Source organism: Luteolibacter sp. Y139 (genome assembly GCF_038066715.1).
Classification (GTDB): Bacteria; Verrucomicrobiota; Verrucomicrobiia; order Verrucomicrobiales; family Akkermansiaceae; genus Haloferula; species Haloferula soli.
In genome coordinates this window covers 115,344-173,014 of sequence record NZ_JBBUKT010000014.1, presented here as the reverse complement: position 1 = coordinate 173,014, position 57,671 = coordinate 115,344, and the positions used below count along the sequence as shown (strand labels likewise).

Annotated in this window: 50 protein-coding genes and 1 tRNA gene (1 of these 51 only partly in view); 26 read left to right on the top strand and 25 right to left on the bottom strand. The window is 62.0% G+C overall.

Features of this window, described 5'->3' with window-relative positions; all coding sequences use genetic code 11:
* Together WKV53_RS25800 and WKV53_RS25795 are read right to left on the bottom strand one after the other, a co-directional pair.
* On the bottom strand, positions 1-1,308 hold the 5' portion of the coding sequence (locus WKV53_RS25800; protein ID WP_341407724.1) for a BamA/OMP85 family outer membrane protein. 630 nt of this gene lie to the left of the window's left edge; the window shows 1,308 of its 1,938 coding nt (coding positions 1-1,308); the start codon lies at positions 1,306-1,308; the stop codon falls past the left edge of the window.
* A gap of 92 nt (positions 1,309-1,400) precedes the next feature.
* A complete protein-coding gene (locus WKV53_RS25795) occupies positions 1,401-4,853 on the bottom strand; it encodes a translocation/assembly module TamB domain-containing protein (RefSeq protein ID WP_341407723.1) in 3,453 nt (1,150 codons plus the stop codon).
* A 93-nt stretch (positions 4,854-4,946) separates the two neighbouring features.
* Between WKV53_RS25795 and WKV53_RS25790 the strand changes: the two genes are divergently transcribed.
* From WKV53_RS25790 to WKV53_RS25765, 6 genes are all read left to right on the top strand, one after another.
* Positions 4,947-5,762: an ion transporter gene (locus WKV53_RS25790; protein WP_341407722.1), complete on the top strand. Its 816-nt coding sequence runs from the start codon at positions 4,947-4,949 to the stop codon at positions 5,760-5,762.
* A gap of 187 nt (positions 5,763-5,949) precedes the next feature.
* A complete protein-coding gene (locus WKV53_RS25785) occupies positions 5,950-7,599 on the top strand; it encodes a GspE/PulE family protein (protein WP_341407721.1) in 1,650 nt (549 codons plus the stop codon).
* A gap of 53 nt (positions 7,600-7,652) precedes the next feature.
* Complete coding sequence (locus tag WKV53_RS25780; RefSeq protein ID WP_341407720.1) at positions 7,653-9,326, top strand: GspE/PulE family protein; 1,674 nt, start codon at positions 7,653-7,655, stop codon at positions 9,324-9,326.
* 83 nt (positions 9,327-9,409) lie between these two features.
* Entirely contained in the window at positions 9,410-10,708 is a 1,299-nt protein-coding gene (locus WKV53_RS25775; protein WP_341407719.1) for a type II secretion system F family protein, read from the top strand.
* 59 nt (positions 10,709-10,767) lie between these two features.
* Positions 10,768-11,304 (top strand): type II secretion system protein GspG, encoded by a 537-nt coding sequence (locus tag WKV53_RS25770; RefSeq protein WP_341407718.1) that lies wholly within the window; start codon positions 10,768-10,770, stop codon positions 11,302-11,304.
* A 142-nt stretch (positions 11,305-11,446) separates the two neighbouring features.
* Positions 11,447-12,190 (top strand): hypothetical protein, encoded by a 744-nt coding sequence (locus WKV53_RS25765; RefSeq protein ID WP_341407717.1) that lies wholly within the window; start codon positions 11,447-11,449, stop codon positions 12,188-12,190.
* Between the two features lie 85 nt (positions 12,191-12,275).
* Here WKV53_RS25765 and WKV53_RS25760 read toward each other — a convergent pair whose 3' ends face one another.
* Positions 12,276-12,809, bottom strand: a complete 534-nt coding sequence (locus WKV53_RS25760) for a hypothetical protein (protein ID WP_341407716.1) — start codon at positions 12,807-12,809, stop codon at positions 12,276-12,278.
* 168 nt (positions 12,810-12,977) lie between these two features.
* Here WKV53_RS25760 and WKV53_RS25755 point away from each other — a divergent pair, with 168 nt between their 5' ends.
* The 5 genes from WKV53_RS25755 (at position 12,978) to WKV53_RS25735 (ending at position 16,560) form a co-directional block, all read left to right on the top strand.
* Positions 12,978-13,175, top strand: a complete 198-nt coding sequence (locus WKV53_RS25755) for a hypothetical protein (RefSeq protein ID WP_341407715.1) — start codon at positions 12,978-12,980, stop codon at positions 13,173-13,175.
* A gap of 75 nt (positions 13,176-13,250) precedes the next feature.
* A complete protein-coding gene (cysS, locus tag WKV53_RS25750; RefSeq protein ID WP_345789684.1) occupies positions 13,251-14,651 on the top strand; it encodes a cysteine--tRNA ligase in 1,401 nt (466 codons plus the stop codon).
* 291 nt (positions 14,652-14,942) lie between these two features.
* Complete coding sequence (locus WKV53_RS25745; protein WP_341407713.1) at positions 14,943-15,515, top strand: DUF1287 domain-containing protein; 573 nt, start codon at positions 14,943-14,945, stop codon at positions 15,513-15,515.
* A 70-nt stretch (positions 15,516-15,585) separates the two neighbouring features.
* Positions 15,586-15,909, top strand: coding sequence for a hypothetical protein (locus WKV53_RS25740; protein WP_341407712.1), 324 nt, complete (start codon positions 15,586-15,588; stop codon positions 15,907-15,909).
* 135 nt (positions 15,910-16,044) lie between these two features.
* Positions 16,045-16,560, top strand: coding sequence for a metal-dependent hydrolase (locus WKV53_RS25735; RefSeq protein WP_341407711.1), 516 nt, complete (start codon positions 16,045-16,047; stop codon positions 16,558-16,560).
* 509 nt (positions 16,561-17,069) lie between these two features.
* On the opposite strand, the gene WKV53_RS25730 is transcribed toward WKV53_RS25735, so the two are convergent.
* The 4 genes from WKV53_RS25730 to hemL form a co-directional block, all read right to left on the bottom strand.
* Complete coding sequence (locus WKV53_RS25730; RefSeq protein WP_341407710.1) at positions 17,070-18,671, bottom strand: serine hydrolase; 1,602 nt, start codon at positions 18,669-18,671, stop codon at positions 17,070-17,072.
* Positions 18,672-18,865: 194 nt separating this feature from the next.
* Positions 18,866-19,144 carry a hypothetical protein gene (locus WKV53_RS25725; RefSeq protein WP_341407709.1) on the bottom strand — a complete coding sequence of 93 codons (279 nt, stop codon included), beginning with the start codon at positions 19,142-19,144 and terminating at the stop codon, positions 18,866-18,868.
* 118 nt (positions 19,145-19,262) lie between these two features.
* Positions 19,263-19,871, bottom strand: a complete 609-nt coding sequence (locus tag WKV53_RS25720) for a hypothetical protein (protein WP_341407708.1) — start codon at positions 19,869-19,871, stop codon at positions 19,263-19,265.
* Positions 19,872-19,993: 122 nt separating this feature from the next.
* A complete protein-coding gene (gene hemL, locus WKV53_RS25715; RefSeq protein WP_345789683.1) occupies positions 19,994-21,340 on the bottom strand; it encodes a glutamate-1-semialdehyde 2,1-aminomutase in 1,347 nt (448 codons plus the stop codon).
* Positions 21,341-21,379: 39 nt separating this feature from the next.
* Here hemL and WKV53_RS25710 point away from each other — a divergent pair, with 39 nt between their 5' ends.
* Positions 21,380-22,927, top strand: a complete 1,548-nt coding sequence (locus WKV53_RS25710; protein ID WP_341407706.1) for a family 8 glycosyl hydrolase — start codon at positions 21,380-21,382, stop codon at positions 22,925-22,927.
* Between the two features lie 232 nt (positions 22,928-23,159).
* On the opposite strand, the gene WKV53_RS25705 is transcribed toward WKV53_RS25710, so the two are convergent.
* The 7 genes from WKV53_RS25705 to kaiC form a co-directional block, all read right to left on the bottom strand.
* Positions 23,160-23,573 carry a hypothetical protein gene (locus WKV53_RS25705; RefSeq protein WP_341407705.1) on the bottom strand — a complete coding sequence of 138 codons (414 nt, stop codon included), beginning with the start codon at positions 23,571-23,573 and terminating at the stop codon, positions 23,160-23,162.
* A gap of 41 nt (positions 23,574-23,614) precedes the next feature.
* Complete coding sequence (locus WKV53_RS25700; RefSeq protein ID WP_341407704.1) at positions 23,615-24,010, bottom strand: hypothetical protein; 396 nt, start codon at positions 24,008-24,010, stop codon at positions 23,615-23,617.
* A gap of 61 nt (positions 24,011-24,071) precedes the next feature.
* Positions 24,072-24,965 carry a dienelactone hydrolase family protein gene (locus WKV53_RS25695; protein WP_341407703.1) on the bottom strand — a complete coding sequence of 298 codons (894 nt, stop codon included), beginning with the start codon at positions 24,963-24,965 and terminating at the stop codon, positions 24,072-24,074.
* Between the two features lie 63 nt (positions 24,966-25,028).
* Positions 25,029-27,137: a PAS domain-containing hybrid sensor histidine kinase/response regulator gene (locus WKV53_RS25690; protein ID WP_341407702.1), complete on the bottom strand. Its 2,109-nt coding sequence runs from the start codon at positions 27,135-27,137 to the stop codon at positions 25,029-25,031.
* Positions 27,138-27,162: 25 nt separating this feature from the next.
* Positions 27,163-27,528: a circadian clock KaiB family protein gene (locus WKV53_RS25685; protein WP_341407701.1), complete on the bottom strand. Its 366-nt coding sequence runs from the start codon at positions 27,526-27,528 to the stop codon at positions 27,163-27,165.
* Between the two features lie 5 nt (positions 27,529-27,533).
* Positions 27,534-27,863 carry a circadian clock KaiB family protein gene (locus tag WKV53_RS25680; RefSeq protein ID WP_341407700.1) on the bottom strand — a complete coding sequence of 110 codons (330 nt, stop codon included), beginning with the start codon at positions 27,861-27,863 and terminating at the stop codon, positions 27,534-27,536.
* On the bottom strand, positions 27,860-29,608 hold the full coding sequence (kaiC, locus tag WKV53_RS25675; RefSeq protein ID WP_341407699.1) for a circadian clock protein KaiC: 1,749 nt from the start codon (positions 29,606-29,608) through the stop codon (positions 27,860-27,862). The genes WKV53_RS25680 and kaiC overlap by 4 nt, the downstream gene beginning before the upstream one ends.
* 298 nt (positions 29,609-29,906) lie before the next feature.
* Here kaiC and WKV53_RS25670 point away from each other — a divergent pair, with 298 nt between their 5' ends.
* Both WKV53_RS25670 and WKV53_RS25665 read left to right on the top strand, forming a co-directional pair.
* The gene (locus WKV53_RS25670) at positions 29,907-30,626 is read left to right on the top strand and encodes a hypothetical protein (protein ID WP_341407698.1); all 720 of its coding nucleotides are present in this window, start codon (positions 29,907-29,909) and stop codon (positions 30,624-30,626) included.
* Positions 30,627-30,877: 251 nt separating this feature from the next.
* Positions 30,878-31,543: a type II secretion system protein gene (locus WKV53_RS25665; protein ID WP_341407697.1), complete on the top strand. Its 666-nt coding sequence runs from the start codon at positions 30,878-30,880 to the stop codon at positions 31,541-31,543.
* 219 nt (positions 31,544-31,762) lie between these two features.
* Here the strand turns inward: WKV53_RS25665 and tmk are convergent, their stop codons facing one another.
* Both tmk and WKV53_RS25655 read right to left on the bottom strand, forming a co-directional pair.
* On the bottom strand, positions 31,763-32,362 hold the full coding sequence (gene tmk, locus WKV53_RS25660; protein WP_341407696.1) for a dTMP kinase: 600 nt from the start codon (positions 32,360-32,362) through the stop codon (positions 31,763-31,765).
* 108 nt (positions 32,363-32,470) lie between these two features.
* Complete coding sequence (locus tag WKV53_RS25655) at positions 32,471-33,625, bottom strand: tetratricopeptide repeat protein (RefSeq protein WP_341407695.1); 1,155 nt, start codon at positions 33,623-33,625, stop codon at positions 32,471-32,473.
* Between the two features lie 149 nt (positions 33,626-33,774).
* On the opposite strand from WKV53_RS25655, the gene WKV53_RS25650 reads away from it, so the two are divergent.
* The 3 genes from WKV53_RS25650 to WKV53_RS25640 all read left to right on the top strand — a co-directional run bounded on the left by WKV53_RS25650 (position 33,775) and on the right by WKV53_RS25640 (position 36,456).
* Entirely contained in the window at positions 33,775-35,244 is a 1,470-nt protein-coding gene (locus WKV53_RS25650) for a helicase RepA family protein (RefSeq protein ID WP_341407694.1), read from the top strand.
* Positions 35,245-35,548: 304 nt separating this feature from the next.
* Positions 35,549-35,968 carry a hypothetical protein gene (locus WKV53_RS25645; protein ID WP_341407693.1) on the top strand — a complete coding sequence of 140 codons (420 nt, stop codon included), beginning with the start codon at positions 35,549-35,551 and terminating at the stop codon, positions 35,966-35,968.
* On the top strand, positions 35,965-36,456 hold the full coding sequence (locus WKV53_RS25640; protein WP_341407692.1) for a hypothetical protein: 492 nt from the start codon (positions 35,965-35,967) through the stop codon (positions 36,454-36,456). The genes WKV53_RS25645 and WKV53_RS25640 overlap by 4 nt, the downstream gene beginning before the upstream one ends.
* A gap of 68 nt (positions 36,457-36,524) precedes the next feature.
* On the opposite strand, the gene WKV53_RS25635 is transcribed toward WKV53_RS25640, so the two are convergent.
* Positions 36,525-36,725 carry a hypothetical protein gene (locus tag WKV53_RS25635; protein WP_341407691.1) on the bottom strand — a complete coding sequence of 67 codons (201 nt, stop codon included), beginning with the start codon at positions 36,723-36,725 and terminating at the stop codon, positions 36,525-36,527.
* A 220-nt stretch (positions 36,726-36,945) separates the two neighbouring features.
* Between WKV53_RS25635 and WKV53_RS25630 the strand changes: the two genes are divergently transcribed.
* From WKV53_RS25630 to WKV53_RS25605, 6 genes are all read left to right on the top strand, one after another.
* Positions 36,946-38,340: an NAD(P)/FAD-dependent oxidoreductase gene (locus WKV53_RS25630; RefSeq protein WP_341407690.1), complete on the top strand. Its 1,395-nt coding sequence runs from the start codon at positions 36,946-36,948 to the stop codon at positions 38,338-38,340.
* Between the two features lie 2 nt (positions 38,341-38,342).
* Positions 38,343-39,902 (top strand): NAD(P)/FAD-dependent oxidoreductase, encoded by a 1,560-nt coding sequence (locus WKV53_RS25625; protein WP_341407689.1) that lies wholly within the window; start codon positions 38,343-38,345, stop codon positions 39,900-39,902.
* A 183-nt stretch (positions 39,903-40,085) separates the two neighbouring features.
* Positions 40,086-41,564, top strand: coding sequence for a cation:proton antiporter (locus WKV53_RS25620; RefSeq protein WP_341407688.1), 1,479 nt, complete (start codon positions 40,086-40,088; stop codon positions 41,562-41,564).
* A 48-nt stretch (positions 41,565-41,612) separates the two neighbouring features.
* Positions 41,613-43,115, top strand: a complete 1,503-nt coding sequence (locus tag WKV53_RS25615; protein ID WP_341407687.1) for a tryptophan halogenase family protein — start codon at positions 41,613-41,615, stop codon at positions 43,113-43,115.
* 142 nt (positions 43,116-43,257) lie between these two features.
* Positions 43,258-43,560 carry a WYL domain-containing protein gene (locus WKV53_RS25610; protein WP_341407686.1) on the top strand — a complete coding sequence of 101 codons (303 nt, stop codon included), beginning with the start codon at positions 43,258-43,260 and terminating at the stop codon, positions 43,558-43,560.
* A 196-nt stretch (positions 43,561-43,756) separates the two neighbouring features.
* Positions 43,757-43,981 (top strand): hypothetical protein, encoded by a 225-nt coding sequence (locus WKV53_RS25605; RefSeq protein WP_341407685.1) that lies wholly within the window; start codon positions 43,757-43,759, stop codon positions 43,979-43,981.
* A 31-nt stretch (positions 43,982-44,012) separates the two neighbouring features.
* On the opposite strand, the gene WKV53_RS25600 is transcribed toward WKV53_RS25605, so the two are convergent.
* Both WKV53_RS25600 and WKV53_RS25595 read right to left on the bottom strand, forming a co-directional pair.
* Positions 44,013-44,086: transfer RNA gene (locus WKV53_RS25600), tRNA-Arg, on the bottom strand.
* A gap of 65 nt (positions 44,087-44,151) precedes the next feature.
* Entirely contained in the window at positions 44,152-44,667 is a 516-nt protein-coding gene (locus tag WKV53_RS25595; protein ID WP_341407684.1) for a hypothetical protein, read from the bottom strand.
* Positions 44,668-44,751: 84 nt separating this feature from the next.
* On the opposite strand from WKV53_RS25595, the gene WKV53_RS25590 reads away from it, so the two are divergent.
* Complete coding sequence (locus WKV53_RS25590; RefSeq protein WP_345789687.1) at positions 44,752-45,240, top strand: hypothetical protein; 489 nt, start codon at positions 44,752-44,754, stop codon at positions 45,238-45,240.
* Here the strand turns inward: WKV53_RS25590 and WKV53_RS25585 are convergent.
* The 4 genes from WKV53_RS25585 to WKV53_RS25570 all read right to left on the bottom strand — a co-directional run bounded on the left by WKV53_RS25585 (position 45,225) and on the right by WKV53_RS25570 (position 49,427).
* Positions 45,225-45,890 (bottom strand): L,D-transpeptidase family protein, encoded by a 666-nt coding sequence (locus WKV53_RS25585; RefSeq protein ID WP_341407682.1) that lies wholly within the window; start codon positions 45,888-45,890, stop codon positions 45,225-45,227. The two genes, WKV53_RS25590 and WKV53_RS25585, sit on opposite strands and share 16 nt — an antisense overlap.
* A 269-nt stretch (positions 45,891-46,159) precedes the next feature.
* Positions 46,160-47,932 carry a VanW family protein gene (locus WKV53_RS25580; RefSeq protein ID WP_341407681.1) on the bottom strand — a complete coding sequence of 591 codons (1,773 nt, stop codon included), beginning with the start codon at positions 47,930-47,932 and terminating at the stop codon, positions 46,160-46,162.
* Between the two features lie 170 nt (positions 47,933-48,102).
* Positions 48,103-48,786, bottom strand: a complete 684-nt coding sequence (locus WKV53_RS25575; RefSeq protein WP_341407680.1) for a hypothetical protein — start codon at positions 48,784-48,786, stop codon at positions 48,103-48,105.
* A gap of 17 nt (positions 48,787-48,803) precedes the next feature.
* Positions 48,804-49,427 carry a hypothetical protein gene (locus WKV53_RS25570; protein ID WP_341407679.1) on the bottom strand — a complete coding sequence of 208 codons (624 nt, stop codon included), beginning with the start codon at positions 49,425-49,427 and terminating at the stop codon, positions 48,804-48,806.
* A gap of 319 nt (positions 49,428-49,746) precedes the next feature.
* Between WKV53_RS25570 and WKV53_RS25565 the strand changes: the two genes are divergently transcribed.
* Both WKV53_RS25565 and WKV53_RS25560 read left to right on the top strand, forming a co-directional pair.
* Positions 49,747-52,695 carry a tetratricopeptide repeat protein gene (locus WKV53_RS25565; protein WP_341407678.1) on the top strand — a complete coding sequence of 983 codons (2,949 nt, stop codon included), beginning with the start codon at positions 49,747-49,749 and terminating at the stop codon, positions 52,693-52,695.
* A gap of 154 nt (positions 52,696-52,849) precedes the next feature.
* On the top strand, positions 52,850-53,908 hold the full coding sequence (locus tag WKV53_RS25560) for a hypothetical protein (protein WP_341407677.1): 1,059 nt from the start codon (positions 52,850-52,852) through the stop codon (positions 53,906-53,908).
* 8 nt (positions 53,909-53,916) lie between these two features.
* On the opposite strand, the gene WKV53_RS25555 is transcribed toward WKV53_RS25560, so the two are convergent.
* Together WKV53_RS25555 and WKV53_RS25550 are read right to left on the bottom strand one after the other, a co-directional pair.
* Positions 53,917-56,172 carry a LamG-like jellyroll fold domain-containing protein gene (locus tag WKV53_RS25555; protein WP_341407676.1) on the bottom strand — a complete coding sequence of 752 codons (2,256 nt, stop codon included), beginning with the start codon at positions 56,170-56,172 and terminating at the stop codon, positions 53,917-53,919.
* 267 nt (positions 56,173-56,439) lie between these two features.
* Positions 56,440-57,378 (bottom strand): sterol desaturase family protein, encoded by a 939-nt coding sequence (locus WKV53_RS25550; protein WP_341407675.1) that lies wholly within the window; start codon positions 57,376-57,378, stop codon positions 56,440-56,442.
* Positions 57,379-57,671: the final 293 nt, after the last annotated feature.

Genomic DNA, 57,671 nt, shown 5'->3' with positions numbered 1-57,671 from the left:
GATGTCATTGCTATCGGTATTCACGATCGAGGAACCGAAGATGACGCTCGCATCCAGATGATCGCCGAAGTTCCGGGAAAACTCCGCGGACGCACCGCTCTCGAACTTGTCGTAGCCTTCCAGCGCGCGGGTCACCGAGAACAGCCGCAGCCCGAGATAGGTATCCGTGCCGAAGAGCCACGGATCGGAAAGCCGGATGTCCCCCAGCAGGCCGCGCGAGCTGTATTCGAGACCGGTGCTGAAATTCCACAGGTTCCCCATGAAGTTCCGGTCATGGTATTTCAAGCCGAGGATCGCACCTTCGTAGCTGCCAAAGCCGCCATAGGTCGATGCACCCCGCGCCTTGCCTTCCACCACATGCAGGGTGGCATCCAACATCCCGCTCGGGTCGGTCGAGTTCTCGACCCGCACCGATGAAAACGCGCCGGTGGCCAGGACCTTCTTCAGCCTCTTGTCGAATTCCTCCGCATCGAACCACTCGCCACGCAGATCCTCGAAGCGTCGCGAGATGCGTTCCTTCTTCGTCTTCTCGGTGCCAGCCACGATCACCTCGCTCAGGCGCTGGCGGACGCCGAACTTGATGGTGAACCTCGGCGTGAGCGTGCCATCGGCGAGGACTTGGGTCATCGTGAACGTCTCCAGCGGGTAGCCCGTGGAGCGGAAGATGCTTTCGACCTCGCTGCGCAGTTTGGTGATCAGGTCGGTATTCGCCACCTGCCCGAGGTGCGGGGCCGCCGTGGCTTGCAGGCGCTGCAGCAATTCCGGAGGCGCTCCCTCGAAAATGGGCGCTCCCAGATGATGCAGCTTGCCGGGATCGATCTTGATGATGAAGGCGATCTCGCCGCCGGTCTCGCCACGCTTTTCAACCGTCGCCTTCGCCTCCCAATAGCCACGCGAATGGAAGTCCGCCTCTAACAGCGACAGTCCCTCCGCCACGTCGGGCTCGCGGAAAGGCGGATCCTGCCCGGGCCTCAGTACGCGTTCCTGCCCGGGCAGCTTGAAGAGCTTCGACAGCCGCTCCTGCTCCTTCTTCTCGAAGCCGGGAACCGCCACCGAGCCGATCTTGACCCGCGGCCCTTCATTCACCACCAGCCGGATCGCATTGCCGGAAATCATCGGCGTCACCGAAGGGCTCTGGAAGCCTTGCCGCTTCATCAGGTTCTCTAACAGGAATGCCGCATCCGCCGCCCGCGCCGTCGACGGCGGCTTGGCCTTGATGAGTTCCAGTCGATCCCCCAGCAAATCCAGCGCCTCGCTCTGGCTCATCGAGCCAAGCCCCTCGATGCGGATGTCCGCGCCAAGGGACACCAGGCATGAAGACGACAGACACAAGGCCGGAAGCAAGAAGGACCGCAGCCCTCCAGTCTTCTGTCTGTAGTCTTGGAGTCTTGTGTCGTGCTTCATTTAAACCGGAGAACGAAGGCGCCGAGGACGCGGGTGTTGCTTTGCTTGTCCACGGAACCGCTGACGAAAATCTTGTCGGTCACCTCCATGGTGGCGGAGTTGAGGCGCTTGCCCGTGAGCGGATCGTCCTCGCCGATGCGGACATCCACGCGGTTGATGACTTCCAGCACCTTCGCGACTTGCTCCGCGAAGGGCAGCCGGCCCTTCCGCCACTCTTCGACCAGTAGCTGTGCCGCCTTCATGCCAGCCGCCTGACCGTCTTCAAGACCGTCCGACGTGGTGCCCGTGGCGAGCAGTGTCATGATCTCGCTTTCCGGCAGCGGCGGATCGGAGGTGAGCGCGGTCTTCGGTGCATTGGCGGGCCCGTAGAAAAAGACGTTCACCTCATAGCGGCCGATGGTGGAAGTGCCCCGGATATTCAGCTCGGGACTGAGCCCTCCCGCAGGCGTGAAAGTCGCCGCGCCATTGTCCACCCTCAGCGTGCTGAAGGGCAGCTTGGCCTCCACGTTGCTGAGGATCGCGTTTCCTTCCGGTTGGACGTTGGCCAGCGTGCCACCGAAGCGGATATTGGCCGTTGCCTGGCCCTTGGCGAGGTTGCCGCGGATCAAAAACGGATCCCCCGTGCGAACCACCACATCAAGCGTCCAATTGGCAAAGGGAGCAGGCAGCCCTTCCGCTTTCTTTTCCGTATCGATGGATGGCAAGCTGGGCCGCGATGGTGCCGTGAAAGGGACCCTCACCGGCAACAGCTCCACGTCCTTGTAAAACAGGCTGTCCACAATATCGACCGTCCCGGAAATGCCCGCCTGTTCCAGATTGCCGCGCAGCGCGAGATTCGCATTGGCACGCACGATCATCGACTCGTCTCGCTTCAAGGGCAGCGCCGTGCCCTTCAGCGAAAGATCGAAGGTCGGCTTCTTCGCATCGGCCAGCCCCACGTTGCCACTCCCTGTTAGAGTGCCCCCGGCGGTTTCCAGCGAGAGCGTTTGCAGCCGCACCTCCTTGCCCTGCATTCGGATCAGCAGGTTGGCATTGGTCACCGGCGGGGCGGGGGAATCCTTCATCGTAAACGCACCCTTCGAGAGACTGAGTTCGCCGCCCAGGTCCGGCTTGCCAATCGTTCCCGACGCCGTGACATGTCCCTCGACCACACCGCCGAGCTTCTCGGCATTTGGCACGAACTTCGCGAAGGTCGCGAGGTCGAGTCGCGGGATGTTGGCCCGCGCTTCAAGCTTTTCATTGAGCACCGAATCCGGCTTCTCCGCCCACTCGCCCGGCTTGAAGGCGGTCTTTCCTGTTAGGACCACGGGCTGGTAGCCGGCCGGCTTGATCTGCCCGTTGAGCGTCAGCGCCCCATCGGCCCCATTCAGCGCGAGGCTGGCATCGGTGACCGGCACATTCGGCTGATTCGGCACGCTCACCCCCTTCAGGTCGAGATCCAGATTCACCTTCGGCGCGGCAGGCGTGCCGGTGACTACGAGCCGGACACGACCACTCCCGCTGGCAAGCGGCGACTTCTTTTCCGGCAGCCATGGCTGTAGCCGGGTGTGATCGATCCACTCGGATTCAAGGAACACATTCAGTGGCACCTGCTGCTTCAGGAAATCTCCGGCCCCCTTCATCTCCTTCGGCACCGGGATCTCCGCCTGCCCGCTCACCAGGCGATTCTCTCCCTCCTTCCACTCGATGCGCGGGATCTTCAGCACCTGATTGGCGAAGCTGGCGCTCGCATGGATCGTCTGCCCTTCGGTGATGGCGGTTAAGTCATCCAGCACCACTGCCTGCGGCCAATCGTAGTTGCCTTTCGTCCGCACGATCAGCGGCGGCGTGTCCTTCCGCACCCACTCGAAGGACGTGATGTCAAACGCCCCACGATGCGGCTGCGCGGCGAAATCACCACCGCCCTGCCAGGTCCCGCTCGCATTCATGCCGGTCGGCAAGGTCACGCCAAACGTCGCAGCCCACGCCGCGATCCGTTCCGGCCGGAAGCCCTCCAGCACCGCGGTCCCCTCATAGTGCTTCCCCGTTAGATCGAGCGCATACGTCGCGCGATGCCCCTCGCTGCCCAGCGTCCCCGCGATCTTGCCATCCGGCGGCGTCCACTTCGCATCGATCGCAAGCGACGCGGCGGCATTGTTCTCGGCGGAAAGCAGCACCTTCGCATCCACGGAACGAAGACCGCTCGCCGCGGAATCAATGATCGCATCCACATTCAGCGACGACCCGGGCAGGGGAGGCGCCTCCTTCGGAGCGACGGAATACTTCTCCTTCAGCACCCCAAACAGCGGCGTCACCTGCGGCAGGCTCACCTTCGCCGTGGCCTGGAAGTCCGCCCACTGTCCCGCCGCTAGGTCGCGCCACCGGAGCGCAGCATTGCCTGTTAGATTCGAGTTCAGCGCCGCGAGCGACCAATTCACCGTCCCGTCGCTGCCCGTCTTCGTGGCATCCAGCACCAGCGTCTCCGCCTTCCAGTCTTCATATTGAAGACCGCCGACCTCGACATTCGCCGTGGCATTCCACTGGTCCGGCTTCAGGTCCAGCCCTTGGGCCGCGATTTCCAGCCGCCGCACCGTGGCCCCGGCCGGAATCTCCAGCGCGAAATTCTTCACCGCCTCCTGCACCACCAGCGGATCGCCTTCCAGCTTCACCGTCGCCGTGGAGCGGTCGCTGGCGAGCAGCACCCGCGAGCCTTCCACCTGCACAACGGCCGAGGCGGCGAGCTTGCCGCCAGCCGGCACGTCCACGCGGACATCACGGATGCCCAGCCCGGAAGTGACGTCGAACCGATCCAGCGACAGCCGCTCTTCCCCCCACTGGATCGTCGATGCCTGCGCCGCGAAGGCATACCCGGACCCGATCGAGATCTCGCCGAACTTCAGCACGAAGTCCTCGCTCCCCGGCGCGTGGGAAAAGTCGCTGGATTCCAGCACCGCCACGTTCTCCTCGCCTCGCACCACCTGGATGCGCAGCCCCGCCGCGCCCAGATCCAGCGGCATCAGGATCGAGCGCACCTTTTTCAGCGTCGTGGAAAGATCCGCCGGCTTCTCTTCCTTCGGCTTGCCGCGCGAGGGCAGGGGATCGGCCGCCAGGTCGATCACCAGGTCCAGCTTGTCCACCATCAGGCCGTCCAGGTCACCCCGCACGATCTTCCGCAGCTGATAGCGCGGGTCCACCGAGCCGATCTCCAGCTTCTTGATCGGCCCGCCCTTCACCGCCAGCTTCTCCACCTTGATCCCGCCGAGCAGCGTCCCCTTGAGTTGGAAGTCCGCCGTTAGACCGCTGCCTTCCAGTGCCTTCTGAGCCACCACCTCGCCGATCCAGCGCCAGCCGGGGCCGTTCAGCCACACCAGCAGCAGCACGAAAAGAACCAGCGCCACCAGCCGCTTGCGCCCGCGGCGACGCTTCTTCTTCTCCGGTGGGGGCGGGATATCTCCATCGTCGGCACTCATCAAAGCAAAGCAGCGCATGATTCATGGCGCTCCATCCGCACGCGGTCAACGAAAGCTCTTTCCGAGCGTCATTTCTTCATCTCCAGTCAGGATATGCCCGAATCCCCGCGTTCCGCCCGCCGCGAGCATTGGCGGGAGATTATCTTCGAATCCGAAACGCCCGCCGGCCGGCGTTTCGACGTCACTCTCCTCTGGCTCATCGGCCTCAGCATCGTGTGCGTGATGTTGGAAAGCGTTCCCTCCATCAAACGCGACTACGGCCAGCCGCTGCTGGTCATCGAGTGGGTCTTCACCATCCTCTTCACCCTCGAGTACCTCACGCGGCTCTGCGTGGTCCACCGCCCCCTCTGCTACGCCCGCAGCTTCTACGGCATCATCGATGTCCTTTCGATCCTGCCGACCTACCTGATAGGCGTCTTCCCCGGCCTCCAGGCCCTGCTGGTGATCCGGGTCCTCCGGATGATGAGGATGTTCCGCGTCTTCAAAATGGCCCGGCACGTGAATGGAGCCGAGCTGCTGGTCCGGGCGCTCTACGGGGCCAGGGCGAAAATCACCGTCTTCTTCGCGTTCATGCTCGCGATCTCGGTCGTCTCCGGGACCCTCATGTATCTCATCGAGGGGCCGGAGGGCGGCTTCACCAGCATCCCGACCGGCGTCTACTGGGCGGTGGTGACGATCACCACCCTGGGCTTCGGCGACATCACCCCGGTCACCACGCTCGGCCGCCTTCTGACTTCGGTGCTGGCCCTCACCGGCTACGCCGTGATCGCGGTCCCCACCGGCATCCTGACCTCCGAGCTCTCCAAACTGGACGGCGACGATACCTCGGACGCCTGCCCCTCCTGCGGGGTCCACGGCCACCTCCCGGACGCCCGTTTCTGCCGCCGCTGCGGGGCTCCCATGGCCTGAAATTCCAAGCTTCCGCACCCTTCGCCACCGCATCGTCAATACGCCGTGCCTACCCCCGGCGGATTGTTCCAGAGATGTTCTGGCGGCAGGTTGACAAAGCGGGAGCTGCTTGACCAGTGTGTGAGCGCCGGGTCGTGCGACACGCCCCGATTTTCTTTCATTCGATTTCCAAAAGGCCCGAAAACCCGTGTTCTCCAACGAAGATTACTTGGCCGACCTGCTGGTGGAAGCCGGCGCGGTCGATCCCGACGTGCTCAACCAGGCCCGCACCAAAGGCGGTTCCGTGATCGAGCGACTGCTTAGCGACACCGACCTCTCGGAAAACACCATCTGCGCCGTCTTGGCCCAGAATGCGGGTCTTGAGGGCATCGATCTCATGCAGATGGCGATCGCTCCAGACGTGGCAAGTGCCATCCCGGACGAGATCGCGCGTCGCTACAAGGTCATCCCGGTCGCCGACGACGGCGTCTTCCTGACCGTCGCGGTCGGCGATCCGTTCGAGTTCGAGACCATGGACAGCCTGCCCCACGTGGTCGGCCGTGAAATCAACTTCGTCGTCGCACCGGTCAACGCGATCGATTCTTTCCTCCGCCAGTTCTACGGCCTGTCCGATAGCGGCTCGATGACCACCGCTGGCGGCCACGACGTCGAATCCTCGGATAGCGATGCGCCCATCATCCGCCTCGTCCAGAACCTGCTGGTGGAGGCGATGAAAATGCGCGCCTCGGACATTCACATCGAGCCGCTCGAAACCTCCGTCCGCATCCGCTACCGCGTCGACGGCAAGCTCATCGAGGTGGACAACCACCCGAAGAAGCTTCTTCCGGCCATCATCGCCCGTCTCAAGGTCATGAGCGGCACGATGTCGATCGCCGAAAAGCGCCTCCCGCAAGACGGTCGTGTCCAGGTGAAGACCGCGGAAAAGGAAATCGACCTTCGTGTTTCCTCCGTCCCGTCGAACCACGGCGAATCGATCGTCATGCGTATTCTCGACAAGTCGGCCCTCGTGCTCGGCTTGCCGGAACTCGGCTTCTTCTCGGATGACCAGGCGACCTTCGAAAACCTGATCGGCCTGCCGGACGGCATCATCCTCGTCACCGGCCCCACCGGTTCCGGTAAGACCACGACGCTCTACGCCTGCTTGAACGTCATCAACAAGCCGGACAAGAAGATCATCACCGTGGAAGACCCGGTCGAGTATGAGCTCCCCGGCATCAACCAGGTCATGGTGAAGACCGACATTGGCATGACCTTCGCCGCGGCCCTCCGCGCGATGCTCCGCCAGGCGCCGAACATCATCATGATCGGGGAAATTCGTGACGCGGAAACGGCGAACATCGCCATCAATGCCGCGCTCACCGGTCACTTGGTGCTTTCCACCCTGCACACGAATGACGCGCCCTCGGCCGTCGCCCGTCTCGCGGACATCGGCATCAAGCGCTTCCTCATCGCCTCCGCCGTCCGCGCCGTGCTCGCCCAGCGTCTGGTCCGCAAGCTCTGCCCGGTTTGCAAGGCCCCGCACGTGCTCACCGACAAGGAGGCCCGCTCGCTGCGCTTCGATCCGTCTCGCGGCGATATCTCCCAGGTCATGGGACCCGTCGGCTGCGACAAGTGCCGCCGCAATGGCTTCCGCGGCCGTATCGGCATCTTCGAGACCTTCCAGATCGATGACGAGGTCCGTCACATGATCAACGAAAACCTGACCTCCAGCCAGCTCCGCCGCCGCGCCCGCGAGCTCGGCATGCGCACGCTGCGGGACGATGGTATCCGCAAGGTGCTCGCCGGCCTGACCTCCCCGGACGAGGTCATCCACGTCACCATGTCGGACTTCGAATGATCCAAGGATCCACGTTATAAATCCCAGATTTTCAATTTTCTAAAACCCGATCCATGGACAACAACCAGATCGTTGAACTTTTCATCAGCCGCGGACTCATCGACCGCTCGCTCGGCCAGGACATTCTCCACGAAGTCGAAAACAGCGGCAAGGAGGCCGCTGAGATCCTCGCCGACTTCCAGGTCATCAACCACCGCGACGATGTCTGGCCGGTGGTCGCGTCCGAGCTCGGCGCACAACTCGTCGATATCCGCGAGTGGACTCCGCCGGAGCAGCTTCTCGCGCTGCTTCCCGCTGGCATGGCCCGTCTCCACGGCGCGCTGCCCGTGAATCTCGACAATGAGGGTCTCCACGTCGCGCTGGTGGACCCGATGAATCCTCAGACCATCGAGGACCTCCGCTTCGCCCTCGGCCGCGAGGTCGTGCTCGCCATCGCTCCCGACTACGTCGTCGAAGCCAAGATCAACGAGTGCTACGGCGGCGAAGGCAAGGCGATGGATGACATCCTGATGCAGCTCGAGCACGGCATCAATACGAACATGACGGCCGCCGAAATGGAGGCCGAGGCGAATTCCGCGCCGATCATCCGTTACGTCGACCTCGTGCTCTTCCAGGCCATCAAGGAGCGCGCCTCGGACATCCACTTCGAGCCCTTCGAAAAGGACTTCAAGATCCGCTACCGGGTGGACGGCTCGCTCTACGAAATGGCCCCGCCGCCGGTGCACCTCGCCGTCGCGATCACCTCGCGTATCAAGGTGATGTCCAATATGAACATCGCCGAGCGCCGCGTCCCGCAGGACGGCCGCATCGTGAAGCAGGTCGGCGACCGTCAGGTGGACATGCGCGTTTCGACGCTCCCTACCCAATACGGCGAGTCGATCGTTCTCCGCGTTCTCGACCGCTCCTCGGTCAATCTCTCGCTGGAGAACCTCCACCTGCCGGAGGCCATCTACGAATACATCTGCGACACCATCGAGAAGCCGAACGGCATCTTCATCGTCACCGGTCCCACCGGTGCCGGTAAGACCACCACGCTCTACGCCGCACTGGCCCGGATCAATACCATCGATTCCAAGCTCCTCACCGCCGAGGACCCGGTCGAATACGACATCGACGGCATCATCCAGATCCCCGTCCACGAGTCGATCGGCCTGACCTTCCCGCGGGTGCTCCGCGCCTTCCTTCGTCAGGATCCCGACCGGATCATGGTGGGGGAGATGCGTGACATGGATACCGCCCAGATCGCCATCCAGGCCTCGCTCACGGGTCACTTGGTGCTCTCCACCCTCCACACGAATGACGCGCCCGGCGCCGTCACCCGTCTCGTGGACATGGGTTGCGAGCCCTTCCTCGTGGCCGCCTCGCTGGAGGGCGTGCTCGCCCAGCGTCTCGTCCGTACCATCTGTAAGAGCTGCAAGGCTTCCTACGAGCCGAACGAAAGCATCCTCATGCAGCTCGGCGTTGCGGTGCACGAGCTCGGCGACAAGGACTTCTTCACCGGCCGCGGCTGCGATGTCTGCGGCAAGAGCGGCTACAAGGGCCGGAAAGGCCTCTATGAGCTGCTCGATATCACCGACCCGCTCCGCGAGCTCATCACCGACCGCGCCCCGACCGTCGTGCTCAAGCAAAAGGCCATGGAATTGGGGATGCATACCCTCCGTGAGGACGGCCTCCGGAACATCTACTTGGGCCACACGACCATTGAAGAGGTCCTGAAATACACCTGATACCCCTTTTTCACCTCGAAATTTGAGTCGCCAGCACCCGCAGACGCGCTCACACTTGTTTCACTCGATCTAAAAACAACCCCATGCCTCAGTTCCAATTCACCGCCGCCGATGCCAAAGGCGAGCAGATGTCCGGCACGATCGAATCCACCAGCGAAGCCGATGCCATCCAGCAGCTTCGCTCGCAGGGTTACTACCCGCTTCAGGTCGTCGAGGCCGGCAAGGGCAAGCTTGCTGCGAAGAAGGGTGCCAAGAAGGGTGCCAAGGCCGCAGCCGCCAAGAAAAAGGACAAGTCCTCGGTCGGTGGCCGCATCAAGCCGAAGATCCTCATGATCTTCACCCGCCAGCTCGCCACGCTGATTGACTCCGGCCTGCCCTTGCTCCGCGGTCTCACCGTGCTTGCCAAGCAGGAGCCGAATCCCGTCCTCCGCGGCACCATCAGCGCGCTCGCGGATTCCGTGCAATCCGGCTCCACCTTCTCCGAGTCTCTCGCCCAGCACCCGAAGATCTTCAACAAGCTGTACGTGAACATGGTCAAGGCCGGTGAGCTCGGTGGTGTGCTCGAAGTCGTCCTCGTCCGTCTCGCCGAATACCAGGAAAAGGCCCACAAGCTGAAGAACAAGATCGTCTCGGCCATGGTCTACCCGGTGATCGTCATGTTCATCGCGGTCGCCATCCTCGTCTTCCTGATGCTCTTCATCGTTCCGAAGTTCGAAGCGATGTTCGCCGAGCTCGGCAAGGACGCCGAACTGCCGATGATCTCGCAGGTCGTCTTCGGCACCTCGAAGTTCTTCCTGAATGCCACCCTGGTGCCGCCGGTGCCGAACGTGGTCTGGGTCTTCGTCGCGGCCGGTGCCATCTTCGCGGGCTTCAACATGTGGGGCAAAACCAAGAAGGGCCGCCGCGCCATCGATTCCTTGAAGCTCAAGGCACCGATCTTCGGTGACATCCAGCGCAAGTCCGCCATCGCCCGCTTCGCCCGCACGCTCGGCACCTTGGTCACCTCCGGTGTGCCGATCCTCCAGGCCCTCAATATCACCCGTGACACCGCCGGTAACGTCGTCGTGTCCGACGCGATCGAGAAGGTCCACGAGGCCGTCAAGGAAGGGGAATCCATCGTGACCCCGCTCCAGGCCACCAATGGCGTCTTCCCGAACATGGTCATCTCCATGGTCGACGTGGGTGAAGAAACCGGCCAGCTCCCGGAAATGCTTCTGAAGGTCGCGGACGTCTATGACGACGAAGTGGACAATGCCGTCACCGCGCTTACCTCTATCCTTGAGCCGATCATGATCGTCGTGCTGGCACTTGTCGTGGGCGCCGTGGTGTTCGCGCTGTTCCTGCCGCTGATCAAGATCATCTCCGAAATGGGCAACATGTGAGCCGGATGCCGGGCGGACCCCGTCGTCCGCCCGCCTTTCGCCAACCATCAAAAACACCCATGAAAATCCAAGGTCTTCGCCGCCGCCATCAGGCGGGCTTCAGCTTGATGGAGCTCGTTGTGGTCGTCGCCATCATCGTCGTCCTCGCAGGTCTCACGCTCAGCGCGTTCAACTTCATCAACCAGAAGAACGCCCGCACCAAGGCCAAGGTCCAGGTGGACCTCCTCGCCAATGCCCTGCAGGACTACCACGCCGATAACCGCTCCTTCCCCGAAAGCACCGATGCCAACGGTGAAAAGGGCGACGAGGTCGTCTACAAGTACCTCTACTGGGACGGCTACGAAGCTCGCGACAACGGTGGCAAGATCTACCTCGGCGCGCTCGATCCGGTCAACAATACCAAGGGCGGACAAGCCTGGATCCAGGGCAAGGACGATCAGGCCCGCATCGTCGACCCGTGGGGAAATCCTTACCGCTACCGCACCGGCGAGCAGGCGGTCAATGTTGACTTCGACTTGTGGTCGATGGGTCCCGATGGCAAGACCAACAAGGATCCCAAGCACAAGGACAGCCTCGACGATATCAAGAACTGGTAACTCGGTTTAGGCCCGCGCTCTTTTCCAAGGGCGTCCGGTGGTGCTTCAAGGCCCGCCGGACGCCCTTTTTCGTGTCTTCTTTGTTCCATGGGGCTTTGCGCTCGACGCCGCACCATCGTGCGCTCTTCTTGGCGCAGACCAAATGAGCGAAGAGTTCCAAGAGCCCCCTGCGGCCGAAAAAGAGCCGGCCACCAAGACTGCCCGCAAACGGCCCGCCGTTCGCAAGTCCGCGAAACCGAAGGCGGCTGACGCTGCCGGGTCCGCGGCTGATGCTGCTCCCGCCGAAGCGCCCGCTCCGGTCCGCGAATCCGAGCCGGCCGCCCGCGTCGAGCGCACCGAACGCCCTGAGCGGGCCGAGCGCCACGAGGAAGCCCCGCTGCGCGACCGCGAGTCCGGCCAGGACGTGATTCCTTTCGTCGTCGAAACCGCCGGTGGCGAGCTTCCGGGCAATCCCAAGAAGCGCCGCCGCCGCAAGAAGAAGAAGCACGGCGAAGGACAGGGCCCGGGAGGCCCAGGCCAGGACCGCGACAGGCAGGACCGGCCGGAACGTCAGGAAAGACAGGGCCCGGATCGGGACCGCGAACGCGACCGGGAAAGGGAGCGACAACCGCAGCAGTCGCACCAGCATCCCCACGCCGTGTCGCCGCCAGCAGACGCCCCGTCCCACGCCCCGGAAACGGCCCCAGCCTCATCCACCATCCACGCCGCGGCACGCCCGAAGCTCGATCCCGAGCTGGTGGCCAAGAAGGCATGGAAGATCTTCCAGTCCGAAGTCGGCGAAGAAGGCCTCGCCCTCATCGACGATCACGACGCCCGCGAAATCTCCCGCCGCTGCTTCCGCCTAGCGGAGATCTTCCTCGAAGAAGCCTCCCGCCGCAGCAGATAAGGGGTGTCGACGTTCCGTCGACACGGCGTGGACGCGAGTCCACGTTCCCTGAGGGTAAGAAGAGCAGGGGAGGAGTGAGCCGGAATCAACCCGCCACTTCTCCCAACTCCGCCTCCAGCCGCCGGGCAAGCTCATCCTTCCCGGTGGCCTTCGCCAGCGTGATCCGCTGCCGCATCACCTCCGGTTGATGGCGCTCCTCATCACCCATCGTATCGAGGATTTCCACCGCCGACTCGTGGTCGCCGATCGCCACTGCTCCTTCCAGCAGATCGGCCAGTGCCGGATCGCCCGCTTCCAACGGCTTGTTCCGGTAGATCGCCCAGCGCGCCTGCGCAGGCAGCTGTTTCGGCGCATCCTTCACCTCGTCCAGATAGACGAACTCATCGCCCTCGCGATGCTGCCGCCATAGGTTGAGCGAGATCACCAGGATGAACCCGAAGATGATCACCGAAGCCTCCAGGATGAAGGGCGTGGTGATCAGCCCGATCACCTTCGCAAAAAACTCCCCGGCCAATCCCGGCAGTCCCGTCGCCATCACCAGCGTCAGGAAAAATCCCGCCATGCCCATGATGATCAGGGCAGCCGTGGTCACCTGAATCCTTCGTTCGTCGCGTAACATCCCGCGCAAAAGAAACCACGGGGTGGGGGAGGAAGCGAACCGGAAATATTTTTAATCAAACTTGATATTTTCTAAAAACTTTGCTTCTTTCGCCGCGACCCCCGCTGGGTGCGCGGAGCCTCCGGCCCGCAGAACGGTCCCCCGACTCCGCTGAAATCACGCCTCTCAATGCTCATCGACCGCCTCAGAAACCTCGGAATCGCGCTCATCTGCACCGCCCTCACCTTGGCGGCGTGGAAGATCCGCCTCCGTGGCCAGGCGGTAGCCCCGAGATCCAGCGTGCCGATGGGGGAGCTGACCATCCCCGTGGAAATCGTCGAAGCCGGCCAAGCGCCCCAGGTCCGCGAGATCCGCATGGCGCGCTGATCGGCCAGCAGATGGCTGTTGACCATTGACGGGCTTTATCACGGTTGAATTTGCGGGAGCCACCCGCTAGACCCCGTGGCGATGCGGCTTTACGACACGCTGGCTCGCGAGCTCAAGGAGCTCCGCCCCCTCGACGGTTCCACCTACCGGTTCTACTGCTGTGGTCCCACCGTCTACGGCCCCGCGCACATCGGGAACTTCCGCACCTTCGTCCTTCAGGACGTCTTCCGCCGCACCCTTGAGACCGGTGGCATGCGCACCTTCCACGTCCGCAATATCACCGACGTGGATGACAAGACCATCCGCGACTCACAGGCCGCCGGCCAGACCCTGAAGGCATTCACCACCCAGTGGACGGAGAAATTCCACGCCGACTGCGAGGCGCTTGGAACGCTTCAGCCGCACGTCGAGCCCGGTGCCGTCGATCACATCGAGCAACAGGTCGCGATGATCGCGACCCTCGTGGAAAAGGGGAATGCCTACGCCTCCGAAGATGGCTCGGTCTATTTCAACATCGCCTCGTATCCCGAATACGGCCGCCTTTCCCGCCTCGATACCCGCGAACTCGAACTCGGCAAGACCCAGAACGAGCGCGCCAACTCCGACGAGTACGAGAAAGATAGTATTTCCGATTTCGTCCTCTGGAAGGGCCGCAAGCCGGAGGACGGAGATAACTTCTGGCCATCGCCATGGGGCGAGGGGAGACCCGGCTGGCACCTTGAGTGCTCGGCCATGATTGAGGAGTATCTCGGCTCCGACTTCGACCTTCACGGCGGCGGCGAGGACCTCATGTTCCCGCACCACGAGAACGAGATCGCGCAGAGCAAGTGCGCCTGCGGCGGCCACTTCGCCGCCCATTGGTTCCACTCGACCCACTTGCTTGTCGATGGCGGGAAGATGTCCAAGTCGAAGCAAAATTTTTATACCCTCGACGATCTCAAGGCGAAGGGCTTCACCGCCATGGAAGTCCGCTACGCCCTCATCGGCGCGCACTACCGCAAGCAGCTGAACTTCACGCTCGAGTCACTCCATGGTGCCCGCGAGGCCATGGCGAAGCTCGCCAAGGGCGCCCGCAATCTCGCCGCGAAAGCCCCCGCCGAAGCCCGCTTCGACTCCGTCGACTTCGGTCCCTTCCAATCCGCATGGGACTCGCTCAATGACGACCTCAATACCCCCGGCTGCCTTGGCGGCCTCTTCACCGGTCTCCGCGAAGCCGTGAAGCTCGAAGGCGAGGATGCCGCCAAAGCCCTCGCCGCCTTCAACCGCGTCCTCCGCGCCATCGGCCTCACGCTCCCGGAAGAAGAACCCGAAGCCGAAATCGACGTCCCCGCCGACATCCGCGCCCTCGCCGAAGAACGCTGGGCCGCCCGCAACGCCAAGGACTGGGCCAAGGCCGACCTCATGCGCACCCAGCTCACCGAAAAAGGCTGGGCCATGAAAGACGGCAAGGAAAGCTACGACCTCTCCCCAACCTGAAGCAGGGAAGGGGCACGCCTCCAAAGCACAGCCCCACCGGGAGCGCGGAATTCATTCCGCCCGAATGGTCCCCCAAAGCCTTCGCAACTCCTCGTGTTGGCAGGACCGACTCTCCGTGCCAACGGCACGACTCATAAAAGCCCGGCACGAAGTGCCGGGTAATCACACCACCATGATCGCGTCCTGAAGGGACGCCTCATGCTTCTGGCGGCCACGCTCTCCTGCGAGCGTCGAAATCCCGCAACACAGCGCGCTGACAAAATCCCCACTCCCGCCCGAGTATCTATCGTCATGCGCTATCTCCTCCTGCTAGCCCTATCCCTCCTCCCACTCTTCGCCCAAGCTCAGGACACCGGCACCAAAATCGTCACCGCCGCCCGCAAGCAAGTCGGAGTCACCCTCTCCTACGACCCCGCCTACGCCACCCTCGACTACCCCGGCGGCGACGTCCCCCGCGAGAAAGGCGTCTGCACCGATGTCGTCATCCGCGCCCTCCGCGATGGCCTCTCGCTGGACCTCCAGAAACTCGTCCACGAGGACATGAAGGCCAACTTCTCCGCTTATCCCAGAAACTGGGGCCTCTCCAAGCCCGACAAGAACATCGACCACCGCCGCGTCCCCAACCTCCAAACCTACTTCAAGCGCAGCGGCTACAAGCTCGACGTCACCAAGGACGCCACCAAGTTCCTCCCCGGCGACCTCGTCACCTGCACCGTCCCGCCAAGCCTCCCGCACGTCATGATCGTCAGCGACAAGAAGACGGCCGAAGGCATCCCGCTCGTCATCCACAATATCGGCGGCGGAGCCCGCGAGGAAGACGTGCTCTTCACCTATCCACTCACCGGCCACTACCGGTGGAAGTGACTCCCGGCCAGCCTCCCGCGAGGAAAACCACACCTTGAAGTCACTGCGGCGTGGTGATACATCGTTTCCCATGAATGGATACCTGCCACATCCCGTCGTCAAAGCGGTGGTATTCTGGGTGCTGACCGTCTGCATCGTCGCTGCCACCTTCGCGGGCATCCTCCTGGCATGGGGCACCATCGGTGAGGAACTCGCCCGCCGCTGCTTCTGGACCGCCTTCATCCTGGCCTTCGGTGCCATGATCTTCCTCCTCACCAACTACGTTTTCGGAAACCTCGAGCGCGATCTCTTCGGTAGCCGTGACCAGAATCGCGACCCCGATCCGGCCTTCGCCGAGCGCCTCCGCAAGGCCAAGGAATTCCGCGCCGGCGAAGCCGACACCAAGACCTTCTGAACCCGCGGTTGGACAGTCACATGGATCCCTCGATCCGTGATATCCGTGTAATCCGCGGTTGAATCCCTCTTCCCCGGTTCGGCCACTTTCGTGGTTCCCTGTAACGCAATCCACGGGATTTTCGAAGAATCGTAAATGCTCATCGGCACCCACACGCTGCTCCCTGTCTGCCTCGGACTGGCTGCCGAAAACTTCTCCCTCGCCAAGGGCCGCGGCTACGTCTTCCCGCCGTGGAGCTATTTCGCCATCGGCTTCTTCGGGGCCTTGCCCGATCTCTGCACGCCCCACATCTCGCTGGAATCACGCTACGAGAGCTGGTCGCACACCCTCTGGTTCCTCGCCGCCGTCGCGCTCGTCGCCGGCATGGTCACCTCGTTCTTCCAGAAGGAAGGTCGCAGGAAACTCACGCTCGCCTGTTGGCTCGCATCGCTGCTTCATCTCATCGGCGATGCCGTCGCTGGCGGCATCGCATGGAAGAAGCCATGGGGCCCGGACATCATCGGCAAGTTTTACATCCCTCCGGCTGACTGGCTCTGGTACGACATCGGCTTCGTGCTGCTGACCTGGATCTTGTTCCGCTTGCGTCCGCACGCCGAAGCCCGCGGCATGGGAGCCAGCGCCGCCGAGAGCAGCGCGGAAACCCAGGTCTGAAGATCCCGGCTCACCGCTGCCGGCAGAGCCCTCGACTTCCACCCAGCCGCCAAGCGCTTCGCCAGCCGCTTCTCACCGGCACCCATCAGGCCCGCAAACGACACGCCCTTCTCCCCCCGCAGCCAGCGGGCAAACGGCGTTCTCTTCTCCGCCGCCGCCTCGCCGAAATGCCGCAGCAAATACGCCCGCGGCACGATCAGGATCTCCCCGCCGTGGTGCCCCGGCAGCCGCGTCCACTTCCAGTCCTCGCCCTCCTGCCCGCCGAAGCAGCCGAAAAGCCCCGGCTTCAGGAAGATCCGGTGGTCCTTGCCCCACACCACGCCCTCGCCGGAGTCATTGAGCCACAGCCACAATTCGTCATGCAGCCGGTGCTGCCAGCGGCGCGATGCCCCCCGCAGGTCGCCCCGCAGGTGCCATGCTTCGAACCCATCGTTTTGCCACCAGCACTCGAACATGCGCGGAACTTATTGCGACCCGTTCGCAATAGCAAGGCGCCGATTCCGAAAACCTCAGCGCTTCTTCGCAGCGTGCTTGCCGTTCTGGTGCAGGATCAGTCCGGTCACCGTGCCCGACTTATCCCGTTGGAATTCAAGCGCTGCCGCCACCCCGTCATACTCGAAGTAGTCCGCCTTGGTCGCGAAAACCGGTACCGCCGGCTGTCCGGTCAGCTGGGCCATCAGCGTGTCGTCACTATGGCTGATCGTGAAGACCTGGCCGGGAAAGAGCGAATACTCGCCCGTGTAGGCATCGAGCACCTTGGCCTCCGGGAACTCTAAATGCGGGGCATCCCCACTGCGTTTGGCCGGGATTTCACGGCCGTTCTGGAGTAGCACCAGTGAGGTCACCGGGTCCTTCTCACGCGCGAATTGGATCTCGGCAGCCACCGCATCGTAGCGGAAGCGGTCCTTCCCGATGCACTTCATGGAGAGGAAAGTCTGGCCAGTCAGGCGCACCCCAAGCTGCTCACCTCGTCGAATCACCGTGAAGCTCACCTGCGGTCCCGCAGAATAGACACCCGTGAACGCATCCAGCTCCTTCTCGGAAAGCTTCTGCTCCGGAGCATCCGAACGCTTCTCATCGCGAGTCCCGGAAAACAGCCCCGCCGGCTCGAAGGTCGTGTTGTTCACTAGCGCCACGCGCACCGTCTTCAGATCGGGAATGACCTGCAGCGCCGACCGATAGCCACCCGTCCCACCGCTATGGCTGTATTCAGCATACCCATCCACCTTGCCGATGAGGATCCCCAGCCCGATCTCCGAGGCATCATACGGCGCATGCACTTCCATGATCCCCTTGATCGCCGAAGCAAGCGGCGTCTTGCCGGGATCTAACAAAGCCTGCCCGAAGATCACCAGATCCGCCGCAGTCGAGCGCAGTGCACCCGCACCCGCCAACGCCTGGAAGCTCCACGAGTGATTCGCCTTCTCGCCATCATAGGGCGGCGCCAGCCGTGCCTCCTGATCTTTGCCAAGCACCACCACCGTGTCCTTCATCCCCAGCGGTCCCGTGATCTTCTCCGCCACCAGCTCCGCATAGCTCTTCTTCTGAATCCTCGAAAGCAGCTCGCCTAACAGCCCAACGCCGTAATTCGAATACGACGCCGGAAACGGCGGCGCATGCGGCAACTCCGCCTTCGCCAGGAACTTCAGCGCATCCTTGCGGTCATAACCCTTGTAAGGATCGTTCGAGACCCCATTCAAAACCCCCATGTTATCCGGCAACCGCGGCAGTCCGCTCGTATGCGTGGAAAGTTGCACCAGCGTGATCGCCGCCACATCCGGATCCGCGAATTTGACCTCCTTGCCTAACAGCTCTCCCAGCGTGCTATCCAGCCTCACCTTCTTCGCCTCCACCGCATCCGCCAGCAATATCCCCGTGAAGACCTTCGTGATCGAGCCGATCTCAAACATCCGCTTCTCCGGAGCAACCCCATCCGGCTCCAACTTCCCGGCTCCCGCAAACCGCGTCGTCCCCGCGATGCATTCACCGGTAACAATCCCACCCTTCGGCAACCCCGCCGCCGCCTTCTCCGCAATCTCACTCAGCGGCTGCCCCGCAAGCACCGGACACACCACAGCCACCAACACAACCAGCAGGCGAGGGGAGATCATGCTCCCGATCCTGCCGCCATGCCCCCATCACCGCCAGTTGGATCTACGCCCGCTTTTAGAACCGGGTCCGCACGATAGGCAGGGAACGCTCTCCGAGCGGTCCGGCTTATGGCGGCCCCTGTCAATGGTCAGCTTGGAATGGTCCACCGCCGCCATCCCAAACCGGACCTGCGGCGAAAGTTCTCAGCCACCCCTCAATCTTCAATCGCCACAAAGCTCCCCTTCAAATACCGGCACCGGAACGGCGGCGCGCTCTTCAGCGGATCCCACCCATGCCCGCGCGCATAGTCGATCGCCAGCGGCACCATCTCGTGATTCACCACCTTCGGCACATCCGCGATGAGATACTGCCCCGCCGCCGACGCGCTCATCTCCACCCACAGCTCGTTCTTCCCCGCACGATTGCGGTAGATCCAGCGGTAGTGCGTGTCGCGGTGGTTGATCGCCTTGAGGCCCTTGCTGGGGAAAGTCATGGATGGAGCATGGAATGGGGAAGGGGCATCGGTCCATGCCGATCCTTCCACCCGCACGAAAAACGACCCGTCCCGCAGCAGCAGCGCGGGCACGGGCCGGGAAAAAGCGAGGCCCGGATCAGTTGCCAGCCTTCGGCAGCAGCCCGTCCCGCTCCATGTTCGACAGCAGGTTGCGATACATGTTCTCCTGCACCTTCGGGTAAACCGAGCCCGGGTAGGCAAACGGCGTTGCCACGATCATCGGCAGCCAGAAGACCGTCGTCACACTGTCATCCAGCTTGTACTGGCGTGACTTGCCGGAGGCAGTGCGGGCGGTGGCCGTCAGCGTGTAGTTGTCCGTCGCGAAGCCCGGGATGGTAAAGAGCGAGAAACCGGAAATGAAACCGGAAGCCCCCGCGGCCGCCTTGTTCCCGTGATTGTACATGTCCACATCCACATGGACCGCACCACCCTTGCCCTGGCTCACCGAGCTGAAGCGCTCGCTCTTGTTGAAGGTGCGGACCATGGGGTCCTGGACCTTGGATTGAAGCTGTCCGGCGACATCGGTGCGATCGCCGCCTCCGGTGCTCCCGATGCCGGCCTTCACCGTGTAAGTCAGCGAAACCTTCTTCGCATTCGTGGCCGGCGTGTCGGCCACTTGCGGAAGTTTGTTGCCGGAGAAGGAAGCGCAGCTCGTGGCAAGGAGCGAGATGCTTGCGAAGGACAGCAGGGTACGGATCAATTTCATGTGTTTCATAGAGGCAGGACCGGGGGAGGCGGGGGCTGATATCTTCCTCCCGCCCCACGTCAATGCTCGTGAGGTGACACGAGTGAAATCGTGCCATCTCATTTGCAGGTCTCCGGTTTACCTCAGATCGCCTTCAGCACTTCATCGAAAACCGTGAGCGTATCATCGAGATCCGCCTCGGTATGTGCCAGGCTCAGGAAGCCCGTTTCATACGGGCTCGGCGCGATGTAGATCCCCTTGTCGAGGCAGCCCCAGAAGAACTTCTTAAACAGCTCCAGATCCTGCTTCATCACATCGTTCACGTTCACGATCTCACGGTCCGTGAAGAACAGACAGAACATCGAGCCCGTGCGGTTGAAACGATACGGCATGCCCTTCGCATCCAACATCGAGCGAAGCCCCGCTTCAAAGTGCGCACCGAGTTGTTCCAAACGCGTGAAACCATTCGGAGCGCCCTCGCCACCGGTTCCTGCGAGGTGCTTCAGTTGCGCCAGCCCCGCCGCCATCGCCAGCGGATTACCCGAAAGCGTCCCCGCCTGATACACCGGGCCGATCGGTGCCAGCATGTCCATCACATCCGCACGACCACCGAACGCGCCCACCGGCAAGCCCCCGCCGATCACCTTGCCGAAGCAGCTCAGGTCAGGTGTTAGATTTTCGATTCCCTGCACACCCGCCTTCCCGAGACGGAAGCCCGTCATCACTTCGTCGAAGATCAGCAGCGCCCCATGCTTCTTCGTGATCGAAGACAGCAGATCCAGATACCCCGGCTTAGGGAAAACCAATCCCGCATTTGCAGGATAAGACTCCACGATGATCGCGGCAATCTGCTCACCCTGTTCCGCGAACACCTTCTCCAGCGCCTCCACATCATTGTAGGGCAGCACGATCGTCTTCTCCGCGAATGCCTTCGGCACCCCCGCCGAGTCAGGCTCACCATGCGTCAACGCCCCCGATCCCGCCGCGACTAACAGCGAGTCGCTGTGACCATGATAGCACCCGTCGAACTTCACGATGTAGTCCCGCTTCGTGAACCCGCGCGCCAGCCGGATCGCCGACATCGTCGCCTCGGTTCCGGACGAACACATCCGCACCTTCTGCACCGACGGCACCCATTCACAAATGGTGCGCGCCATCTCCACCTCGAAGGGATTCGGGATGCCGAAGGAAATTCCATCCTTCGCCACCTCATGGATCGTATTCGTCACCACCGTCGGCGCATGGCCCAGGATGTTCGGCCCCCACGAGCCGATGTAGTCGATGTAAGTCTTCCCATCCACATCCTCGATCCGGCTGCCCTTGGCACGGCGGACGAAGAATGGCTCACCACCGACATTGCGGAAGGCGCGGACAGGGGAGTTCACACCGCCCGGGGTCTTCTCCTTGGCGGCGGCGAAAAGTTTCTGGGAAAGCGGACCGGTCACGCGGGGAATCTGACTGCTGAACCCCGGACGTCCAACATCGAACATTGAAATCAGAACCTATTGGGCCCACGTAATAACCGCCCCATGAAAACCCCAGGCCGCATCATCCTTCCGCTTCTGATCGCATGCGCCTCGGTTCCTGCGGCCCGCGCCCAGAATCATCCCTTTCCCCAGCACGTCCTCTACGCCTCCGGCTCCATCCTTCCCACGAGCCACCCCCAGACCCAGCTGGATGCCGATGTCCGCGCCTTCTACGACTACTGGAAGCAGACCTACCTGAAGACCGCCGGCGCCACCGCCGATGGCCGCACGCTCTACCGCGTCGCCTTCGGTAAGAATGCCCCCGGCTCAAATGCCACCGTCTCGGAAGGGCAGGGCTACGGCATGCTGATCGTGCCCCTCATGGCCGGCTACGACCCCGCCGCCCGCGCCATTTTCGATGGCCTTTACGAGTTCGCGAAAGCCCACCCCAGCCCCGGCGAACCGCGCCTCATGGATTGGAAGATCCCGCGCGACGCCGGTGCCGATGGCAGCAGCGCCTTCGATGGCGATGCAGACATCGCCCACGGCCTCCTCCTCGCCCACGCCCAGTGGGGCAGCGGCGGCACCGTGAACTACTCCGCCGCTGCGAATACCTGGCTCGCCGGCATTCTCGCAGCCACCATCGGCAATACCAGCCGCCTTCCCACCCTCGGCGACTGGGCCGCCCCCGACACCGGGAAACAGTACGAGCCCCGCTCCTCCGACCTCATGCCCGCGCACTTCCGCGCCTGGGCCCGCCACACCGGCAATCCCGTCTGGAACACCGTCGCCGCGAACTCCTCCGCTGTCGTCACCGCCATCCAGGCGAACTACAGCGCGGACACCGGCCTCATTCCCGACTTCATGATCGGCGCCAATCCACTCGCCTCGGTCAAACCCGCTGGCCCCGGCTTCCTCGAAGGCCCGCACGACGGCCACTACTACTACAATGCCGGCCGCGTCCCGTGGCGCCTCGGCGTCGATTTCCTCCTCAACAACAACGCCACCTCGAAGGCCCAGGTCTCCAAAATCGCCACCTGGATGAAGACCCACGCCAACGGAGACGCCGCGAACATCCGCGCCGGCTACAAGCTCGATGGCACCAACATCACCGGCAACAACTACACCACCACCTTCTTCATCTCGCCCATCGGAGTCGCCGCCATGTCCGACTCCGCCAATCAGGCCTTCCTCAATTCCATCTACACCTTCGTCCGCACCACCCACGAAGACTACTTCGAGGACACCGTGAACCTGCTCTGCCTCATCGCCATGAGCGGCAACTACTGGGACCCCACCACCATCGGCGAACAAGCCAGCCTCATCCGCCGCCACGTCCTCCCACCCGACGGCCAGATCCAGCTCGAAAGCGCCCGCCCCGAGCGAATCCTCGCCCTCACCGTCAACCCCGCCGCCACCCGCTACGGCCTCACCCTCGAGCAAACCGCCGATTTCAGCACTTGGACCACCATCGCCACCCGCTCCTCCGGCACCACCACCTTCCAACCCACCGCCGGCGTCAGCATCCTCAGCCAAGCCAACCCCATCCGCATCCGCGACAACACCGCCCCCTCTAACACCCACCAATTCTACCGCGCCCGCATCGACTGAGCGGTCGCGCCTCAAGCCGCCACTTCACTGGGACCGCGGAATTCATTCCGCCCGAGTGGTCCATTCAAGCAAGGCCCCATCTCCTGGAGCTCCAATGTCCCAAAGGGACTACGTTTTACAGCCCAGGGTTGCCGACGTAGGAGGCTACCCTGGGGAGGTGTTAGAGGTCATTCCCTACCTCGAAGAGGTTGCGCAATGAAGCTTCCCGGTGGCTGGCCACAACATAGCCACCCTACTGCTCATCTTCGACGTACAAGAAAAACCGCCCGCCCTCCTCAGACAAAATCACCCGCACAAAAGCATCAGGCCGAGGTTCGAAATCAGCCTCCGCCACAATCGTCCCCGGCTTCCACCAACTCAGCGTCGAAGTAATCCCTCCCGACGACTTCACCCTTTTATCCAGCGCCGATATCTTGGGTGCCAGCGCATCCTTCTCCCCAGGCGAAACGGAGAACCTCGCAGCCCAGGACGGATCGACAACCTGACCTCCATCCGCAAACTCCACCATCTTCGACGTCGCCGGAATCTCCAGTGTCGCATCCTTCTTGATCGCATTCCGGACCTCCACCTCGGTCATCACCCTGCTCAAAGGCTTATGGCAGGACGCCAAGCCCACAATCACCGCCGCAATTACCGCTTTCTTCATCCCTCGGAATTCGCGCCCGCTCGCCAAAAGGTTACAGGCAATCAAGCCGGTGCTCCTTTTTTGAAATCGCGGGTGGACAGCCATTTCAAGGAACGTTCGGCATCAGCTTTCATCTCCAAGAGGTCGGGCTCGTCAAGGGCGACGCCCCCAGCGCTTTCGGCATCCTGGCCGGTCATGCCGTAGCCATCGGTGACGTCGATCAGAGCAACTCTCGCCTCCTCTTCAGAGATCTCTCCTTTTTCAAGGCGCATTAGAACGAACCCAGCCATCAAATCGCCGATGTCATCGGGCAACTGTATCCCTGAACTGATCATCTCTTCGCGAACCACATCAAGACCGGCCTCGATGGATTTGCTCGAACTCAAATCGGCAAGCCAATCTTCGTAAGACTCCGACTCCATGAATCGCCCGCTGGCCCATGCAATGAGCTGATCCAAGCTCCATACTCGGAGGTCCAAGAGGACAACCAGCCTGTGCTTCATATTCACCGATCTCCAGTCACGCCCCCAACTGCTTCTTAAAAAACTCCACCGTCCGCTCCCAAGCCAGCTTCGCCGCCGCCTCATCATACCGCGGCGTCGTATCATTATGAAACCCATGGTTCACCCCCGGATAAATAAACGCCTCGTACTTCACTCCCGCCTTCTTCAGCGCCTCCTCATACGCAGGCCATCCCGCATTCACCCGCTGATCCAGCTCCGCGTACTGCAGCAGTAGTGCCGCCTTGATCTTCGGCACATCCTCCGCCGCCGGCTGCCCGCCATAGAACGGCACCGCCGCGATGATCACCTCCGGCAATCGAACCGCCAAGGTATTCGCCATCCCACCCCCGAAACAAAACCCCACCGTCCCCACCTTCCCATTGCACAGCGCGTGGTCATGCAACCACTTCGCCCCCGCGATGAAGTCCTCCTCCATCTCCTCCTTCTTCCGCTGCGCCTGACGATTCCGTCCCTCATCGTCATTCCCCGGATACCCGCCCAGTGGAGTCAACGCATCCGGCGCGAACGCCACAAATCCCGCCACCGCCAGCCGCCGCGTCACATCCTCGATGTAAGGGTTCAGCCCGCGGTTCTCATGAATCACCAGCACCCCCGGCAACTTTCCCTCCGTCTTTGCCGGCCGCGCCAGATACCCGCGCATCTTCCCCGCACCCTTCGGCGACTCATACTCCTCATACGAAACGGTGATCCTCCCGTCATCCTTCGGCACCTGTTGGGCAAAGGCATACTGCGGGCTCAGCGCCGCCACCAGGCTCGCCACCGTCACTCCGCCGATCGCGAACTTCGACGCCCTCTCCATGAACCCGCGCCGCCCCACCTGGCCGTGCACGTATTCATCGTAAAGATCGAGCAGCTCCTGCGGGAAGTCTTTCGCGGTTTTCCGGTCCATCCCGATAAAAAAGCCGCTCTTCCGGACAGTTGCCAGCGTTCTTCTCAGCTCGGCGAATTTTCCTCAAGCGATCGGTGACCCTTGCGCGTGCTGTCGCATCAGCCGCTGCAAGCGCTCCTGATCCGCCGGCTTCGCCAGGTGCTCGTCAAAGCCCGCCTCACGCGCCAACTGCCGGTCTTCCTCACTCCCGTAGCCCGTGAGCGCGATCAATAGCGTATGGTCGAGCAGGGGCATCTCGCGCAGCTTCCTCGCCACCTCATAGCCGTCCATTCCGGGCAGTCCGATATCCAGCAGGATCACATCCGGCAGGAATTCTTGTGCGATCTTCACTGCGTCCGGCCCGCTGTGCGCCAGCCGCGTCTGATGGCCCATCAGCTCTTGCAGCATCGCCATGCTCTCCGCCCCATCGCGATTGTCGTCCACGATCAGCAGCTTCATCGATGGATCGGAAGCAGGAGCGGCTGCCGCTCGACCTGCCGCAGCCGGAGCACTCTTCATGATCGGCAGCCGCACGATAAACTCCGCCCCTTGCCCCACGCCATCGCTGTGTGCCTCGATGCTTCCTCCATGAAGCCTCACCAGCCGATGGACAATCGTCAGGCCGATCCCGAGGCCACCATGGGCACGATCCAACGTCCGGCTGGCTTGCACGAAAAGTTCGAACACCCGCGGCAGCAATACCGGATCGATCCCCATCCCATCATCTCGCACGCGAATGACCACCTGCGGCTCCGGAGTGGTGAAGTCCCGTTCGGCTGTCAGGGTGATCTGGCTGTGCTGGCCGCTGTACTTGCAGGCGTTTCCTAACAGATTCCCCAATACCTGCTCCAGCCGCGTGGCATCCGCATGCAGATACACCGGATCCTCCGGCATCGTAACCGTCAGCGTTTGGGAATGGAGTTCGCAGAGGAATCTCGCCCCCTCGGCGGCAGCGATCAGGATCGAATCCAACGAGACCGGCTCCTTCTTCAGCTCGATCTTTCCTTCGGTGATCCGCGACACATCCAGTAGGTCATCGATCATCCGGCTCATGTTATCGATCTGTCGGCGGATCAGCGCCTGCGCGGTCGCCCGCTCGGCGGCATTCACGCCCGGAGTATCCAGGATCTGCGAGGCATTGCGCAGCGGGGCGAGGGGATTGCGAAGCTCGTGGGCCAGCATCGCGAGGAACTCATCCTTGTTGCGGTCCGCTTGCCGCAGCGCCGCCGCTTGTTCGGCCAGGGCTCGCTCGTTTGCCCGCAGCGCATCGTCGGCCTTCTTCCGCTCGGTGATATCGTTGAAGATCACCGCCACACGATTCAGCGCCGGATCGCCAAAGCGGGATGCATACACGTCATACCAGCGAGCCAGTCCCGCCGCCTGGTTCTCGAAGCGGGTGGCCTCGCCCGTTCGCACCACCTGCCCATAGATTTGGAACCAATGGTCTTCGTGGGCCGGAACGAGTTCCTTGATGCGTTTGCCCTCTGCCCCGGCGAGGCCGGTATGCCTCTCGAAGGAAGGGCTGACTTGGAGGAACCGGTAGTCCACCGGTCTATCTTCGTCATCGAAGATCATCTCAAGCACGCAGAACCCTTCATCGATGCTCTCGAACAAGGTCCGGTAGCGCTCCTCCGACTCCCTGAGGGCGACCTCGACCTGCTTGCGGTCGGTGATATTGCGAATCACGCTGAGCAGCCCGGAAGGCTTGCCGTCATCATCGTAAAGCCGGCTTACCGCCGACTCCACCCGGATGGTCTCACCACTGTGAAGCGTGTGAATGTTCTCACCACGCCAGTGGCCTGTCTCGCGAAGCTCTGCCTTAGCGGCTTCCTCGTCCTCGGCCGTCGCCCATTCATAGTGAAAAAGCTCGCGCAGATGCCTTCCCAGCGACTCGGAAGCACGGATCCCGTACTGCTCCTCCGCCGCCGCATTCAGGTAGATCACCTGCTGGTCCTGATCGACCGCGATCACCGCATCCGTCACCTTCGAGAGGATGTCGCTGCGGAAGCGATTCGACTCCGAATCCGAGGTCTGCAGGATGAAAACCTTCGGCCCAGCCGATCCATCCACGATCAAGGCATCCACTTCACCCGCGCGAATCGCCCGCAGCGTTTCCTCGGTCTCTTCCAGACGCGCCCGCAGCTCCGAATTCTCGGCGATCAGTGAAGAAACGTCAGGCGGGTTGGACGACATGGAAACGAGTGGAGTGAAAATGGGATTAGGGTGTTACCGGTCGCACTTCAGGAGCTTCAGGCAAACCCAAACCTGCAAGCAGCCGGTCGGTGCGTGACATGTCACCGACGAATCTCCGCACCGGCAGCGGCTCCCGTTTGATCAAGGTCGGCGCGGCGATGATCTGCTCGATGCGCGCCAATTCGGGATGCAGGCAGATATCCACTACCTCCAGATGATAGCGGCCTTCCAGATGCCCTTCGCAAATCCGCCGCGTGTTCACGATCGCGCGGTTGGATTGCACGGTGGAGCCTGCAACGTAGAGGCGGAAGAGAAAGCGAACCTCGGCTCGCTCCCGCGCCGCTTCCTCGAAGGATTCGAGGGAATCACCCGGCGCTGGGATGTCGTTCATGGGATTCAATCCCGCAGGGGTTGGACATCGAGACCCACCAGCACCCGCTCTTCATTGGAGAGGTCGCCGATGATCTTCTTGATCGGTTCAGGCAGTCGCCGCACCAGCGTGGGCACGGCCAGGATCTGATCGCCCGCCGCGAGCTGTGGCGTCAGCAATAAATCGATCAGCTCGATCTGATACTGTCCGGCTAGGTGCGTCTCACAGATTCGTTTCAGGTTGTTCAGAGCCGTCAGGGATTTCTCCGTCTTTCCCGCGACATAGAGCCTCAGTTGAAATGCGGGAACCGTCGCGTTGCCGGGTTTTCCGGCCTTGGTTTTCTTCAGATCCTTCATGCCTTCTGATTGTTGCGGCCGTTGCCAGCCTTGTTGCCACCGCGCCGTTTGGAAAGGGCATCGTAGTTCAACTTCGCCGCGTCCTCGCGCGACGATTCCTGCGACATCTCGAATTCCATTTCCGCGACCTCCGCTTCCGCTTGTGACTGGAGCATCGAGATCTGGAGCTCGATCGCCTTCCGGTTTGCCGCGAAGCGCCGCATCTTCCGCTCATACTCTTGCCGGTAGACCTGTTGCGCTGCCATTTCGCGCGCTTCCTGTGTGACCCTTGAGGTTCCCGTGAGCACGCCGTCCTCTCCGAGATACACGTCCACCAGATCGATGCCGTTATCCGCAAGGACGAATTCCCGGATTTGGTTGGAGTGGGACATCCCGCGTGCCTTGAGCACGAAGAGGGTTCGATTGCGCTCGCCGTTCAGCTCATGGTTTCTGAGCAGCAGCCACACGTCCATCAGCGAGGATACTCCCACTTCCGAGTCTTCGCTCGCGGAGATAGCCGTCGCCCCGTGGGTCAGGCTGGTGAAGACCGCCGTGATGTGCTGCTGCTTGAGGAAATCGATCAGGCGCATCAAGGTCGGCTTCACTGCCGACTCGTCCCGGTCCAGCGTGAGATTGCTGATCGGATCCACCGCTACCACTGACGGTTTGAAGGCGGTCACCGTATCATGCATCATCACCAGATGCTGCTCCAGTCCTTGGAGCGTGGGGCGGGACGAATGGATCTGCAGCAGTCCCTTCTTCACCCATTTTGCGAGATCCATGCCGATCGAGCCCATGTTGCGAATGATCTGGTCGGCAGATTCTTCGTAGGCGAAGAGCAGCGCTCTCTCTCCGCGCTGGCAGGCCGCATTCACAAAGCTCGCGCTGATGCTGCTCTTCCCGGTTCCCGGGGAGCCGGACACCAGCATGCTGGTGCCGCGGAAGATGCCTTTGCCACCGAGCATCTCATCCAGCGGCAGGATGCCGGTGGACAGCCGCTCCTTGGACACCTGGTGGTCAAGCTTCAGCGAAGTAATGGGCAGCACCGAGATCCCGGTCTCGCCGATCAGGAATGGATACTCGTTCGTCCCGTGCGAGGACCCGCGGTACTTCACCACTCGCAGCCGTCGCGTTGAAATCTGGCCATCCACCCGGTGATCCAGAGTGATCACGCAGTCGGCCACGTATTCCTCCAGGCCGAAGCGCGTGATGCTGGCATCCACCTTCTCGCCTGTGATCAGCGCGGTGACCCCGCGGTCCTTCAGCCAGCGGAAGAGCCGCCTCAATTCAGCCCGCAGGATCGCATGGTCCGGCAGTCCCGCGAACAGTGCCTCGATCGTGTCCAGCACCACCCGCTTCGCCTTGATGCTGTCGATCGCGTGGCCCAAGCGAATAAATAGGCCCTCAAGGTCATACTGGCCGGTCTCTTCGATCTCGCTCCGTTCGATCCGCACATGATCCAGGATGATCTTCTTCTGCGCGGAGAGCTTGTTCAGATCGAAGCCAAGCGAGCGGACGTTGGCCGCCAGCTCCTCGGCATTCTCCTCGAACATCATGAAGACACCCGGTTCGTTGAACTCAAGCGCTCCACGCACGAGGAATTCCGTGGCGAAGAGGGTCTTCCCGGCACCTGCCGTGCCCGAAAGCAGGGTAGGGCGGCCGGCCGGCAATCCGCCACCCGTGATGTCGTCCAGTCCTTTGATGCCGGTGGCAGCCTTGGGAATGGTCACGAGATCATCGTTAGCGGAGGAGGTTTTGCGGGGCATGGTTCGAAAGTGGGAGTTCGATTTGGGTCCGCTGAATCGCACGTCGCAAGCCAAACCGCTATCGTTCCTTCAACCCTTGCCGCTGAAGGGATTGCAGAAGTCCTGTTAGCCTCCGCGGTTCGCTTCGTGTTGCATTTTGCAGTATCGGTATTCGACAGCCGGGGCCAACCGCACCCTATCTCCGTCACAACCTTCAAAACCGTCCACCTCTCCGAAGATTTCCTGAATACCCGGCCGCTCTCTCTCGTCCACCAAACGAGGAATTTTCTTTCCTCAACGGACACGCTATTCTGCTCCCATGAAAACCGCCTTGGTTTCCGCTCTCCTGCTGTCGCTGCTCCTTCCCGTTTCGGCCCAGGTCAAACGCGTCGAGCGGAAATCCCTGCTCGATCGCGAGCCGGACGTCGTCCACCTCGCGGAACTGGTGAAGGACCCCATCGAGCTGAAGGTGGAGAAGGACGCCGCCGTCTTCACTGACAAGAACGGCAAGAACAAGCTCGGCATCCTCAAGGCCGACCAGGTCGTCATCCTCGAGGCCATGACCGACAAGGCCTACAAGGTCCGCGGCCAGGGCGAAAAGAACGGCATTTCCGGCTGGGTCGGACCGCACGCCTTTAGCGCGAAGGACCCGAATTTCGTCGAAAATCTCAAGAAACTCCACGACCGCCAGGTCGAGGTGGAGACCCTCATCGCCGAGAAACAGGTCGCGATCGGCATGACCTCCGACGAGGTCTCCCGCGCCCGCGGCACCCCGACCAAGACCTCCGTCAAACAGACCGAAAAAGGCCAGACCGGCCGCTGGGAATACATCGAGGTCGAGCAGGTCAATCACTACAATTACCTCCGCGACCCCGTCTCCGGCCAAACCTACCGCCAGCTCTCCTATGTGAGCCAGGAGGAGAAGAGCAAGACCGTGGTCGAATTCGAAAACGGCTTGGTAACCTCGCTCGAGGAAAGTGAGCAAAAGCGCGGCGCACCCGTCAAAATCGTCGTGCCGCCTTTGGTCGTCGGCTGGTGAGCCGCCGCCGGGCCGGATAACAGTCGGATTCCAAATGCCCGGGTCCTGATCTCTTCAGGATCGGTTCTATCCGCGTAATCCGCGGTCTCAATTCGTCGGCAGGGATAACGGAAAGCCCTTTTTCCGCGGATAATCCACGGAAGCCCGGATTTCGGGTTTGAATCCCGGCCCGGACGTGTTGCCTTTCGTGGGAGGCGTCGCGTCACGTTGCCGTGCGCCCGAGTCCAGTTTTCTCCCGAAGATCCAATCACATGAAAAAACCAACGTTCGGAAAAAGGGCAAAGGGCTTCACCCTGGTGGAGTTGATGGTCTGTATCGTGATCGTAATCTGTCTGGCCGCGATGGTCTTCGCGCTGACCCGGAACGCGATGGCCAAGAGCAAGATGACCGCCAGCTCGACCAAGGTCCGCGACCTCGGCGTGCGCGTCCAGGCCTACACCCAGGACAATGCCGGCCAGCTCCCGGTCTGGAAGGATTCCGGCCAGGACCTCTTCTGGTGGGGCCAGCTGATGAAGGACCCGCGGAATGAGAGCGAGTATGAGATGTTCCACAGCCCCGGGCACGACGAGTTCAAGCCGGGCCCGTCCAATCCCAACCTCTCCTACGGCTGGAATGCCCACGTCGTCGGCCGCACCGAGGCAGTCGAAGGCGGCGGCGGCGCTGACAGCGATGGCCCGAAGCGCTTGGCCAACTTCAAGGAGCCGGCCCGCATCCTCGTCCTCGCCGATGGCCCCAAGAAGAACCCTGAAGCGATCATCGACAGCAACAGCACCCCGGACAAGGACCGCTACAACGGCAAGGCCGCCGGCCTCCTGCTCGATGGCTCCGCCCGCGCCCTCGACGTCGACAAGGAGTTCAAGGGTGGCCAGTCCGTCTGGCTCATGACCGAAGACGAGCGCGAAGCGCAGGGCAAGTAACAGCCCGCCTCCACGCCAGCCATTCTACCCAAAATCAGCCGGAGCCGGTTCACACCGCCTCCGGCTTTTCATTGCTTGGAGTCATTCGTAGCGGAAGGGCTGCGCCCTTCCGGCTGGGTGAGGACCGTACCGGCGATCCAAGACGCGATTTCCCTTCGGCACGGCACTATCCCTCCCTGAGTAAGGCAAAGTCCCCGCCTTCCAAGACCCCACGCGAACTCAAACCACCCCCGCCACAATCTCCCTCAACCGCTCCTGCACCACCTCCGGCCCGTCTCCACTGGAGATCACATGCACGAACGGCTCTCCCGCCAGCCCCAGGAAAATCTCCCGGCACTTCGTCAGCGACTCGTGCTTCTCGAACTCGTTCGCCGTATCCCCGCGCCCACCGATCCGCGACAGCGCCGTATCGACATCCAGATCCAGGATGAACAGCAAATCCGGCACCGGCGCGAATGCCTCATTCTGCCGCCGGATCTCCCCCGGATCCACCCCGCGCGAACCCTGATAGGCCATCGTCGAAAAGTAATACCGGTCCAGAATCACCACTTTCCCCGCCGCCAGCGCCGGAGCGATCAGTTGCTCCACGTGCTCCCGCCGGTCCTTCAGGAAATACTCCAGTTCCTCCTCTGGCGACAGCCGTCCCGTCGCCGCCGTCGCCCGGATCTTCGCCCCCCACGGGCCATCCGTCGGCTCCCGGCTTGCGATCACCTCCCGCCCCTGATCGCGAAACCACTCGGCCAACTGCCGCGACTGCGTCGATTTGCCAGTGCCGTCGATACCTTCGAGAACGATGAAAAGGCCGTGGGGAGGAGTCATTCGGAGGAAGCCGGACGCTCCCAAACCAAACCGAACAGGGCAAGGGCGATCGGCCCAGGGTCCCGAGGGTTTCCGGAAAAAGAGCGCTTCGCCAGAGCAGGGGAAGGGTCACTTCGCTTTCATCGCAGGCGGATCCGCCCAGATTTCGTGGAACTCCTCCGTCGGCGAGTCCCACTTGGAGCCATTCCTCGCCGGGCGCACGCGGGGAAGCTCGTAGTGCATCCGGTCGATGACGGCCAGCCGTGCCCGGATTTTGGCGTGGTTTGCGAAATCTCCTGACCGGCGATAGCACTCCGACAAGTTCAACAGCGTGGTGGGTTCATCAGGAAGGTTCTCCAAGGATCGGAGGAGAAGGGGAAGTGCCTCCCTGTAGTTGCTGTTGCGCAGATACGCAGTCCCAAGGCAGGCGTCGATGTTGGCACCTTCCCTCCCGGCATTGCTGGCCGCTAGGAACCCTTTCAGCATTTGTGCATTGTTTTCGATTTTGTCGGCAGTGAGGCCGACGTAGAAATAGGAGAGCTGATCTGAAGTCTTCATGTCCAGAACTTGGGCCGCCAGCGCCTCTGCCCGGGATTTCTCGCCTTTTTGGGCCAGCACATACGCCTTCAGCGCCGTCTCCAAGGGTTCATTCGGGCACTGGCGGAGGGCTGCGGACAATTCGTCAAGCGCCCGGTCCCACTGTTTCAGAATCACTAGCTCGTAGCCGATCAGCGCATTGATGCCGGATGTCTTGGGCTGGAGTTTCAATATCTTGTCAAAGGCGTTGAGGGCAGCCTCGTGATTCCCGAATAACGACTGGGCCTCGCCCAGAAGTTGCAACCCGAGAAGGTTGGTAGGGTCTTTCTTGAGGGTGGCTTCTGCCGCCGAGCGGGCACCCTCGTAGTCCTTGTTTGCGAGGAGCACCATGCTCTTCGTCTGGAGCGTGGAAACCGAGTTCGGATCTTTGGCTTCGATCAGCCCATAGGCGAAGTTGGCCTGCGCGATCTTGATTGGATCCCTTGTGATGGCGACCATTCCTGACTCACTGCGGCCGATGCTCTCGTTGAGAAGGGCGCGGACCACCGCGATTTGCTCGTTCGCCTTGTCGACACCCTGCACCCGGACGGTATGCCAATACAATCCGAGTGTTAAAAAGATCCCCAGGAGGCCGAAGGGCTCTTTCTTCAGAAGCCGGACGACAGGGGAGCAGATCTTGGAAACGATGGGCTTGATCGGCCAGGATTTCTCAGGATCGAGATCAGCATCGAGGGGTGGGATTTTCACCCTGCTAGAGCAGCATATTCCTTCCTTTGGAATCGATGGGAAAAGCCGCCGGATTTTTCACGGCCACCGGCACTTGCATTTCCAGAAAGAGTCAAAGGGGGGCCAGTCGATCACCTTCTCACTCCCAGCCATCCATCATCTAATACCCCATGCGCAGCAACTTTCCGTTCGCCACAGTCGGGTATCCCACGGACGAGGTCCTTTCCCCACAATCCTATTTCGCGGAGATTTTCGTCCTCTCCTGCTTCATGCGGCATCAGGCCCTTTTTGAGCGCCACCCCATCGAGCCGGACGCCTTCACCCGGCGCGACCTCCGCGAGATGTATCACGCGATGACCGCCACCGGCAGCACTGTGGCCACCATCTTCAGCCAGAACCTCATCGACCGCGGACTCTTTGAACGCCTCATAATTCCCGGCGAGATGAGAAAAGTGGCGGAATTCGCGGTCGATGCGGATCACCATTTCCCCCGGCATCTGGCCGAACTCCTCGACCGCCACACTCGCCGGAAGGCGGTTGCCACCTGCCGTCTCGCCCTCGCGAAGATCCGCGATTGCACCGACCCGGACGGCCTCGCCGCAGCCATCGCGCTCCTCCATTCCATCAAGGGCTCCGCTCCCGCCGCCCAGAGCGCCTTCGGCCTCATGCCCGTCCACGAGATCCAGACGGAAGAGCCCGCGCGGGACTTCGTCGAGGGCCTCTTCCTGGAAGGCGGCGCCAGTGTCGTCTACGGCGAGTCGAATGTCGGCAAGAGCTTCTGGGTCCTCGACATCGCCGCCCACGTCGCCATGGGCCGCCCATGGCGGAAGGAACAGCGCGAAGTCGACCGCGGTGCCGTCGTCTACGTCGCACTCGAAGGCACCCACGGCCTCCGCCAGCGCATCCAGGCAATGAAGCAAACCGGCGTCCTCTCCGAAGACGCCCCGCTCTACATCTGCTTCTCACCCGTCTCTCTGCTCGATCCCGACCACGCCGCCAAGCTCATCGAAACCGTCAAGGCCGCCGCCGAAAAGTCCGGCCTCCCGTGCCGCCTCGTCATCATCGACACCCTCGCCCGCGCCATGGCCGGCGGCGACGAAAACTCCAGCAGGGACATGACCGCCGCCGTGGCCGCCATCGATGCTGTTAGGGCCGCCTCCGGCGCCCACGTCTGCATCGTCCACCACTGCGGCAAGGACATCGCCCGCGGTGCCCGCGGCCACTCCAGCCTCCGCGCCGCCGTCGATACCGAGATCGAAATCTTCCGCCCCGAAGGCGAACGCATCTCCACCGTCCGCGTCACCAAACAACGCGACCTCGAACGCGGCGAACCCATGCCCTTCTCCCTCACCATCGTCACCCTCGGCCCCAGCCACCGCGGCAAACCCATCACCTCCTGCATCGTCACCCACGAGGACGAAACCATGGCCAGCAGTCGGAAGCCAGGAGCCCGGAAAACCACTTACACGGCTGAGGCGTTGTTAGACTACCTGCCAGCAGCTGGCATCCCTGATTGGGCGACGCGTGCCAAGGAAGATTGTGGCATAGGTTCCACGCGGTTTTACGAACTGAAGGCGGAACTCAAAATCCGCGGCGCCTATCGAGCTGACCCGGAATCCGGAAAACTCGTTCGGATATGAATTCCGCTTTTCCGCTCACCTATGCATACCGGAAAAGCGGAAAACGGAAAGCCGCTCTGACCGGGGAAGGGGACTATCTCGAATATCGCCAATGCATGCCTTTGGTCGCTACTTCTACCTTCAAAGCACCAACGGTGCGAAATCCCTCAGCCCCGCCCATCGGGCGGGGTTTCCAGCACAGAACATTGCAAGGGCTGAAGGCCCGACACATCGGGAAACGCCGACGCCACCACGAGACCACCACCTGGCATCCCCCGGGATTCATTTCCTTCCCACCCACACCGCCTTGCCTAACCTACCCTCAATGTGCCCCTGGCACCGCTCCCGCCTCTTCTGGCTCGGTCTCCCCGCGCTCGCATTCCTCCTATGGCTCGGGATCGTCCAGCCCGTCACCTCCTTCACGCTGAACTGGACCGATCACCGTCTCTCGCTCGGCACCCGCGACGGTCGGTTCACCTCCATCCTCGAAACCGGCCGCGGCGGCTTCGCCATCGCGGGGCAAACCGGCACCGCCCAGGGCATCTCCGGCAAACGCTTCTTCCCCTCCGCCTTCAAGCATTCGGTCTTCAACCTCTCCAGTGCCCCCGGACCCTATCGTCTCACCACCCTCTTCATCGCGGCTTGGTTCGTAGCCCTGCTTTACCTGATCCTGTGGAGCGCCCTGCTGTTAGTCTGGCAACGCCACAAAGCCCGCCTGCTGGAATCCACTTCCAACTCCCCATGACCCCACGCCCATTCTATCGCTGGAAAAGCTTCTGGCTCGGGCTCTTCGGCGCCTGCTTCCTCGCATGGGCATGGTGGGATTCGATGCAATTCAGCTCATGGGTCAGTTGGCGTGAATTCGGAGCCAACAGTGACGGCGGCGCGATCGAGCTGTTTAGCGTTACCTCGTCCTATGGATGGAGAGGTTCCAGTCCTGCAGAGTTTGATTGGAATAGATCGGATGCCACCGATCCTTTTAAGCGCTTGGTTCCAGTCTTTCCTGCGCCGCTTCTCCTCCGTGGTGGTGGCGAGGATATCCCGCTGGCTAGCGAGAACGGCACGCCGGGCCCGGTTTGCGTCCGTGACAACTGGAAGAACTCCATGCGCTTCCAGCCACCGCGGGACTGGCTGATCTTCCTACCTTACTGGCTCGTCCTGCTCGCCTTCATCGTGCCGTGGTCAGGCTTCCTGATCTGGCGGCATCGCAGGCAGACGAAAACAACCCCATGACCACAGGCCCGGGCCAACCGCGCCATTCGGCGAAGGCAGACCCCGAAACGGGACGGCAGCATCCCGCCTCAACGCAGCGGCATCGACAGAGACCCCGAGTTTGCACGTTCGGAAGACACCACGATGACTGGCTTCTTCCGCACGTCGATGTGCAGGGTTTCTCCGCTGGAAATAGGGACGTCGATGCTCGTTTCCTCCGAGGATTCCTCCTGCAAGAGTTCAAGGGCGGCTTCGACGAGATTTTGGCGACTGACAGTTGTTGCTGGCATTTGAGTGGCCAAACACTCGTTGGTTTTTGCCACTCCGCCATGAGTAAAACCTTATTGTTTGTAGCGCGAAACTTTGGCTGGAGAGCGGTGTTATAGAGCTCTTGCCCATGCCGCTAGAAGTGGCGGTGGATTGCACTTTTCACGATGATCTAACAGTTCGAACCCTAGCATCCATGCGGGCTGGCGGTCGTTTTTGCTGGTTGCAAAATGCAATCACATTATGAAATGCCTCGACGCTGCCGACGGCGCCTTTGCACGAAAGTATCGTGCACCATTCCTTGGAGATCTCAGCCGCGTCATGAGCTACGACGCGATCATCATCGGCGGCGGTCCGGGCGGAAGCACGGCAGGCAGCGTTCTCGCCCAAGCCGGCAAGAAAGTCCTCATCCTCGAGCGCGAGCGCTTCCCGCGCTTCCACGTCGGCGAATCGCTCATTCCCTACGGCAATGACGTCCTCCGCGAAATCGGTGCGTGGGACAAAATGGTCGCCCACGGCTTCATGGAAAAGCTCGGCGCGGAATTCGTGCTCGGGAACTCCAAGGCAGGCATCAACATCATCTTTGGCAAGTACCTGAAGTCCCGCTACGCCCAGACCTTCCAGGTCGAGCGCGCGAAGTTCGACAACCTCTTGTTAGAAAACGCCGCCTCACACGGCTGCGAGGTCTGGCAGGAGACCAAGGTGAAGACCGCGAAGGTCACCGACGACGGCGTGACCATCACCTGCGAGAGGGAGGGCAAGATCCACGAACTCACCGCTCGCTGGGTGCTCGATGCCAGCGGTCGCGATGCTTTCCTCGGCCGCCAGATGAACCTGCCGAAGACCGATCTCGGCTTGCCGAAGAAGTTCGCGACCTTCGCTCACTTCCGCGGCGTGAAGCGGAATGATGCGCCGTACAATGGCCACATCACCATCGTCCGTCTCGACTTCGGCTGGTTCTGGATGATTCCGCTGGATGCCGAGAAAACCTCCATCGGCCTCGTCCAGACCCTGGAGCACTACAAGTCCACCGGCATGACGCCAGGCGACTGCTTCGAGCACGTGGTGGCCACGTCCACCGAGCTTCAAAGCCGCATGGCCGGAGCCGAGCGGGTGAATGAATACAACTTCGCCGGCGACTACACCTACCGCCATCTCCAGAATGCGGGCCCGCGCTGGTTGCTCATCGGCGATGCGGCGGGCTTTATTGATCCCATCTTCTCGTCCGGCGTGATGCTCGCCATCCGCTCCGGCCATCTGGCAGCGAAGGAAGTCGTCGCCGCGGATGCCAAGGGCACGGCTCTAACACCTGCTGCGCAGAAGCGCTACACCAAGCGGGTGGGGGAGATGTGCGAGGTGTTCCTGAACATGATCAAGATGTTCTACAACAACGACTCCTTCGAGGTCTTCATGGACGAGCATCCACCGAAGGGCATGGAGTGGGCCGTGAATAATCTCGTGGCCGGCAACACCCGCATGGGCTGGCGTCTCCGCTTCCACGTCTGGGCCTTCTACGCCGTCTGCACCATCCACCGGCGCAAGACGATCGTGAAGAAGATCGACTTCTCCGATCCGCTCGCTGCTGCGCCGAAGGCCAAGGCGAAGACCGCTGAAAAAGTTCCCACCCCAATTTCTTGAGAATGATGGAATCCAGTTCCCTGTCAGACGAATACGACGTGATCGTGCTCGGCGGCGCGCTTTCCGGCGCAGCTACCGCCACGCTCCTGCTGCGCCATAATCCGGGCATCCGCGTGCTGATCATCGAGCGCACCGAGCGCCTCGGCCGCCGCGTGGGTGAGGCCACGGTGGAAGTCAGCGCCTACTTCATGGGCCGCGTGCTCGGCCTCACGCGCTACCTGAACGAGAACCAGATCTGCAAGCAAGGCCTCCGCTTCTGGTTCAAGAATGACGAGGTCGAGAACATCTCCCAAGCCAGCGAACTCGGCGCGAAATACCAAGTCCGCCTTCCATCCTATCAGCTCGACCGTCAGACCTTCGACGAAGAAGTCCTCCGCCGCGCAGGAGAGGCAGGCGCACAGATCCTGCGGCCCGCAGTCATCCGCAATGTCGAACTCAACGCCGGCGGCCAGCAGGTCGTGGAGCTGAAATACGACGGCGAGGTGAAGTCCATCAAAGCCCGCTGGGTCGTCGATGCCTCGGGCGTCGCCGCCCTGCTCGCCCGCAAGAACGGCTGGTGGGTCCGCAATGACGAGCACCCGACCGCCGCCGCATGGTCACGCTGGAGAGGCCTGAAGGATTGGGACGGTCGCGAGCTCGCGGAGAAGTATCCCGAGTGGGCGAAGCTGTGTCACGGCGTCCGCGGCACCGCTACCAACCACATCATCGGCGATGGCTGGTGGAGCTGGTGGATCCCGCTCAAGGGCGGCGATACCAGCGTCGGTGTCGTCTTCGACCAGCGCATCGTCGAGTGGAAGGAAGGTGGCAAGGTCGCCGACCGCCTGAAGGATTTCCTCATGGAGCATCCCGTCGCTCGCGAGCTGCTGGCCGATGCCACCTACGATGAAGAGGATGTCCACTGGCGGCGGAATCTCGCCTACTACAGCACCACTTTTTCCGGTGACGGCTTTGTCCTCGTCGGCGATGCCGCCGCCTTCATGGACCCGTTCTACAGTCCGGGCATGGACTGGATCTCCTTCAGCACCACCAGCGCCGCGCACCTCATCACCCGCATCCGCAAGGGCGAGACCGCCGCGCCACTGATCGCGAAACACAATCGTGACTTCGCCACCTGTCACCGCCGCTGGTTCACGTCGGTTTACAAGGACAAGTATCACTACATGGCCGAGTATGACCTCATGAGCCTCGCGTTCCGTCTGGACCTCAGCCTCTACTACTGGGGCGTGGTGGTGCCGCCATTCGCGGAAGGTGAAATGGCGCTGACCATGCCGCCATTCTCTCCACCGAGCGGCCGGATTTTCTCCGCGCTGATGAGCTGCTACAATCGCCGCTTCGCCGCGATTGCCAAGCGCCGCCGCAAGCACGGCCTGCTCGGCCGCACCAACAAGGAAATGCGCTGCCTGCTCTCCGGCTTCACCCTGGAGCGGAAGGACATGTTCCGCCTCTTCGGCATGCTCTTCGATTGGCTGAAGCTGGAACTCCGCGAGGGCTTCTACACGTGGTTCTCGCCGGAGGAAGAAAACTCACTGCCAACCACTTCCAAGGTCGAAGCAAACGTCTGACAAGATTCCCCGCCGATTTACCCCAGAGGCATGGAGAGAAGGCAGGAGTTCACAGAGAAAGACAAAAGATGATGCTCATGATTCCCAACGTCTTTCCTTCCTCTGCGACCTCCTGCTTTTCCTCTGTGCCTCTGTGCCTCTGTGTAGCCACGGCCTGAAGCTGCCAAGAATGTTCCCGTTTCCATGAAACGCACCACCATCTTCTACCTGCTCGTCCTGCTCATCGTCGGCAGCGGCATTCTGGGCGTCATCCATCTCGGTGCGCATCTGCCAGGTCCAACGCATAGCGAAGCCACCCTCGCTGCCGAAGCCGCGCGGACCGTCGCGACACCCGCTCCAGTAGCACCCGCAACCGCGCCAACTTCTGCCTTCAGCGCGATGCTCGCCTCGCTCGGGACGAACCTGAATGATCCGCTCAGCCACCTCTTCATCCAGCTGCTCGTCATCATCGCCGCATCACGGGTGGTCGGTGGCATCTTCACCCGCTTCGGCCAGCCGGCAGTGGTGGGGGAAATGGTCGCGGGCATCCTGCTCGGACCCTCGCTGCTCGGCTGGGTCTCGCCGGAGATGTTCCAGTTCGTATTCCCCGCGACTTCGCTCGGCACGCTGAAGCTGCTCAGCCAGATCGGAGTCTGCCTCTTCATGTTCACCGTGGGAATGGAACTGGATGTCCGTCAGGTGCGGAACAAGGCGCACACCGCGGTGGTCGTCAGCCATGCCAGCATCGTGGCTCCGTATTTCCTCGGCGTGGGGCTCGCCTACTTCCTCTATAGTAGCCTCGCCCAGCCGGGCACGAACTTCACCGCCTTCGCCCTCTTCATTGGGATCTCCATGAGCATCACCGCCTTCCCGGTGCTCGCCCGCATACTTCAGGAACGCGGCATGACCCAGACCTACCTCGGGAATACCGCCGTGACCTGCGCCGCCGTGGATGATGTCACGGCGTGGAGCGCGCTGGCCTTCGTGGTCGCCGTCGCCAAGTCGACCAGCGTGACCGGATCCGCGATGAATCTGGCCCTGGTGCTCATCTTCATCGTGGCAATGATCTGGGTCCTGCGGCCCATGCTCCCGCGCATCTTCGGCCGCGAGGAATTGGCACGTCCGGAACCCTCGAAGCGCACGCTCGCGCTGGTCATCTGCACGGTGCTGGCCGCTGCGATGTGCACCGAAGTGGTCGGCATCCATGCACTCTTCGGCTCCTTCCTCGCTGGGGCGATCATGCCGGACATCGCAGGCTTCCGCCACAAGCTGGCCGTGCGCGTCGAGAACTTCAGCACCGTGCTGCTGCTGCCGCTCTTCTTCGCCTTCACCGGCCTGCGCACGCAAATCGGCCTCCTGAATGATCTCAATGGCTGGCTGATCTGCCTGGCCATCGTCGGGGTCGCCACTGTCGGCAAGCTCGGTGGTACGGCCCTGACCGCACGCTTCACCGGCATGAACTGGCGGGATTCCCTCCAGCTCGGCGCGCTGATGAATACCCGCGGCCTGATGGAGCTGATCGCGCTGAATATCGGCTATGACCTCGGCATCCTTTCGCCCCGCATCTTCGCCATGCTGGTCATCATGGCACTGGTCACCACGGCCATGACCGGTCCGCTGCTGACCTTCTTCCAACGCATGAAGGTCAGGGAAGAAGCACCGGATCGCTTGGTGCGGCCGTGAGCATCTGACCCTTTGGATACGACTCTCTCAAATACCCAAACCCAACCCATGATTAAAGAAGTATTGGTCCTCGGCGGCGGCAGCGCTGGTTTCATCACAGCGCTTTCGATCAAGCGGAAGATCCCGCAGCTCAAGGTGACGGTCGTTCGTAGCCCATCGATCGGCGTGATCGGCGTCGGCGAAAGCACCACTCCGAATTTCCCGCGACACCTCTTCGAGTATCTCGGCATCTCGCGGAAGCGCTTCTATGCACTCGCGCAACCGACGTGGAAGCTCGGCATCCGCTTCCTGTGGGGCGCGCGCGGCAGCTTCGACTACACCTTCAATCTCCAGCTCGATTCGCACTACACCGACATGGAGAAGCCGATCGGCTTCTACTGCGATGACGACTTCAAGGACGCGAGCCTGCCCGGCGCGCTGATGCGCCGCGACATGGCATTTCCACGCCAGCAGAATGGCGCGCCGGACATCCACCCGTGGCACGCCTTCCACATCGAGAACAAGAAGTTCATCGAGATCCTCGAGATCGTGGCGAAGGAGGAAGGGGTGGAGGTGACCGATGGCAAGGTGACCGGCAGCGAACGTGGCGAGCAGGGGATTGCAGCCGTGCATCTGGAAGACGGGCGCCGTCTCACCGCGGACCTGTTCATCGATGCGAGCGGCTTCCGCAGCGAACTGCTGGGCAAGACCCTGGAGGAGCCCTTCGAGAGCTTCGACAAGTCACTCTTCTGCAAGAAGGCGGTCATCGGCGGTTGGGAGCGCGGCGAGGACGAGCCGATCCTTCCCTACACCACGGCCGAGACCATGGACGCCGGTTGGGCGTGGCGCATCGATCACGAGCATCTCATCAATCGCGGCTACGTTTATTGCCCCGACTTCATCTCGGATGACCAGGCAGCAGACGAGTTCCAGAAGAAGAACCCGAAGGCAAAGGTGGAGACGCGGATCGTGAACTTCCGCTCCGGCTTCTATAAGCGCCAGTGGGTGGACAACGTCGTCGCCTTCGGCAATGCCGGTGGCTTCGTGGAACCACTGGAGTCCACCGCCATCATGATCCTGTGCTCGCATATCCAGACGCTGGTGGATTTCCTCAAGCACAGTGACCTCCAGCCGACGCCTACCATGCGCGGTCTCTACAATGAGCTCACCGCAAACACGTGGAATGACATCCGGCAGTTCCTCTCGCTGCACTACAAGTTCAACGGCAAGCTCGATACGCCCTTCTGGAAGGTGGCTCGCGAGGAGACGGATGTCTCCGGCGTCCAGGACTTCATCGACTTCTATCAGGAGAACGGCCCGACCGGCTTCTGCCGCTATCGCCTGCCGCGCACGGAGAACGACTTCGGTCTTGAGGGCTTCCTCGTGATGATGGTGGGGAACCAGGTGCCCTACAACAAACGGCACAATGCTTCGCCGCAGGACCTCGTCACATGGAAGCGGCGCAAGGAGGAATTCGCGAGCGAGGCCGCCCGCGGCATCCGCAGCGAAGAAGCACTGGCCTACGTGAAGCACCCCGGTTGGCAATGGAACGGGGACCCACCGAATTCCTGAGAATCCGAATCTAACCGACACCGTCAGGGCGATGGAAGGCGCTTTCTTTCGTTAGTCCGGAAGTGCAATCCATCGCTACGCATGTCGCGAGCTTGCAGGTAGGTCCAATTTACATCTTTGGCCTGCCGACTAAGCTCGCGGCATGAGTCCTCGTCGCACCTTCCCGAACATCCGCGCCTTGCGGGCCGCCATCCAAGGCCGCCGCATCGTGTCCTTCTGGTGCAAGAACCGGGAGTTCAGGATCGAGCCCTACGGCCTGCTCCAGGCGAAGTGCACCAAAGCCTGGGTGCTCGCCGGCTGGTGCCTCGAACGTCAGTCGTGGCGCTTTTTCCGCTTCGCCGAACTCCGCGACGTGACCGCCTCCGAAGACCGCTTCCCCCTCCGCGATGACTTCCCCATGGAAGTCCCCGACTGCCGCGGCGGCTGGCGTAGGCGGGATGCGTGAGACATCATGTGGATGCGTGCCGCCTCGTAGGATCGGGCGATGAGATTCGAACTCTCGACATCCATCTTGGCAAGGTGGCGCTATTTCGTGTGTGCAAGCTTCGGAGAAGAATGTGCACACGTCGGAATTACATTCGCGGACGAGCGCTCACATCCGCTGCCTTGCCTCCCGCGCGCTTCCGTGCCTATTTTCAATCATGAGTTCCTCATCTTCCCTGCCATGGCCGACGAGTCCGCACTCCGTCGTACCGGAATGGCTCCAGTTCACGCCCGAGGAAGAAGAGCAGCGGAGATTGAAGGCCGAGGAGTGGGAAGCTCAGCACCAGAGCCGCCTCGAGCTTGCTGCGGCCAACGGAACCAAGCTGCTGTCGCCTCGTGAGGCAGCGCTCCTCTGGAACGTGAAACTCGTTCAAAAGAGTTAGTGCCATCCCCATCTAAGCCGTTTAAATTTAGCGCACCCGACTGGATTCGAACCAGTGACCGTCCGCTTAGAAGGCGGATGCTCTATCCAACTGAGCTACGGGTGCCTGCGCGGGTTGTAGCGGCCCGGACCGGTGAAGTCAAAACGCGAAAGGTGGCACCTTGCCGCGCCTCATTTGGCGGGTGGGGGCGCGGGTGCGGGTGCCGGGGGCGTAGGTGACGGCTTGATCAATTTCACCCGTCTTTCGGTGACCTCTTTCCCGTCCTGGAGGTAGCGGAATTCCGTTTCCGAGAGGGAGATGATGGTCTGGGTGATCTTGGTGCCGGGGGGCAGTAGCTCCGGCATGGAGAACTCGGTGATCTCCGACGTCAGCTTGTCCTTTTCCAGCGTCCACTTCGCCTTGGCGGTGATGTTCAGCTGCTTATCGCCGGCCACGATGTGGGCGATGGAGGTCGACTTGCCGCCTTCGAGGTAGGTGGTGACGGAGTAGCCGTCGGCCTCTCCCTGCTTCATCTCATGACGCCAGGAGCCCAGCAGCGCCTTGGCATACAGCTCCGGTTTTACGGACGGGGCGGAGGGCTTCGCTGGTACTTCTTTCGGCGCGGGTGGGGGGCTATCGTCGGCGATGGCCGGGAGAGCAGCGGCGAAGAGGGCAAGCGCGACCGGAAGGACGAAGCTCGGATTCATGGCTGCGAGTGTGTCGACAGGCCGCCGCCGTCTGCAAGCTTTCCGCTCGCTTGGATGCGTGGCTTCGGGTTGGCTGGGGGCGTGATGCAGACTCCTGGACCTCCGCCGCATCCGCAGGCCATTCTGGATGCGGAGCATCTGAAGCTGCTATCGATCTTCCACTATGTGCTCGCGGGGGTGGCGGCGCTGTTCGGATCGATCCCGATTTTCCATGTCCTGTTCGGGGTCATGATTGTAAACAGCAAGTTTCCGGTTCCCGTGCCTCCGCCGTCTGCGGGTGCTCCTGCAACTCCTCCCATGACTGGCTTTCCGGAGGCATTCGGCTGGATGTTCATCGTCATGGGGAGCGCGTTCATCCTCCTGTCTTGGACGTATGCCGGGCTGCTATTTTACTCCGGGCGCTGCTTGTCGGCGCGGCGGAAATGGACGTTCTCCTTCGTGATGGCCTGCATCTCGTGCATCCATGTCCCGTTCGGCACGGCGCTGGGTGTCTTTACCATCCTCGTGCTGCAACGGCCGAGCGTGAAGGCGCTCTTTGATCGTCCGCAGGTGGGTGGCTACTTGAACTCATAGCGGCCGCTTTTCTCGTTCACCTCCGCTTCGGGCGGCACGTGGCTATGCTCGAAGCGGTCGTAGCCTTCCTTGAGGTTTGTCCAGAAGTCGAACCACGGGTTGTAGGCCTCGCGGGCCAGCCGCTCATCCGTCATGCGGAAGGGGAAGAGATTCACGCGGAAATACGGCTGGCCGTTCTTCAAGGCGGCGTCGCAAAGCGTGTAGATCTCCTCGATCTTCGGATCGGTCATGGCCAGGCAGCCGATCGAGACGCAGTTGCCATGGATCATGATGAAGCTGCCGGTGCGGCCGTGGTGCTGGTCGTAGGCATTCGGGTAGCCGATGTTGAAGGCGAGATGGAAGGTGCTGTCCGGCTTCATCGCCGTGGGGCCGACGAAGTAGAATCCTTCCGGCACCTGTCCATCGCCCTCGGCGAGCTTTGGGCCCGGCTTCCCGGATTGTGCGGCCACGTCCCAAGTACGAAAGTGCTCGTACTTCTTCGTTCCTCGATTCCGCACCCAGAGCTCGACCTGGCCTTCTTCCTTGAAGGCGCGCAGGAAGACGGGATCGCCGAAATGCAGGCCCTTGTCGGCGAGCGCCTTTTCCAATGCGGGACGCACCCGTTCGGCGGCGGCCTTCGCGCGCTCCGGGCCGGGGAGATCCGAGCTCACGGCTTGTTCTGCGGAGGTGGGGTTTTGTGGAGGATGTGCCGGGGCGGGTTCCGGCAGCATCGGTTTGACGAGGACGGCCTCAGGTCGTTCTTGGGAAGCCGGAGTGCGTTCCTCGGGAGCGGCGGGGGCTTGTGGTTCGATCGCAGCCTCAGCCGGCGGAGGAGAGAGGGGCTCGGAGTTGACCGCACGTTCTTCTGGCACGGCGGGATTTCTCTCCGTGTGTGCCTTTTCCCGGCAAGCGCAAAGGCTGGCGAGCGACAACAGGGAAATCAAGAGGCAGCGCATGCGGGGACCGCGGGTTGGAGCACCGCGCGCAGAACCATACGCAGGGCTGCCGGGTCGGGCGAGGAAAGCGTGTGCAGCAGCGGATGCTCGGGCAAGCCGCAGGCCTCCGTGGCAATCACCGGGATGCCGCTCGCTAGCGCCAGCAGCGCGAGCCGTGGCTGATGCTCGATCCATGCGGGTAGGACCAGCGCCCGCGCCGCCGCGAGATCTTCCTTCGTGCCGGGAGAGCAGGGGATTTCCTTGAAGGGATCCGCCATGCCCTCGGTCGCCCGGCCGAAGCATTTCAGCTCGATCAGCGGGGCATCGAGTAGTGCCGCCGCCAGCTCGAAGGCGCCCTTCCTGCCGAGTCGCGAGGCGGGGAAGAAGATCGTGTCTTTCTCCGCTGGCTTTAGCTCCATCGGATTCGGCATCTCCCAATCGATCAGCCACGCGCGCTCGCCGAAGTGCTTGGCGATCGCACGGTGTGGCGTCACCAGTCGTGCTGCAGCGGCGAGGGCTTCGCGCTCGGCACGCACCAACTCCGGATCGGCGCGGAAGTCACCGAGCGTGGTGGAGTGCGGATGCTTCTCCTTCGCGTGATCCAGCCGGCGCTGGAGTTCATCCATCGGCCAACGCTGGATCAGCACGTCAAAGCTGCGGCCGCCAAGCGCACCGGATTGCCACAGGTGTGGCAGCAGGTTTTGCGAAACCACCACGTGGCGGCATTCGGGCGAAAGCATTTCCGCGTAGCGTTTCGCCAAGGCGGCATCGCCCTCTAACAAGGCGAGTTGCCGCTTTGCTCCCTGGCCGGGAAGGCGGCGCTGCTTCCATGAGCGGAGCAGTGCCTGAAAGGTCGCGCGCTCGGTGGTTACGCCGGGCGGTGGCGACCACTGGTAGTTCGGCTTCTTCCAGCGCCGGCCATCGAGAGGCGTCAGCCAGCGATCGCCTTCACGGGAATGGCTGCGGCACCAGCGGTCGAACTCGGGCCAGCGCGCATCCAGTAGAAATGCCGAGTGTCCCAAAGAAGGCGCATGAGCCGCAGTCGCCGCCGGATGGCGGAAACACGAGATCATCCCACAAGTCAGGCAATCGCCCGAGGGCGCGGGCCGCGGCTTTGCCTCGACCACCGGTGCCGCCACCTTCACCGATTCGCTCCGCGCCGAGCGGATGCGCACGATAAGATCCGCGGCAGTCAGCTCCACCTCCACGCGCCACTCGGTATTGCTGCGGAAGCGCAGGTCGACGTAGTTCCAGAAGACGGTGGCATCCAGGTTCTTCTCCGCCGCCGATCCTGGAATGACGCGCGAGTGACCATGGCGCTCCACGATTTCCAAGCCAGCCTCCAGCGCCGCCTGATAGAGCAGGCCGCTGAGTTGGCAGAGTCCACCACCGATGGCGGGCACCAGACAGCCCTCGCGCAATTCGCGGCCCTCGGTGAAGCCCTTGCCCTTCGTCGTGCGGCCGAGTTGCCGCCAGAAGCTGAAGACCTGGCCCGCCGGGATTTCCACGCCGTGGAAGGCGCGGGCGGCATGGCGGAGGTTTTCCACCTTGCCTGCGGTGAGCGGGAATTCGGCTGCGGACAGCTCGCGCCACAGCGGGGCGTGCTTCTCCGCGATGACCGGCGACTCGACCAATAGCGCAGCGCATTCATGACGCGGAGGCCGGGAGGAGAATTCTCGCAAGCCACGCCGCAGCTGGAAGGCACGCGACTTGAAATGGAAAGCCAGGGCCTGAAGCCGGCTGGGAAGGTGACGCTCGGGAGCGGGGTGGTGGCTCATGGTAGCGCAGTGCCGCGCCATGGGATGAGACGGAACGAACCGGAGGATTACTTCACGGGATTCGTGAAATCTTCGTGAAGACAGCCGGTTCCGGAGGGATAGGAAAAGTCCCCGGCAAGCTGCGGCGTGCACAGATTGCCGGGGAATTTCAAATGCCGTGTGGCTCCGGACTAGATGGGGAAGAGGATCAAGGGCAGGGCATCGAAGACGTCATTGCTCAGCGCGCTGCCGAAGTCGATGGACAACGAACCCGCGAGGTTGTCTCCGTCCACGTCGCCGCTGATCGATCCATCGAAGTGGGCGTTCGCTTGGTTGAGGCGTGCCGCCAGGGTGCCCACATCCTTGATCGTGACATTGCCATTGGTGAGACCGTGGCCCAGCAGGGTCACGTCACCGAAGTTGAAGTTCGCCAGGGTATTGGCATCCGTGAAATCCGCCTTCACGGTGGTGTTGTTGGCGCTGAAGGTGCGCCTGAACACGGTGGTCCCGCTGGAGGTATCGAAGAAGCCGGGATCGAGGCGCACCTTGAAACGGACGCCACTGCCGCGGGTTCGGACGAGGTAATACTCCACCTGGTCGAGGATGTCCTCGTCATTCTCGTAGTGGGCGATGATATCGCATTGCGAGGCCTTGACGTTGTTAAAGGCGGGGCCCAGCTCATTCAGCAGGGCGGCGATGACGTCATTGGTGCCTACCTTGATGCCGGTGGTGTCGTTGACCGAGGTTTGAAGGTCTGCGGATGCCTTGGCCTTCACCTTGTAGTTGTTCCGGGCAATGTCGTTCTGCGCATAGGCACTGGTGGCCAGAAGCGGCAGGATAAAGGCGGCAAGTGCCGCTCCGAGTGTTGTTTTCATTGGTTCAATTGTTGGTGCTAGGGGGGAGAAGGTGGTGTTCCATTTTTCTTCGAGCCTGACCTGACCAGGCTCAGGGGTGTCCGCTGCAAGTCGTCGAGAAGTTTCTCCAGTTCCTGTCGATCGGCGGCCCGAGTTTCCGATTTCAGGTATGCCGCGAGTGAATCATGAGCCTTCGCCCCGCCATGCTCGAACAAGGCCGCCCGGGCCGCGGTGCGGACTTTCGAGTCCTCGGCCTTGGCTGCTTGGTAGATGAGCAAATCATTCAATTGCGGATCATCGGAGGTATCGAAGGTCCGGACGTTTTCCAGCAGGTCGACTTTGGCTGCGCTGGAGTCAACCCGGCGGTAAACATTCAGAAATGCATCGACCTCCGGATCTCCGTCGCCGTCCCGGTCGTAGTTGGCGAAGTCCGCCAGGCCGTCGTCCGTGAGGATCAGAGCTGGCTCACTCGCTTTCGCGACGGTGCTACCCGGACCACCCGGAATGGGGCTCCGGGCATGAAGTCCGGGACGCGGTTGCTCGAGGGGCACCGGGGAATCGTCCGTGCCGGAAGCCGGGTCATGACGATGGAAGGCCAGGAAGAGCCCGGCGGCTATCAAAAGGGCGGAGCCAATCAGTGCGGAACTGGACGGCGTCTTCACGGCGAATCGGAGAGGCGATAAGTTAGATTGGAGTTAAGAAGTCACTGGCTGGGGGTGGGATGATGAGGGAAATCCACATCATGGGTATTATACTGAGGTGCAATGGATATTGCCCGTTGGGATGAGGCGGATTTGGTCAACTTTTGACCAATCTCACGGGAGATGAAGTGCTATCCATCGAGGCCCATTTGAAGATCGGGGGGATCTCGCCGGTTGCCCGGAATCGGATGGGGATCGGTGAGAGAGCCGGTGACTTCGGGGTCACAAAGTCACTTCCGGCGTGACTTAACCAAACATTGATTATGAACTCATCCGCATCATGCAGGTTGGCAATGGCGGTGCAGCGGGTAACAGTGACTTGGAGCGGAGATTTCCCTCGATGAGGCCGGTCAAGTCGCCGCCCAGTCTCTTCACGATCAATGGCATCGGTGTCAGCATGTACGGGAAGCGTGACTTCGACGCGGTCACGGGCACCTACATCAAGACACGCTGCTTCTGTCTTGTCTTCATCCCGGTCTTTCCGATCGATGCCTACCGGGTGGCGGACGCGCCGGGCCGCGGCTGGTATTTCCTCGGCAAGGAGCGGGTGAGCGGCTTCGCCCGCGGGACCCGGTGGTGTGCCTTGGCCGTGGTCGCGCTTTTTATCGGAAGCGGCGCGTGGCAGGCTCACATCCATTCTCCGGAGTATCGGGCCCGGAAGGCGGGAGAGAGGGCGGCGGGATACATTGCCTCGGGAATGCCGATCGAGGCGGTGAAAGTGTACCGCGGGATGATCCAGGAGAGCATCGGCGATCGTGCGGCTTCGCAGCAGGCGATGCTGAGCCTGCTGAATGCCGAGCTCGACTCCGGTGATCCAAATCGCATCGCTGCTGCGGTCCGCTATGCCGATGCCAACCGGATGATTCCAGGCTTCAAGCAAGTCCTCATCCCGGATCTCACCGACCGGGCGCTCGCTGCCGCGGCGAAGTGCAGCGACCCGAAAGACGCGGAGCGCATCCTTGCCGCCCTCAGGCCTTCGCCGACGGATCTGGTGCGGGTTCACGAAGCGCTGCGGAAGGCGCTGGAAAGCATCCACAAGGCTGAGCCAGACAACCGCGAGACGAGAATCAAGCTGGCCCTGATGCGCGAGGAATTCGGCGAAGTGGATGGCGCGCTTGCCTTGTTAGAGCCGGCTGCGGACAAGCTGGGCGATGGCGAAGGCGCACGCCTGTATGGCAATCTGTTGATGGGCGAGGGCCGCGTGGCGGAAGCGCTGCCGCATCTGGAGCGCTACGTGACGCCACGGATGGCCCAGTGGAAGACCTTGGAAAGCGCCGTGGACCGTTCCTACGAAGCGGCGCAGAAGAAGGCGCTGGACCGCCTCAATCGAGACAATGGTGCAGCCAGCTTCCGGAAGCGCTACGATGCGGCCAGCGCGCAGGAGCAGGAGCGCATGGTGCAGGAGTATCTTTCAACCGAAGTCCCGAAGGATCCCGACTTCATCGCATCGCGCGAGCACTATCAGGCCGAGGCGAAGATCGTCCCATCCATCATGGATCTCGGCGTCGCCCGGCTGCGGATGGCGCAGGCCGAGAAGGATCCGGCCGCGCGGAAGGAGCTGCTGAAAAAGTCCGAGGAAGCCTTCCTCGCCCTTCGCAGCTCCGCCGGCGAAACGGACGAATACCGGCTCTTCCTCGGACAGGTTTACTTCTGGTCCGATCGTGAGCCGGAGGGTCGCAAGCTCTTCGACGAGCTGCTCGCTTCGAAGAAACGGGATGTCGGCACGCTCTTCCAGCTGGCCCATATTTTCCGCGATCTCGGTGAGACCAATGAAGCCCGGAAACTGCTGGATGAAGCGTTTCCCAAGGCCACGAGGAACGCCGAAAAGGCTGGCATTGTAAGCCTCCGTTCTCTTCTCGCCCGCGACACGGACGAGAAGATCGAGTGGCTTTCCAAGGGCAATGCCTCCGAGCCGACCATCGCCGTGAGGCTCTCCGAAGCGCGCGGCCAAAAGGCGGAAGAGCAGGGGGATCAGGAAGCGGCGAAGCGTCATTATCGCGATGCCTTGGCAGCCTATGAGAAGCAGGAACGGAATTCGACCAGCCTGAACAACTCCGCATTGCTCTATCGCAACCTCTATCGGATGGAGGGCAAGCTGGAGGACTTCGAAACCTCGGCGCGCCTCGTTTCGGAGGCCGTGGAACTCGAGCCCGCGAACAGCATCCTGAGTGAGAATGCAGCCGAGAGCCAGTTGACCGCCGCTGTCATCCGTCTGGCGGGTAATCGCATCGATCCGAAGCTGCTCCAGTTCGACAATGGCCTCGATTCGCTGCGCTACCTCTACCAGCGCGAAGAGGAGCGTGACAAGCTGCTGGCCTCGCTGACCTCGGACCCGAATTTCCGCAAGGGAATCGCCCACTACTGGGATGCGCTGCTGCTGTCGCCAAAGAATCCGGGCCTCTACGGATGGGGCGCGCAGGTCTTCGCTTACATCGGTGATGATGCCTCCCTGGAGCGGCTGCTGGAAAAGGCGGCGGGGCAGGAGTTCGATCACACCATCGGACGTGATGAACTCGCCCGCTACGTGAACAAGGAGCGGGACAATGAAGTGCGCGACGCACTGAAAGGTCAGCGCGAGGCAGTGAAGGCTCTGGTGGCAGATTTGAAGGATGCCAAGTCGCGCGCATGGGCGCAGGCATCTGTGGCCACCTCTCAGTTGGGTGGCTTCGCCATCGGTGAATCCTGCGACTCGAAGTCGTGGCTCGGTGCCTTGAAGTCCGCGGCGAAGGAGGCTCCCTGCGTCCGTCTCCAGACCACCTTGGAAGCAGCCTTGCAGATCATCGCCCTTGAGGCTCTGGCCGCCGATCATCCCGACTGTGCCGCCATCATCGAGGCGGACCGCCGCCTGCTGGGTCCTCAAGCGATCCTCAGACTGCTGGTCCGGGCAAAAGGTGAACTGGGAGAGCGCGTCCGCAAGCATCCAGCAGTCGTCGAAGCTCGCGAAGCTGCCGTAAGTGAAAGCGAGCTATTCCCGGGCAACTTCGGGCTGGACGACTGGCTGCTACTGGATGGCCTGCACCCGGAGAAGGATGCCAAGCTGAAGGAACTCGCCACGAGCGATCGCTCCGAACACCTCGGCCGGAAACTTGAGCGCGAACTCAACCACGAGACCCCGGCAATCATGCTCGGCGATTTCTGGGAGAAGATCCTCAGCGGCGACGACCAGGCCGCGCGCAAGCTGCTGCCAAAGATCGAAGCGACCGGAGTGAAGCTGCCGGTGTTGTTTTAGAGAAACCTCAAGAGACGCTGGTCGATTTCCTGCTGGAAAAAGACGCGAGTGCTGGCAAAACGCCATGATGAACCCAAGCCGTCCGGGCGTCCTCTTGTGCATCGCTCTTGGCGCGGGATTCGCCACGGGGTGGTTGTGTAAACCACAGTCCACCATGCCGGTTTCTGGTAGGAGTGGAGGTCCGGACTCTTCTGGTCCGGCTCCGAGTCTGGTATCTTTGACTCCTGATGGTCCGGGCTCGTCGAAGAGGTCGGTTCGTTCTTCGAACTCGGCGGAAGGAAGCATTGAGGCGCGGTTTGCTGCGGAGCTCAAGACGCTCAAGGGGCTGTCCGATGCGGAGTTCTCGAGGCGGATGGTGGACGTCTGGTGCGAGAGGGAGAGTTCCGAGAATCTTCTTCGCAAGGCGCTCTTTGCGGAGGCCTGCGATAGCGACAAGGCGAAGGCGTTTTATGAGGAGTTCAAGCGCCGCAAGGGGCTCTCACCTCAGGACGAAGGTGGATCGCAATTGTGGGAATTCATGTTCCAGGCAGGGAAGCGATTCGGCGGGGACTTCATGCAGAAGTATACCGAAGCTTATCCCCAAGGGACACGGGAGCTGGATACCATCGTTCACGGTTGGGTTTCCTCGGATGCGACGGCGGCGGTGGAGTGGCTGAATGGGCTGCCGGAGGATTGCCCGTATTATTCGAAGGCTCTCAAGGGGATCGTGTGGGGGATTGGCGATACGGCTCCGGACTTTGCGGCCCGGACGTTCCTGAACCTGCCTGAGGAGGAGCGGAACCAGAAGTTCGAGTCGCTCGGTGGTGGTGCCATCAATGGACGAGGCATCACGGGGCTGGTGGAAATCGCAGCGCAATTGCCGGAGGCGAAGGATCGGGAAAAGCTGGTGATGAGCAGCCTGATGCATTCGATGAAGCAGCCGCCTGAGGATTTCGTCAGCGGGATGGCTGGGCAGCTTGCTGCGATCCCGAGGCTGTCAGGAGCCTTTCAAGAGATGGCCGGGCGATGGGTGCGGTCTTCGCCAACGGATGCCATTGCGTGGATGGGGAACAACGCGGATGGCGCGGATCAGGCGGCGGCTCTTGGTCTGATGGCTGGTCAGCTTTCCCGCGCGGGGCGTGGCGATGCGGTGGATCAGTGGCTGGTTGCGCATCCGAAGTCACCCGGTCGCGCGACGGTGGAGGCGGCTCGGGCTCAGGGCGAAAAAAGGTGAGTTCACGCTCAATTGCTTCTCAAGCGGAAGAAGTGGGCGGCCGGCTGCCGCGCGAGGGTGACCTTCGTTTCTCCGTTGGTCACGACAGGGGAGGACAGGACCGGGGTCCATGAGTCGCTTCTCAGATCATCGGTCTCTTCCAGAGACCAGCCGGCAATGGTCGGGGACCAGGTGAGTTCCACGTCACTCACATTGAGCAAGCGGATGGCCAATCGCGGCTGGAGATCCTGGAAGAAGGTTGCCGGAGTCAAGGTGGGGCGGCCTGCCTCATAGAGCCATTGCTGGAAGAATTCGTCGAGTTGGGCGAGGTGCGCTGGTCCGAAGCTGGAGTTCTCCTTGGCGATGCGTTTGGCAAGCGCGATGAACTGCGCGGTCGTGATATTGCCATAGCCATGTTCTGCGAGGATGGAACGTTGCAGCGCGAAGAATGCCGGTGGCCCCGCGATTTGGCGGTAGGCTTCGAGCATCATTGCGGGCCGCGAATACATCGTGAAGAAATCGAACATCAGCGAGGCGTTGGGGAGATTCGCCGATGGGGCGTCCCAAGTCTGCTCAGGAGCATGATAGTAGATGTCGAACCAGTCTTCGACAGTCGTCGTGTCGCCGTTCCGTTGATTGTCCCAATACCATTCCCACCACGTTGCGAATCCTTCGTTGATCCAGACCTCCCGCCAGGTCGCCGGGCTGACAGAGTCACCGAACCATTGATGCGTGAGCTCGTGCGCGAGGACCTCCCGGTCCATGGGTAGCCACGTGAAGTGCGACTTCGTCTGAACCTCGAGGGCGTAGTCGAGCTCGGGGATGCGGTATAGCACGACGCCAGTCGAATCGAACGGGTAAGTGCCGATCTCGTCCGCAATGAACTTGATGATGTCGTCCTGGATGGCGGCATCGGCGGTGAGACCCGCCTTCTCCGCGGGCGACAAGGCGCTTTCGAACGCGTTGTAGATTTCGAGGGGATTGCCGCTGGCTCCCACAGCGGTGTCGCTGACGCTCTTGGTGTAGTCGAACAAGGCGACGGTTGCGGTGGCCAGGTAGCTCGCCATGGGATAGCCCATGTGCCAGTTCCATGTCGCGGTGCCGTTGCCGTTGTTGACCTTGGAGGTGAGTTCGCCATTGCCGAGCGCGGTGTGCGTGGCTGGGGCGGTGATGTGGAAATCGTAAGTCGCCTTATCGGCGGGAGTGCAGTTGTTCGGGAACCAGCCGATGGAACCCATCGGCTCGCACACTACCCAGGCGCCGCTGTCGATCGGTACCCAACCTTCGGGCGCTCCGTCAGCGTCTATGATCTTGGCCGGGGTGCCGGAGTAGTCGACGACGGCGTGGAAGACGCGATCCGATACGATTCCCGATGCTGGCGTGATGATCAGCTTGTCTCCTACACGAGCCACACCGGCTGGAATCCCATCGATCTTGGCAGTGGCCCCCGGGAAGCCGCGGAGGTCGAGGCTGAATTCGGACAGACCTTTGGTGGCGCGAATCGTGAGGTCGGCCTCGCTCACCATCGTATTGGCCACGGGATTGTAGTTAATCGTCAGGTCGTAGTGCTGCACGTCGTAGCCACCATTGCCGAGGGTTGGCAGATAGGGGTCGCCGACACTCCGGGTGCCGGGTGTGAATTGCGTGGGTGCCGGGATGGTGCCGTTCCACGGCGCGCCGGTGGCGGTGGCACTGTTGGTGGCCACGGTTCCGCTGGCGTTGTCGAACTTGTAGTAGAGGAGCAGGCCCGCTTCATCGCCGACGAGTGGCGCGCCCTGGCTGGCCAGGATTTGCGCAGGAGAGCGGGCGACGGACCAGATGCGGAATTCGTCGATGATGGCATTGGCGTAGTCGTCGATGCCAAAGTTGCTCCGCCCGATGAAGTTGTCGGTGCGTAGGGTGCCAGTCGTTGCGGGCATGGGCCCGCTGATCGCCACCTTGCCGTTGATGAGGATGCTTCCGGTGGTGCCATCGTGGGTGAAGGCCAAATGGGTCCACGTGTTCAATGGGAGCGCCGTCGGGGAAGTGACACTTCCGGTGATTCCGCCCGACTCATTGAAGAAATAGAGCGCCGGCTGGCCGCTTGTGCCCGAGCTCAATGCGCAGGCGATGTTGTTGGATCCGGCTCCGTTGCCGAAATCGATCAGACGTGACCAGTTTGCATAGGAGCGCACATAGACCCATGCCTCGACAGTGAGCGGGCTGCCCACCGCGCTGCCAGCTGGCAAGGGCACGGTGGCGTATTGGTTGGTCCCGTCCAGGTCGAGGGCCTTGCCATATGGCAATTGGGCGCGAGCGACGGAGAGATTAAATATTAGAAAGCAGAGGCAAGCCTGTGCTAGAGCCGCAATCCGATTGCTCTTCATAATTCAATCGGCCGTAGATTCACCGAGTTGCCTCAGGTGTCGCCAGATTGGAAGCTCACGGCCAACAAACAGCCAATGGTGGGGACGTTGCCAACGCAGCAGATAGCCCGCCGACTTCAAGACGATTTCGAAGGCAGTCTTGTCGCTTGAAAGGACCGGCCCTATCGGTCTGAAACTGACCCCGGGCTATGGAGCCTGCGAGGCTTCGGGCGTGCTTTTCTGCTTCCGCATTTGCTTCCGGAGTTCCTTTTGCTCGGCTTGGTAGCGCTTCCAGTAGAAGGGAGCGGCGAGTTGGCCGAAGAAGGTGTGGGGCATGGCTTCGCGGATGCCGATTTCGCTGGGGGGACGGCGGGCGTGGTCGTTGAAGTAGGTGCGGAAGATGAGATCCCAGAGGACGAGGTTTTCGCCGTAGTTCTTGTTGCCCTCGCGGAGGTCCATCGAGTGATGCCAGCGGTGCAGGCCGGGTGTGTTGAAGATGTAGTTCAACCAGCCGAAGCGCATGCGGATATTGCAGTGGGTGAGGATGCCGATGAAGGCGGTGATGCCGCCGACCCAGACCATGACCGGTCCGGGCGCGCCGGCGAGGGCGGTGCAGGGGACGGTGAAGACGATGCTCTTGAAGGTATCGACGAAGTGGAAGCGGCCGGTATTGAAGAACCAGAGCTTCTTCGCACTGTGATGGACGGCGTGAAAGCGCCACAGCGGCATCCACTCATGGGCCACGCGGTGCGCCCAGTAGAGGCCGAATTCCGCGACGACCAAGGCGAGGACGACTTGGAAGAACATCGGCCAGTGGGACGGCCAGATGCCGCCGCTGGGTTGATCGCCGATGCTTTTGGCGAGGCCGATGGCGGTTGCGGAAATGATGAGGACCTGCACGGAGAGTTTCGTGAGCAGGGTGTGGGCGAGGTCGGGGATTTCCTGGCCGTCGGAGTGGTGCCAGTCTTCCTCGTGAGGCCGGACCCGCTCGAGGACGCAGAGCGTCAGGGCGAGGAGGAGGTAGGTGAGGTTGAAGGCGAGGGTGCCGTGGCCGAGCGCGGTGCCGTAGGCCATCAATAGGACAGACCCTCCGAAGAGGAGCGGCCACAGGAGGTAGTCGAGGGTGGTATCGAGAAATCTCCGCACGCCGGGCGTGGTAGGGGAACGAGGGGAAGGTTGCAAGCGGGAGGTGGCGAGCTCGTCACGGCCGAGCCCAGGCGGTCCGAGAGGCCTTTGGCTGTCCGTTGGCGGGGAGGACTTCGGGGAGGAGCGTGCCATTGCCTTTCTCATGACGTTGAAATGCGAGGTTTCTGACCACGGATGGCGCGGATGGGCGCGGATGAGAAAGGCGGGGATGGGAGACTGGGATTTTGTCGGGCGGTGCGGTTTGGAACTGGCTTTGTTCGTTCCTGGAAGCACTCCGGTAATTCGGGATGCCT

Coding starts and splice junctions, on each gene's coding strand:
- WKV53_RS25735 (WP_341407711.1), top strand. CDS start 16,045: ATGCTCATCGGCACCCACACGCTGCTCCCTGTCTGCCTCGGACTGGCT.
- WKV53_RS25720 (WP_341407708.1), bottom strand. CDS start 19,871: ATGAAATTGATCCGTACCCTGCTGTCCTTCGCAAGCATCTCGCTCCTT.
- WKV53_RS25650 (WP_341407694.1), top strand. CDS start 33,775: ATGCGCAGCAACTTTCCGTTCGCCACAGTCGGGTATCCCACGGACGAG.
- tmk (WP_341407696.1), bottom strand. CDS start 32,362: ATGACTCCTCCCCACGGCCTTTTCATCGTTCTCGAAGGTATCGACGGC.
- WKV53_RS25595 (WP_341407684.1), bottom strand. CDS start 44,667: ATGAATCCGAGCTTCGTCCTTCCGGTCGCGCTTGCCCTCTTCGCCGCT.
- WKV53_RS25725 (WP_341407709.1), bottom strand. CDS start 19,144: ATGACTTTCCCCAGCAAGGGCCTCAAGGCGATCAACCACCGCGACACG.
- WKV53_RS25590 (WP_345789687.1), top strand. CDS start 44,752: ATGCAGACTCCTGGACCTCCGCCGCATCCGCAGGCCATTCTGGATGCG.
- WKV53_RS25695 (WP_341407703.1), bottom strand. CDS start 24,965: ATGGACCGGAAAACCGCGAAAGACTTCCCGCAGGAGCTGCTCGATCTT.
- WKV53_RS25665 (WP_341407697.1), top strand. CDS start 30,878: ATGAAAAAACCAACGTTCGGAAAAAGGGCAAAGGGCTTCACCCTGGTG.
- WKV53_RS25565 (WP_341407678.1), top strand. CDS start 49,747: ATGCAGGTTGGCAATGGCGGTGCAGCGGGTAACAGTGACTTGGAGCGG.
- WKV53_RS25770 (WP_341407718.1), top strand. CDS start 10,768: ATGAAAATCCAAGGTCTTCGCCGCCGCCATCAGGCGGGCTTCAGCTTG.
- WKV53_RS25630 (WP_341407690.1), top strand. CDS start 36,946: ATGAAATGCCTCGACGCTGCCGACGGCGCCTTTGCACGAAAGTATCGT.
- WKV53_RS25605 (WP_341407685.1), top strand. CDS start 43,757: ATGAGTTCCTCATCTTCCCTGCCATGGCCGACGAGTCCGCACTCCGTC.
- WKV53_RS25760 (WP_341407716.1), bottom strand. CDS start 12,809: ATGTTACGCGACGAACGAAGGATTCAGGTGACCACGGCTGCCCTGATC.
- WKV53_RS25685 (WP_341407701.1), bottom strand. CDS start 27,528: ATGAACGACATCCCAGCGCCGGGTGATTCCCTCGAATCCTTCGAGGAA.
- WKV53_RS25745 (WP_341407713.1), top strand. CDS start 14,943: ATGCGCTATCTCCTCCTGCTAGCCCTATCCCTCCTCCCACTCTTCGCC.
- kaiC (WP_341407699.1), bottom strand. CDS start 29,608: ATGCCCCGCAAAACCTCCTCCGCTAACGATGATCTCGTGACCATTCCC.
- WKV53_RS25680 (WP_341407700.1), bottom strand. CDS start 27,863: ATGAAGGATCTGAAGAAAACCAAGGCCGGAAAACCCGGCAACGCGACG.
- WKV53_RS25790 (WP_341407722.1), top strand. CDS start 4,947: ATGCCCGAATCCCCGCGTTCCGCCCGCCGCGAGCATTGGCGGGAGATT.
- WKV53_RS25730 (WP_341407710.1), bottom strand. CDS start 18,671: ATGATCTCCCCTCGCCTGCTGGTTGTGTTGGTGGCTGTGGTGTGTCCG.
- WKV53_RS25645 (WP_341407693.1), top strand. CDS start 35,549: ATGTGCCCCTGGCACCGCTCCCGCCTCTTCTGGCTCGGTCTCCCCGCG.
- WKV53_RS25615 (WP_341407687.1), top strand. CDS start 41,613: ATGATTAAAGAAGTATTGGTCCTCGGCGGCGGCAGCGCTGGTTTCATC.
- WKV53_RS25795 (WP_341407723.1), bottom strand. CDS start 4,853: ATGAGTGCCGACGATGGAGATATCCCGCCCCCACCGGAGAAGAAGAAG.
- WKV53_RS25560 (WP_341407677.1), top strand. CDS start 52,850: ATGCCGGTTTCTGGTAGGAGTGGAGGTCCGGACTCTTCTGGTCCGGCT.
- WKV53_RS25610 (WP_341407686.1), top strand. CDS start 43,258: ATGAGTCCTCGTCGCACCTTCCCGAACATCCGCGCCTTGCGGGCCGCC.
- WKV53_RS25740 (WP_341407712.1), top strand. CDS start 15,586: ATGAATGGATACCTGCCACATCCCGTCGTCAAAGCGGTGGTATTCTGG.
- WKV53_RS25575 (WP_341407680.1), bottom strand. CDS start 48,786: ATGAAAACAACACTCGGAGCGGCACTTGCCGCCTTTATCCTGCCGCTT.
- WKV53_RS25765 (WP_341407717.1), top strand. CDS start 11,447: ATGAGCGAAGAGTTCCAAGAGCCCCCTGCGGCCGAAAAAGAGCCGGCC.
- WKV53_RS25775 (WP_341407719.1), top strand. CDS start 9,410: ATGCCTCAGTTCCAATTCACCGCCGCCGATGCCAAAGGCGAGCAGATG.
- WKV53_RS25780 (WP_341407720.1), top strand. CDS start 7,653: ATGGACAACAACCAGATCGTTGAACTTTTCATCAGCCGCGGACTCATC.
- WKV53_RS25670 (WP_341407698.1), top strand. CDS start 29,907: ATGAAAACCGCCTTGGTTTCCGCTCTCCTGCTGTCGCTGCTCCTTCCC.
- WKV53_RS25690 (WP_341407702.1), bottom strand. CDS start 27,137: ATGTCGTCCAACCCGCCTGACGTTTCTTCACTGATCGCCGAGAATTCG.
- hemL (WP_345789683.1), bottom strand. CDS start 21,340: ATGTTCGATGTTGGACGTCCGGGGTTCAGCAGTCAGATTCCCCGCGTG.
- WKV53_RS25705 (WP_341407705.1), bottom strand. CDS start 23,573: ATGAAGAAAGCGGTAATTGCGGCGGTGATTGTGGGCTTGGCGTCCTGC.
- WKV53_RS25640 (WP_341407692.1), top strand. CDS start 35,965: ATGACCCCACGCCCATTCTATCGCTGGAAAAGCTTCTGGCTCGGGCTC.
- WKV53_RS25580 (WP_341407681.1), bottom strand. CDS start 47,932: ATGAGCCACCACCCCGCTCCCGAGCGTCACCTTCCCAGCCGGCTTCAG.
- WKV53_RS25755 (WP_341407715.1), top strand. CDS start 12,978: ATGCTCATCGACCGCCTCAGAAACCTCGGAATCGCGCTCATCTGCACC.
- WKV53_RS25635 (WP_341407691.1), bottom strand. CDS start 36,725: ATGCCAGCAACAACTGTCAGTCGCCAAAATCTCGTCGAAGCCGCCCTT.
- WKV53_RS25710 (WP_341407706.1), top strand. CDS start 21,380: ATGAAAACCCCAGGCCGCATCATCCTTCCGCTTCTGATCGCATGCGCC.
- WKV53_RS25625 (WP_341407689.1), top strand. CDS start 38,343: ATGATGGAATCCAGTTCCCTGTCAGACGAATACGACGTGATCGTGCTC.
- WKV53_RS25620 (WP_341407688.1), top strand. CDS start 40,086: ATGAAACGCACCACCATCTTCTACCTGCTCGTCCTGCTCATCGTCGGC.